Annotated in this window: 59 protein-coding genes and 1 other annotated feature (2 of these 60 running past the window's edge); of the genes, 22 read left to right on the top strand and 37 right to left on the bottom strand. The window is 56.9% G+C overall.

Features of this window, described 5'->3' with window-relative positions; all coding sequences use genetic code 11:
• The 10 genes from USG84_RS03665 to thrS all read right to left on the bottom strand — a co-directional run.
• On the bottom strand, window positions 1-485 hold the 5' portion of the coding sequence (locus tag USG84_RS03665; RefSeq protein ID WP_061098490.1) for a glutathione peroxidase. 67 nt of this gene lie to the left of the window's left edge; the window shows 485 of its 552 coding nt (coding positions 1-485); its start codon is at window positions 483-485; its stop codon lies off the left edge, out of view.
• A 22-nt stretch (window positions 486-507) separates the two neighbouring features.
• Window positions 508-1,488 (bottom strand): vitamin B12 ABC transporter permease BtuC, encoded by a 981-nt coding sequence (btuC, locus tag USG84_RS03660; protein ID WP_151413223.1) that lies wholly within the window; start codon window positions 1,486-1,488, stop codon window positions 508-510.
• Window positions 1,489-1,590: 102 nt separating this feature from the next.
• Complete coding sequence (gene ihfA / locus USG84_RS03655; RefSeq protein WP_003857805.1) at window positions 1,591-1,890, bottom strand: integration host factor subunit alpha; 300 nt, start codon at window positions 1,888-1,890, stop codon at window positions 1,591-1,593.
• Between the two features lie 4 nt (window positions 1,891-1,894).
• Complete coding sequence (gene pheT / locus USG84_RS03650) at window positions 1,895-4,282, bottom strand: phenylalanine--tRNA ligase subunit beta (RefSeq protein WP_061098492.1); 2,388 nt, start codon at window positions 4,280-4,282, stop codon at window positions 1,895-1,897.
• A 15-nt stretch (window positions 4,283-4,297) separates the two neighbouring features.
• On the bottom strand, window positions 4,298-5,281 hold the full coding sequence (gene pheS / locus USG84_RS03645; protein WP_020884406.1) for a phenylalanine--tRNA ligase subunit alpha: 984 nt from the start codon (window positions 5,279-5,281) through the stop codon (window positions 4,298-4,300).
• 62 nt (window positions 5,282-5,343) lie between these two features.
• Window positions 5,344-5,468, bottom strand: a sequence feature (Phe leader region).
• Complete coding sequence (gene pheM / locus USG84_RS03640; RefSeq protein WP_001386830.1) at window positions 5,419-5,463, bottom strand: pheST operon leader peptide PheM; 45 nt, start codon at window positions 5,461-5,463, stop codon at window positions 5,419-5,421. Its footprint overlaps the feature before it by 45 nt.
• Before the next feature lie 117 nt (window positions 5,469-5,585).
• On the bottom strand, window positions 5,586-5,942 hold the full coding sequence (gene rplT / locus USG84_RS03635) for a 50S ribosomal protein L20 (RefSeq protein WP_000124850.1): 357 nt from the start codon (window positions 5,940-5,942) through the stop codon (window positions 5,586-5,588).
• 50 nt (window positions 5,943-5,992) lie between these two features.
• Complete coding sequence (rpmI, locus tag USG84_RS03630) at window positions 5,993-6,190, bottom strand: 50S ribosomal protein L35 (protein ID WP_003030583.1); 198 nt, start codon at window positions 6,188-6,190, stop codon at window positions 5,993-5,995.
• 97 nt (window positions 6,191-6,287) lie between these two features.
• The gene (gene infC, locus USG84_RS03625; protein ID WP_023616141.1) at window positions 6,288-6,830 is read right to left on the bottom strand and encodes a translation initiation factor IF-3; all 543 of its coding nucleotides are present in this window, start codon (window positions 6,828-6,830) and stop codon (window positions 6,288-6,290) included.
• A 3-nt stretch (window positions 6,831-6,833) separates the two neighbouring features.
• Window positions 6,834-8,762, bottom strand: a complete 1,929-nt coding sequence (thrS, locus tag USG84_RS03620) for a threonine--tRNA ligase (RefSeq protein WP_028012814.1) — start codon at window positions 8,760-8,762, stop codon at window positions 6,834-6,836.
• A gap of 322 nt (window positions 8,763-9,084) precedes the next feature.
• Here thrS and yncL point away from each other — a divergent pair, with 322 nt between their 5' ends.
• Window positions 9,085-9,177: a stress response membrane protein YncL gene (gene yncL, locus USG84_RS03615; protein WP_071886547.1), complete on the top strand. Its 93-nt coding sequence runs from the start codon at window positions 9,085-9,087 to the stop codon at window positions 9,175-9,177.
• 97 nt (window positions 9,178-9,274) lie between these two features.
• A complete protein-coding gene (gene yniD / locus USG84_RS03610; protein ID WP_088205299.1) occupies window positions 9,275-9,382 on the top strand; it encodes a small membrane protein YniD in 108 nt (35 codons plus the stop codon).
• 116 nt (window positions 9,383-9,498) lie between these two features.
• Here the strand turns inward: yniD and USG84_RS03605 are convergent, their stop codons facing one another.
• Window positions 9,499-10,257 carry a YdiY family protein gene (locus tag USG84_RS03605; protein WP_028012813.1) on the bottom strand — a complete coding sequence of 253 codons (759 nt, stop codon included), beginning with the start codon at window positions 10,255-10,257 and terminating at the stop codon, window positions 9,499-9,501.
• 296 nt (window positions 10,258-10,553) lie between these two features.
• Here USG84_RS03605 and pfkB point away from each other — a divergent pair, with 296 nt between their 5' ends.
• The 3 genes from pfkB (at window position 10,554) to USG84_RS03590 (ending at window position 12,845) form a co-directional block, all read left to right on the top strand.
• Window positions 10,554-11,486, top strand: coding sequence for a 6-phosphofructokinase II (pfkB, locus tag USG84_RS03600; protein ID WP_041910452.1), 933 nt, complete (start codon window positions 10,554-10,556; stop codon window positions 11,484-11,486).
• A gap of 102 nt (window positions 11,487-11,588) precedes the next feature.
• A complete protein-coding gene (gene ghoS / locus USG84_RS03595) occupies window positions 11,589-11,879 on the top strand; it encodes a type V toxin-antitoxin system endoribonuclease antitoxin GhoS (RefSeq protein WP_151413221.1) in 291 nt (96 codons plus the stop codon).
• Window positions 11,880-11,984: 105 nt separating this feature from the next.
• Window positions 11,985-12,845: a fructosamine kinase family protein gene (locus USG84_RS03590; protein ID WP_061098496.1), complete on the top strand. Its 861-nt coding sequence runs from the start codon at window positions 11,985-11,987 to the stop codon at window positions 12,843-12,845.
• A 36-nt stretch (window positions 12,846-12,881) separates the two neighbouring features.
• Here the strand turns inward: USG84_RS03590 and USG84_RS03585 are convergent, their stop codons facing one another.
• A complete protein-coding gene (locus USG84_RS03585) occupies window positions 12,882-13,418 on the bottom strand; it encodes a YniB family protein (RefSeq protein WP_045261585.1) in 537 nt (178 codons plus the stop codon).
• A gap of 147 nt (window positions 13,419-13,565) precedes the next feature.
• Here USG84_RS03585 and hxpB point away from each other — a divergent pair, with 147 nt between their 5' ends.
• The 4 genes from hxpB (at window position 13,566) to USG84_RS03565 (ending at window position 17,335) form a co-directional block, all read left to right on the top strand.
• Complete coding sequence (hxpB, locus tag USG84_RS03580) at window positions 13,566-14,237, top strand: hexitol phosphatase HxpB (protein WP_061098497.1); 672 nt, start codon at window positions 13,566-13,568, stop codon at window positions 14,235-14,237.
• A gap of 130 nt (window positions 14,238-14,367) precedes the next feature.
• Entirely contained in the window at window positions 14,368-15,129 is a 762-nt protein-coding gene (kduD, locus tag USG84_RS03575; protein WP_151413220.1) for a 2-dehydro-3-deoxy-D-gluconate 5-dehydrogenase KduD, read from the top strand.
• A gap of 94 nt (window positions 15,130-15,223) precedes the next feature.
• Complete coding sequence (locus USG84_RS03570; protein WP_032644865.1) at window positions 15,224-15,814, top strand: metal-dependent hydrolase; 591 nt, start codon at window positions 15,224-15,226, stop codon at window positions 15,812-15,814.
• A gap of 129 nt (window positions 15,815-15,943) precedes the next feature.
• On the top strand, window positions 15,944-17,335 hold the full coding sequence (locus tag USG84_RS03565) for an L-cystine transporter (protein ID WP_151413219.1): 1,392 nt from the start codon (window positions 15,944-15,946) through the stop codon (window positions 17,333-17,335).
• A gap of 48 nt (window positions 17,336-17,383) precedes the next feature.
• Here USG84_RS03565 and cedA read toward each other — a convergent pair whose 3' ends face one another.
• Window positions 17,384-17,638, bottom strand: coding sequence for a cell division activator CedA (cedA, locus tag USG84_RS03560; protein WP_151413218.1), 255 nt, complete (start codon window positions 17,636-17,638; stop codon window positions 17,384-17,386).
• Window positions 17,639-17,826: 188 nt separating this feature from the next.
• Between cedA and katE the strand changes: the two genes are divergently transcribed.
• Window positions 17,827-20,076 (top strand): catalase HPII, encoded by a 2,250-nt coding sequence (katE, locus tag USG84_RS03555; protein WP_320738164.1) that lies wholly within the window; start codon window positions 17,827-17,829, stop codon window positions 20,074-20,076.
• A gap of 129 nt (window positions 20,077-20,205) precedes the next feature.
• Here katE and chbG read toward each other — a convergent pair whose 3' ends face one another.
• From chbG to osmE, 7 genes are all read right to left on the bottom strand, one after another.
• Entirely contained in the window at window positions 20,206-20,955 is a 750-nt protein-coding gene (gene chbG, locus USG84_RS03550; protein WP_151413216.1) for a chitin disaccharide deacetylase, read from the bottom strand.
• 11 nt (window positions 20,956-20,966) lie between these two features.
• Window positions 20,967-22,322, bottom strand: coding sequence for a 6-phospho-beta-glucosidase (locus USG84_RS03545; RefSeq protein WP_061098501.1), 1,356 nt, complete (start codon window positions 22,320-22,322; stop codon window positions 20,967-20,969).
• A 109-nt stretch (window positions 22,323-22,431) separates the two neighbouring features.
• The gene (gene chbR / locus USG84_RS03540; protein ID WP_028012801.1) at window positions 22,432-23,274 is read right to left on the bottom strand and encodes a transcriptional regulator ChbR; all 843 of its coding nucleotides are present in this window, start codon (window positions 23,272-23,274) and stop codon (window positions 22,432-22,434) included.
• 5 nt (window positions 23,275-23,279) lie between these two features.
• Window positions 23,280-23,627, bottom strand: coding sequence for a PTS N,N'-diacetylchitobiose transporter subunit IIA (gene chbA, locus USG84_RS03535; protein ID WP_028012800.1), 348 nt, complete (start codon window positions 23,625-23,627; stop codon window positions 23,280-23,282).
• Window positions 23,628-23,674: 47 nt separating this feature from the next.
• Window positions 23,675-25,033, bottom strand: coding sequence for a PTS N,N'-diacetylchitobiose transporter subunit IIC (gene chbC, locus USG84_RS03530; RefSeq protein ID WP_028012799.1), 1,359 nt, complete (start codon window positions 25,031-25,033; stop codon window positions 23,675-23,677).
• Between the two features lie 80 nt (window positions 25,034-25,113).
• Entirely contained in the window at window positions 25,114-25,431 is a 318-nt protein-coding gene (gene chbB, locus USG84_RS03525; protein WP_014883474.1) for a PTS N,N'-diacetylchitobiose transporter subunit IIB, read from the bottom strand.
• A gap of 280 nt (window positions 25,432-25,711) precedes the next feature.
• On the bottom strand, window positions 25,712-26,056 hold the full coding sequence (gene osmE, locus USG84_RS03520) for an osmotically-inducible lipoprotein OsmE (RefSeq protein ID WP_003857836.1): 345 nt from the start codon (window positions 26,054-26,056) through the stop codon (window positions 25,712-25,714).
• Between the two features lie 232 nt (window positions 26,057-26,288).
• On the opposite strand from osmE, the gene nadE reads away from it, so the two are divergent.
• Together nadE and cho are read left to right on the top strand one after the other, a co-directional pair.
• Window positions 26,289-27,113, top strand: a complete 825-nt coding sequence (nadE, locus tag USG84_RS03515; protein ID WP_266178631.1) for an ammonia-dependent NAD(+) synthetase — start codon at window positions 26,289-26,291, stop codon at window positions 27,111-27,113.
• 148 nt (window positions 27,114-27,261) lie between these two features.
• The gene (gene cho, locus USG84_RS03510; RefSeq protein WP_320738163.1) at window positions 27,262-28,140 is read left to right on the top strand and encodes an excinuclease Cho; all 879 of its coding nucleotides are present in this window, start codon (window positions 27,262-27,264) and stop codon (window positions 28,138-28,140) included.
• Here the strand turns inward: cho and ves are convergent.
• The 7 genes from ves to USG84_RS03475 form a co-directional block, all read right to left on the bottom strand.
• Window positions 28,118-28,675, bottom strand: a complete 558-nt coding sequence (ves, locus tag USG84_RS03505) for an environmental stress-induced protein Ves (protein ID WP_041910459.1) — start codon at window positions 28,673-28,675, stop codon at window positions 28,118-28,120. The genes cho and ves overlap by 23 nt on opposite strands.
• A gap of 297 nt (window positions 28,676-28,972) precedes the next feature.
• Entirely contained in the window at window positions 28,973-29,467 is a 495-nt protein-coding gene (spy, locus tag USG84_RS03500; protein ID WP_028012795.1) for an ATP-independent periplasmic protein-refolding chaperone Spy, read from the bottom strand.
• 337 nt (window positions 29,468-29,804) lie between these two features.
• Window positions 29,805-30,770 (bottom strand): succinylglutamate desuccinylase, encoded by a 966-nt coding sequence (gene astE / locus USG84_RS03495; RefSeq protein WP_320738162.1) that lies wholly within the window; start codon window positions 30,768-30,770, stop codon window positions 29,805-29,807.
• 10 nt (window positions 30,771-30,780) lie between these two features.
• The gene (gene astB / locus USG84_RS03490; protein WP_320738161.1) at window positions 30,781-32,106 is read right to left on the bottom strand and encodes an N-succinylarginine dihydrolase; all 1,326 of its coding nucleotides are present in this window, start codon (window positions 32,104-32,106) and stop codon (window positions 30,781-30,783) included.
• Window positions 32,093-33,580 (bottom strand): succinylglutamate-semialdehyde dehydrogenase, encoded by a 1,488-nt coding sequence (astD, locus tag USG84_RS03485; protein WP_320738160.1) that lies wholly within the window; start codon window positions 33,578-33,580, stop codon window positions 32,093-32,095. The genes astB and astD overlap by 14 nt, the downstream gene beginning before the upstream one ends.
• Complete coding sequence (astA, locus tag USG84_RS03480; RefSeq protein WP_061098507.1) at window positions 33,577-34,611, bottom strand: arginine N-succinyltransferase; 1,035 nt, start codon at window positions 34,609-34,611, stop codon at window positions 33,577-33,579. Before astA ends, astD begins: the two co-directional genes overlap by 4 nt.
• Window positions 34,608-35,828, bottom strand: a complete 1,221-nt coding sequence (locus tag USG84_RS03475; protein ID WP_061098508.1) for an aspartate aminotransferase family protein — start codon at window positions 35,826-35,828, stop codon at window positions 34,608-34,610. Before USG84_RS03475 ends, astA begins: the two co-directional genes overlap by 4 nt.
• A 433-nt stretch (window positions 35,829-36,261) precedes the next feature.
• On the opposite strand from USG84_RS03475, the gene xthA reads away from it, so the two are divergent.
• The 6 genes from xthA (at window position 36,262) to USG84_RS03445 (ending at window position 42,437) form a co-directional block, all read left to right on the top strand.
• Entirely contained in the window at window positions 36,262-37,068 is an 807-nt protein-coding gene (gene xthA, locus USG84_RS03470) for an exodeoxyribonuclease III (RefSeq protein WP_032644863.1), read from the top strand.
• A 57-nt stretch (window positions 37,069-37,125) separates the two neighbouring features.
• Window positions 37,126-37,758 carry a TVP38/TMEM64 family protein gene (locus tag USG84_RS03465; RefSeq protein ID WP_414146773.1) on the top strand — a complete coding sequence of 211 codons (633 nt, stop codon included), beginning with the start codon at window positions 37,126-37,128 and terminating at the stop codon, window positions 37,756-37,758.
• A 15-nt stretch (window positions 37,759-37,773) separates the two neighbouring features.
• Entirely contained in the window at window positions 37,774-38,934 is a 1,161-nt protein-coding gene (locus USG84_RS03460; protein ID WP_414146783.1) for an ABC transporter substrate-binding protein, read from the top strand.
• Window positions 38,907-40,436: a thiamine ABC transporter permease gene (locus USG84_RS03455; RefSeq protein ID WP_253541609.1), complete on the top strand. Its 1,530-nt coding sequence runs from the start codon at window positions 38,907-38,909 to the stop codon at window positions 40,434-40,436. The genes USG84_RS03460 and USG84_RS03455 overlap by 28 nt, the downstream gene beginning before the upstream one ends.
• Window positions 40,436-41,056, top strand: a complete 621-nt coding sequence (locus USG84_RS03450; protein ID WP_151413213.1) for an ATP-binding cassette domain-containing protein — start codon at window positions 40,436-40,438, stop codon at window positions 41,054-41,056. The genes USG84_RS03455 and USG84_RS03450 overlap by 1 nt, the downstream gene beginning before the upstream one ends.
• A gap of 73 nt (window positions 41,057-41,129) precedes the next feature.
• Window positions 41,130-42,437: a rhodanese-like domain-containing protein gene (locus USG84_RS03445; RefSeq protein ID WP_320738159.1), complete on the top strand. Its 1,308-nt coding sequence runs from the start codon at window positions 41,130-41,132 to the stop codon at window positions 42,435-42,437.
• Here the strand turns inward: USG84_RS03445 and USG84_RS03440 are convergent.
• Window positions 42,434-43,051: a CDP-alcohol phosphatidyltransferase family protein gene (locus tag USG84_RS03440; protein WP_151413212.1), complete on the bottom strand. Its 618-nt coding sequence runs from the start codon at window positions 43,049-43,051 to the stop codon at window positions 42,434-42,436. The two genes, USG84_RS03445 and USG84_RS03440, sit on opposite strands and share 4 nt — an antisense overlap.
• Window positions 43,044-43,613, bottom strand: a complete 570-nt coding sequence (locus USG84_RS03435) for a carboxymuconolactone decarboxylase family protein (RefSeq protein ID WP_151413211.1) — start codon at window positions 43,611-43,613, stop codon at window positions 43,044-43,046. The genes USG84_RS03440 and USG84_RS03435 overlap by 8 nt, the downstream gene beginning before the upstream one ends.
• A 75-nt stretch (window positions 43,614-43,688) precedes the next feature.
• On the opposite strand from USG84_RS03435, the gene USG84_RS03430 reads away from it, so the two are divergent.
• Window positions 43,689-44,105: a pyrimidine (deoxy)nucleoside triphosphate diphosphatase gene (locus tag USG84_RS03430; RefSeq protein WP_151413210.1), complete on the top strand. Its 417-nt coding sequence runs from the start codon at window positions 43,689-43,691 to the stop codon at window positions 44,103-44,105.
• On the opposite strand, the gene USG84_RS03425 is transcribed toward USG84_RS03430, so the two are convergent.
• Window positions 44,065-44,337, bottom strand: a complete 273-nt coding sequence (locus USG84_RS03425; protein ID WP_028012780.1) for a YnjH family protein — start codon at window positions 44,335-44,337, stop codon at window positions 44,065-44,067. The genes USG84_RS03430 and USG84_RS03425 overlap by 41 nt on opposite strands.
• Window positions 44,338-44,564: 227 nt before the next feature.
• Between USG84_RS03425 and gdhA the strand changes: the two genes are divergently transcribed.
• Entirely contained in the window at window positions 44,565-45,908 is a 1,344-nt protein-coding gene (gene gdhA / locus USG84_RS03420; protein ID WP_151413209.1) for an NADP-specific glutamate dehydrogenase, read from the top strand.
• A 33-nt stretch (window positions 45,909-45,941) separates the two neighbouring features.
• On the opposite strand, the gene USG84_RS03415 is transcribed toward gdhA, so the two are convergent.
• Genes USG84_RS03415 through USG84_RS03390 form a run of 6 tightly spaced genes read right to left on the bottom strand, consistent with a single transcriptional unit; the run spans window position 45,942 to window position 51,675 of the window.
• On the bottom strand, window positions 45,942-46,202 hold the full coding sequence (locus tag USG84_RS03415; RefSeq protein WP_061098518.1) for a DUF202 domain-containing protein: 261 nt from the start codon (window positions 46,200-46,202) through the stop codon (window positions 45,942-45,944).
• Window positions 46,199-46,594 carry a YidH family protein gene (locus USG84_RS03410; protein ID WP_061098519.1) on the bottom strand — a complete coding sequence of 132 codons (396 nt, stop codon included), beginning with the start codon at window positions 46,592-46,594 and terminating at the stop codon, window positions 46,199-46,201. Before USG84_RS03410 ends, USG84_RS03415 begins: the two co-directional genes overlap by 4 nt.
• Window positions 46,575-47,459, bottom strand: a complete 885-nt coding sequence (locus USG84_RS03405; RefSeq protein ID WP_253541603.1) for a MurR/RpiR family transcriptional regulator — start codon at window positions 47,457-47,459, stop codon at window positions 46,575-46,577. The genes USG84_RS03410 and USG84_RS03405 overlap by 20 nt, the downstream gene beginning before the upstream one ends.
• A 56-nt stretch (window positions 47,460-47,515) precedes the next feature.
• Window positions 47,516-48,373 (bottom strand): aldose epimerase, encoded by an 858-nt coding sequence (locus USG84_RS03400; protein WP_151413207.1) that lies wholly within the window; start codon window positions 48,371-48,373, stop codon window positions 47,516-47,518.
• 4 nt (window positions 48,374-48,377) lie between these two features.
• On the bottom strand, window positions 48,378-50,126 hold the full coding sequence (locus tag USG84_RS03395) for a sulfatase (RefSeq protein WP_253541600.1): 1,749 nt from the start codon (window positions 50,124-50,126) through the stop codon (window positions 48,378-48,380).
• 13 nt (window positions 50,127-50,139) lie between these two features.
• Window positions 50,140-51,675 carry a PTS transporter subunit EIIC gene (locus USG84_RS03390; RefSeq protein WP_253541597.1) on the bottom strand — a complete coding sequence of 512 codons (1,536 nt, stop codon included), beginning with the start codon at window positions 51,673-51,675 and terminating at the stop codon, window positions 50,140-50,142.
• A 152-nt stretch (window positions 51,676-51,827) separates the two neighbouring features.
• On the opposite strand from USG84_RS03390, the gene USG84_RS03385 reads away from it, so the two are divergent.
• Together USG84_RS03385 and pbp4b are read left to right on the top strand one after the other, a co-directional pair.
• Complete coding sequence (locus USG84_RS03385) at window positions 51,828-53,042, top strand: anaerobic sulfatase maturase (protein WP_061098523.1); 1,215 nt, start codon at window positions 51,828-51,830, stop codon at window positions 53,040-53,042.
• A gap of 117 nt (window positions 53,043-53,159) precedes the next feature.
• On the top strand, window positions 53,160-54,461 hold the full coding sequence (gene pbp4b, locus USG84_RS03380; RefSeq protein ID WP_151413271.1) for a penicillin binding protein PBP4B: 1,302 nt from the start codon (window positions 53,160-53,162) through the stop codon (window positions 54,459-54,461).
• Between the two features lie 30 nt (window positions 54,462-54,491).
• On the opposite strand, the gene USG84_RS03375 is transcribed toward pbp4b, so the two are convergent.
• Window positions 54,492-55,800, bottom strand: the 3' portion of a protein-coding gene (locus tag USG84_RS03375) for a DNA topoisomerase III (RefSeq protein ID WP_320738158.1). 635 nt of this gene lie beyond the right edge of the window; only the last 1,309 of its 1,944 coding nucleotides appear in the window; its start codon lies beyond the right edge, outside the window; it ends in the stop codon at window positions 54,492-54,494.

The following is a 55,800-nucleotide window of genomic DNA, read 5'->3' as shown; positions in this document are numbered from 1 at the left end:
AAACGCTGAACGACCTGGCCGTCACGACCAATCAGGAATTTTTCGAAGTTCCACAGAATGTCGTCCGGATAGAGCGGCGCGCGGCCTTTGCTGGCCATACGCTCGTAAAAACCGCTCTCTTCCGGCGCAACGGCCTTCGGCGCGGCAGCAATCAGCTTCGCATACAGCGGATGGCGGTCTTCACCGTTGACGTCAATTTTGCTGAACATCGGGAACGTCACGCCATAGGTGGTGCTGCAGAAGGTTTTAATCTCTTCTTCGCTGCCCGGCTCCTGGCCCAGGAACTGGTTGCACGGGAAGCCCAGCACGGTAAAACCGTCTTTCTCCCAGGCCTTATGAATATTCTCCAGCTGCTCGTACTGCGGCGTCAGGCCGCATTTCGATGCCACGTTGACGATGAGCAACACCTTGCCTTTGTAGCCTTCCAGCGTGGTGTTATCCCCATCAATGGTGGTCACTTCGGTATTCAGGATATCTGACTGCATAGCATTTCCTCAGGTTATCGATTTAACGTCCAGCTTTTAATATTAGCCAGATAAAGACTGGCGCGCCCAGCGTAGCGGTCACCACGCCAACAGGCAATTCTGCGGCCGTCAGGGCGAGACGGGCGATGATATCGGCCACCAGCAGCGTGGCAGCCCCGGCAACCGCCGAGGCCGGAAGCAAGGTTCGATGATCCGTGAAGCCGCACAGACGCAGCATGTGCGGAATGACCAGCCCGATAAAGCCAATCGCCCCCGCCAGGGCCACGCTGACGCCCACCAGCCAGCCAATGGCAATGACCAGTACGTTACGCCAGAAACCAATCGGCATGCCGAGCTGGCGGGCAGAGATTTCCCCCAGCGCGAGCCGATTCAGCGGCTGGGCCTGCAGCGCAGCCCACGCGATGACCGGCACCAGCAGCGCCATTAGCCAGCCCTGCTGCCAGTCAACGCCGCCAAAGCCGCCCATCATCCAGTACATGAGCTGGCGCAGGTCAAAGGAGGTCGAGAAGTAGACTGCCCAGGTCATCAGCGCGCTACAGATGATCCCCAGCGCAACGCCGGCAAGCAGCAGCCGGCTGGTCGACAGGTGCCGTCTGGCGAAGCGAAGAAGAATGACGGTGATCAGCAGTGCGCCAAGAATGGCGCTCAGGCTAATACTCCAGCCGGAGAGTTCTCCCCCGCCCAGCATCACCGCCGCAATCAGCCCGACGCCTGCACCGTTCGACACTCCGAGCAGGCCGGGCTCCGCCAGCGGGTTTTCGAACAGCGCCTGCATAATGGTGCCAGACAGCGCCAGCGCGGCGCCGACCAGGATCACCGCAACGGTGCGCGGCAGGCGAATTTGCCAGACGAAGAGCTGCCCGTCAGGCCCCAGCCAGCGTTCAGGCCCGATCCAGCTGTCGCCCGCGCAGAGGCTGATACCCGCGGCAAGAATAAGCAGCAGCACCAGCAGAAGCAGGCGACGCCGGTCGGAACGGTGCTGGCGATGAGCATAATCAAGCATGTGTACGGTTTGTTAGCGAGTGATGTAATTGATTTTACGGCGGGTTTGCCGGAGAGCGCAAAGAAAAAAGGCCGCGTGGGCGGCCTTTTTGGTTAGTTCATATTACTCTGCTTTAGGCGTTGCGTTTTCGACGCGGCTCTTTAACTTCTGGCCGGGTCTGAAGGTCACCACGCGGCGGGCTGTAATGGGAATATCTTCCCCCGTCTTCGGGTTACGGCCCGGACGTTGGTTTTTGTCTCGCAAATCAAAATTGCCAAAACCGGAGAGTTTTACCTGCTCACCATTTTCCAGAGCACGACGGATCTCTTCGAAAAACAGCTCTACCAGCTCTTTGGCATCCCGTTTGCTAAGCCCAAGCTTATCAAACAGATATTCTGACATTTCAGCTTTTGTAAGCGCCATAGGTTCAATCCCTCAATGATGCCTGGAATCGCTCTTTTAATGCCTCTACACATTTGGCGACGGTAGCGGCAATCTCCTCTTCTTCGAGTGTACGGCTGGTATCCTGAAGGATAAGGCTGATAGCGAGGCTCTTGAAACCTTCTGCTACGCCCTTGCCGCGGTACACGTCAAATAAGTTTACGCCAACTACCTGATTTACGCCAACTTTCTTACATTCGGCCAAAATATCTGCTGCAGGCACGTTTTCAGCGACCACAACCGCGATATCACGGCGGTTCGCCGGGAAGCGGGAGACGTCCTGCGCCTGAGGAATGACGCGGTCTGCAACCGGGCTCCACTCCAGCTCGAACACGATGGTACGGCCGTTCAGGTCCAGCTTACGCTCCAGCTCAGGGTGAACAACCCCAATGAAACCAACGCGTTTGCCGTCTAAATAAATCGCCGCGCTCTGGCCTGGATGAAGCGCAGGAATCGCTTCCGCGCGGAATTCAATTTCAGATAATTTACCGGTCAGATCCAGAATCGCTTCCAGATCGCCCTTCATATCGTAGAAATCAACCGTGCCTTTTGCCAGGTCCCAGTGCTCTTCGTAGCGGTTACCGCTGATGGCGCCAGCCAGCATGAGATCCTGACGGATGCCTAAATTTGCCTGATTATCCGGCACAAAGCGCAAACCGCTTTCGAAAATGCGCACGCGGTTTTGCTGACGGTTCTGGTTGTAAACGATAGTCCCCAGCAGGCCCGTCCACAGGGAGAGACGCATCGCGGACATTTCGCTGGAGATTGGGCTTGGCAGGATCAGCGCTTCCTGACCCGGGTGGATCAGCTGCTGCAGCTTAGGATCAACGAAGCTGTAAGTGATCACTTCCTGGTAGCCTTTGTCGTTCAGCATGGTTTTCACACGCTTCAGGGACAGGTCGGCTTCACGGTGGGTGCCCATAACCAGACCCGCCTGCACTGGCTCGTCAGGGATGTTGTTGTAGCCGTAGACGCGGGCCACTTCTTCCACCAGATCTTCTTCGATCTCCATGTCGAAACGCCAGGATGGCGCAACGGCTTTCCACTCGTCCTGGCCTTCGGTCACTTCGCAGCCCAGGCGCGTCAGGATGTCGGTCACCTGCGCATCCGGAACGTGGTGGCCAATCAGGCGATCCAGCTTGCTGCGGCGCAGGGTGATGGTGGCACGCTTCGGCAGGGTCGCTTCGTTGGTGACGTCGATAACCGGGCCCGCTTCGCCGCCGCAGATGTCGATCAGCAGGCGGGTTGCACGCTCCATCGCTTTGTACTGCAGCGCCGGGTCAACGCCGCGCTCGTAGCGGTGAGACGCGTCGGTGTGCAGGCCGTGACGGCGCGCGCGGCCGGTGATGGAGAGCGGGCTGAAGAACGCACATTCCAGCAGGACGTTTTGCGTTTCGTCGTTGACGCCAGAGTGTTCGCCGCCAAAGATACCGCCCATCGCCAGCGCTTTGCCGTGGTCAGCAATCACCAGAGTGTCGGCGTTCAGTTTGGCTTCAGTGCCGTCCAGCAGCACCAGGGTTTCCCCCTCTTTCGCCATGCGCACAACGATGCCGCCATCGATACGATCTTTATCGAACGCGTGCATCGGCTGGCCCAGCTCCAGCAGAACGTAGTTGGTCACATCAACCACGGCGTCGATTGAGCGGATACCGCAGCGGCGCAGCTTCTCTTTCATCCACAGCGGGGTTGGCGCTTTAACGTTAATGCCTTTTACCACGCGACCGAGGTAGCGCGGGCAGGCGTCTGCAGCGTCAACCTGAATCGGCAGCACGTCGCTGATGGTCGCTTCAACCGGCACAATCTCCGGCGCGTTGAGTTCGGTCTGGTTCAGCACGGCCACGTCGCGGGCCACGCCGATAATGCCTAAGCAGTCCGCACGGTTTGGCGTAACGCTGATTTCGATGGTGTTGTCATCGAGCGTCAGGTATTCACGGATATCGGTGCCGACTGGCGCATCCAGCGGCAGCTCAATGATGCCGTTGTGATCGTCGGAAATACCCAGCTCGGAGAAGGAGCACAGCATGCCTTCAGACGGCTCGCCGCGCAGCTTGGCCGCTTTAATTTTGAAATCACCCGGCAGCACGGCACCGACGGTCGCCACGGCCACCTTCAGGCCCTGACGGCAGTTTGGCGCACCGCAGACGATGTCCAGCAGGCGGTCACCGCCAACGTTCACTTTTGTCACGCGCAGTTTGTCAGCATTAGGGTGCTGGCCGCACTCGACCACTTCACCCACCACGACGCCGTTGAAGGCACCTGAAACCGGCTCAACGCCGTCAACTTCCAGGCCCGCCATGGTGATCTGGTTGGAAAGCGCTTCGCTGTCCAGCGTGGTGTTCACCCACTCGCGTAACCACAGTTCACTGAATTTCATTGTTCTGTCCTGCCCTTATTTAAACTGTTTGAGGAAACGCAGATCGTTTTCGAAGAATGCACGTAAGTCGGTCACGCCGTAGCGCAGCATGGTCAGACGCTCCATGCCCATGCCGAACGCAAAGCCGGAGTAAACTTCCGGATCGATACCCACGTTGCGCAGTACGTTTGGATGCACCATGCCGCAGCCCAGCACTTCCAGCCATTTGCCGTTTTTACCCATCACGTCAACTTCCGCAGACGGTTCAGTGAACGGGAAGTAGGACGGGCGGAAACGAACCTGCAAATCTTCCTCAAAGAAGTTGTTCAGGAAATCGTGCAGCGTGCCCTTCAGGTTGGTGAAGCTGATGTTTTTATCAACAATCAGCCCTTCCATCTGGTGGAACATTGGGGTGTGGGTCTGATCGTAGTCGTTACGATAGACGCGGCCCGGCGCGATGATGCGGATTGGCGGTTCCTGTTCCTTCATGGTACGGATCTGAACGCCAGAGGTCTGGGTACGCAGCAGACGCGTCGCGTCAAACCAGAAAGTGTCGTGGTCAGCGCGTGCCGGATGATGGCCAGGAATGTTCAGGGCGTCGAAGTTGTGGTAATCATCTTCGATTTCCGGGCCAGTCGCCACGGTAAAGCCGAGCTCACCGAAGAAACTTTCAATACGATCGATAGTACGGGTAACCGGATGCAGACCGCCGTTTTCGATACGGCGACCCGGCAGAGAAACGTCGATGGTTTCTGCGGCCAGACGCGCATTCAGTACCGCGCTCTCCAGCTCGGCCTTACGTGCGTTCAGCGCCTGCTGAACCTGCTCTTTGGCTTCGTTAATCACCGCACCCGCTGCCGGGCGTTCTTCTGGCGGCAGTTCACGCAGGGTTGTCATTTGAAGGGTCAGGTGCCCTTTCTTCCCAAGATATTCGACGCGGACATTGTCTAACGCGGCAACATCTGAGGCCTGATTAATGGCGGCTGTTGCACTGGCAACCAGCTCTGCGAGATGTGACATGATTTTCCTCATTATGTCGGTGCAGACACCGATTTGGTGGAGTTATTCTCTCAAATTCAGGCACAAAAAAAGCCTCCATCGGGAGGCTTATCTGGCGCTGTTTTTCGTTTCATCTTTCACGCGCTAGCCTCCTGGAGTCAGGTGCTAAAGTAAAAGAAGAAGCGGAAAATAGCAGCATTCATGCTTGCGTTACCTTGTCTGGTAAAAACCGTTAAGACCTTATTGAAAAGCCTGCACGGGTAAAAGTCAATGTTCTGATGACGTTAAAACAAAAGAGGGAGCAAAGCTCCCTCTCTCAACTGGCTTATGCCAGTGCTGCTTTCGCTTTTTCGACCAGAGCGGTGAACGCTACTTTGTCGAATACTGCGATGTCAGCCAGGATCTTACGGTCGATTTCAACAGAGGCTTTTTTCAGGCCGTTGATGAATTTGCTGTAAGAAATACCGTTCTGACGTGCTGCTGCGTTGATACGCGCAATCCACAGTTGACGGAACTGACGCTTACGCTGACGACGGTCACGGTAAGCGTACTGACCTGCTTTGATAACAGCCTGGAAGGCAACGCGGTATACGCGTGAACGCGCACCGTAGTAGCCTTTAGCTTGTTTCAAAATTTTCTTGTGACGTGCACGTGCAATTACACCACGTTTTACGCGAGCCATATGTGCTCTCCTGTATCTATATTCTTAGTAAAAAATTAAACGTTAACGGCTTATGCGTACGGCAGGCACGCGATAACCAGACCCAGATCGCCTTTAGAAACAAGGCCTTTTGGACGCAGGTGACGTTTACGCTTAGTAGATTTTTTGGTCAGAATATGACGCAGGTTTGCGTGCTTACGCTTAAATCCACCACCACCGGTTTTTTTGAAGCGCTTAGCAGCACCGCGTACGGTCTTAATTTTTGGCATCTTAATAACTTCCACTTCGCATTGTTAAATAAACGAAACATAGGCGAACAAAACCTATGAAACCCGAAGGCTCCACAGATTTTGCTACTTGAAGGCCTTACTGTTTCTTCTTAGGAGCGAGCACCATGATCATCTGGCGGCCTTCGATCTTCGTAGGGAAGGATTCGACTACTGCCAGTTCACTCAGATCGTCACGGACGCGGTTAAGCACTTCCATACCAATCTGTTGGTGGGCCATCTCACGACCGCGGAAACGCAGCGTGATCTTGGCCTTATCGCCATCTTCCAGAAAGCGAATCAGGCTGCGGAGTTTTACCTGATAATCGCCATCGTCGGTACCAGGACGGAATTTGATTTCCTTAACCTGGATAACTTTTTGCTTCTTCTTCTGTTCCTTAGAAGACTTACTCTTTTCATAAAGGAACTTGCCGTAGTCCATGATACGACAAACTGGCGGTTCGGCGTTAGGGCTGATTTCAACTAAATCTACTCCAGCTTCTTCAGCCTTTTCGATCGCTTCTCTCAGACTCACAATCCCCAGCTGCTCGCCTTCCAGACCTGTTAAGCGAACTTCCTGGGCGCGAATCTCGCCATTGATACGATTCGGACGTGCCGTTTGAACTCGTTTTCCGCCTTTAATACCTTATTCCTCCAGTTGTTGAAGACTGCGGCTGCGAATCTCTTGTTGCAGCTTCTCAATCACTTCACTTACGTCCAAGCTGCCCAGGTCTTTACCACGGCGGGTGCGAACGGCAACTTTGCCTGCTTCCACCTCTTTATCACCACAGACCAACATATACGGGACACGACGTAAAGTGTGCTCGCGGATTTTAAAGCCAATCTTCTCATTTCTCAAGTCTGCTTTTACGCGAATGCCCGCATTTTGTAGTTTCTGCGTCAATTCTTTAACGTAATCCGCCTGAGAATCGGTAATGTTCATCACCACGACCTGCACTGGCGCAAGCCAGGTTGGGAAGAAGCCCGCGAACTCTTCGGTCAGGATGCCGATGAAGCGCTCCAGAGAACCGAGAATGGCACGGTGAATCATGACCGGCACCTGACGCTCGTTGTCTTCGCCAACATAAGAGGCGCTTAAACGCTGCGGCAGGGAGAAGTCCAGCTGTACAGTACCGCACTGCCATGCGCGATCGAGGCAGTCATACAGGGTAAATTCAATTTTCGGACCGTAGAACGCGCCCTCACCCAGCTGGTATTCGAACGGAATACCGTTCTCTTCCAGCGCTACGGCGAGATCCGCTTCTGCGCGATCCCAGGTCTCATCGCTACCGATACGTTTTTCCGGACGCGTTGAGAGTTTGACTACGATCTTCTCGAAGCCAAAGGTGCTGTACATATCGTAGACCATACGAATACAGGCGTTAACTTCGTCACGAACCTGATCTTCAGTACAGAAGATATGCGCATCATCCTGAGTAAAGCCACGAACGCGCATCAGACCGTGCAGCGCACCTGATGGCTCGTTACGATGGCAGCTACCGAACTCCGCCATACGCAGCGGCAGGTCGCGGTAGGATTTCAGACCCTGGTTGAAGATCTGAACGTGGCCCGGGCAGTTCATTGGCTTGATGCAGTATTCACGGTTCTCAGACGAGGTGGTGAACATCGCATCTTTGTAGTTGTCCCAGTGGCCGGTTTTTTCCCACAGCACACGGTCCATCATGAACGGGCCTTTCACTTCCTGATACTGGTACTCTTTCAGCTTGGAGCGTACGAACGTTTCCAGTTCACGGAAGATGGTCCAGCCATCGTTATGCCAGAACACCATACCCGGCGCTTCTTCCTGCATGTGGTACAGGTCGAGCTGCTTACCGATTTTACGGTGGTCACGCTTCGCGGCCTCTTCCAGGCGCTGCAGGTACGCGTTCAGGGCTTTCTTATCAGCCCACGCGGTACCATAGATACGCTGCAACATCTTGTTGTTGCTGTCGCCACGCCAGTAGGCGCCGGCGATCTTCATCAGTTTGAAATGATGACAGAAGCGCATGTTCGGCACGTGCGGTCCACGGCACATGTCGACGTATTCTTCGTGATGATACAAGCCAGGCTTGTCATCATGAGCAATGTTTTCATCGAGAATAGAGACTTTATAGCTCTCGCCACGCTTGACGAAGGTTTCACGCGCTTCGTGCCAGCTGACTTTCTTCTTGATGACGTCATAGTTGGTTTCGGCGAGCTCGTGCATACGTTTTTCGAGCGCGTCGATATCTTCCTGGGTCAGGGTGTGGTCAAGATCAACGTCGTAGTAGAAACCGTTGTCGATAACCGGACCGATCGCCATTTTGGTGTTTGGCCACAGCTGCTTGATAGCATGACCCAACAGGTGCGCGCAGGAGTGACGAATGATCTCCAGACCTTCTTCGTCTTTCGCGGTGATGATCGCAAGCGTCGCATCGTTTTCAATCAGATCGGACGCATCAACCAGCTCACCGTTAACACGGCCGGCGATAGTCGCTTTCGCGAGGCCAGGACCGATGTCCAGGGCGACATCCATAGGGCTAACAGCGTGGTCGAAATGGCGTTGGCTGCCATCAGGAAGAGTAATTACAGGCATTTTATATCCTTATTTGCAGTGATGCCCCACACATAAGAGCATATACAAAGAAAATAATCGTGATTTGACAATAGATTACGACACCATCTGACCAACAATCGTCAAATTGGTTCGTGATCATGCACCTGCCGAATTCAGATTAATGCGGATTTACGGCAAGCGACGTAATGTTAACACTATCAGCAAGGAGATTGCACCCTCTGCAGCCAGATTGATGGGCTGGCACTTAGCGTGAATTTGCAGATTGCATCTCTCCGGCGCTCGCATTTCAGACATGCTGGGCTACTCTTGAACATGCCTTTTATATCAACAGGTGCATACCATGAATGTATCCAGTAGAACGGTTGTGATTTTGAACGTCCTTTCCGCAACAGGTTTATTGTTGATTCTCGCCGAACGATTCCACTGGTTCTGAGCCGAACCCTCGTTGGCATAACCCGATCGATCCCGGGAAGGCGCATCTTTTGGCCCCGTTTGATAGACTATGCGTATCAACGAACAAGGATTAGGTTATGCCAACAAAACGATTTGCCGTAAAACACTGGAAAATGGTGCTGGTGCTGGTTGCCATCTGCGGCGCAATGCTGTTATTTCGGTGGGCGGCAATGATTTGGGGCTAAGTAGACATATTAGCAGTCCAAATAAAAATTAATGCCGTTGCGCGTGATGAGAATTTATTGGCGCGGGTTAATCATAATAATGAAAACGGGCCGACACTAACATCGGCCCGCTATGATTACATTTTATAGCCCAGCGAAATCGTGGTTCTGCGATCGGTATGATCCGGTGCCGTTTCTGGCGGTGAAGAGTTCCAGGTCACGTTGTAGGCCAATTTCAAACCGAAGTGTTCATTGATAGCCACGTTCAACGCGCTTTCAGAGTTCAGCGTCGTATCCTCGGCACCAAACACAGAAACACCCTGCGTAAATTTAGTGTTGTCGGTCATCTGCCAGGCATACGTGCCGGAAGCATAGCCCAGCGGCTGGGTTTCATTTTCGCCATTGGTGTACTCGTCATAGCGGACACCAGGACCGAATTCGAAACGGAGGCTGTGTACCGGACCATTCAGGAACTGACGACCATAACCGGCGGTGAATACATCGCGCTGGCGATAGCCGTTGAAGCGGTCGGTTAACCAACTTGCCTGACCAAAGATGTAGTCATAGTCGGTCATGTTGTAACGGCTACGTCCACCTACCGCGTATTTCTCGGATGAGCGTTCATCGTTAGCGGACGTGTTGCTGGCATTTCCCCACAGCGACCATGCAGTGGTATTGCCGTACCAGGTCAGGGTGCTGTCCGCCGTCAGAGAAGAGCTTTTCGTGTTACCCGATTGCGCGAGATACCCGGCGTTCAGGTTACCTTCAAACGGTTTTTTGGCAGTGGAGGGATCGTCCATGACAGTAAAAACGGTGTCATCGGCGGCTGCATTCAGTGATGCAAAAACGCCACCCGCCAGCATCAGTGCTGCGGGTACTGTCTTCAAAAGCTTCATTTTATTTAAGGAGTCCGTACAACAAAAAAAGAGACCACCACGGTCTCGGAAACTTTCTTGAGGATCAATGACAAGGCGTCCAGAGAAAGGTAACAAATTATAAAAAGGCGCAAATAACATAGCAATATTTTCTTATTTCATTTTTTGAATAAGAACGATCTCAAAACGCGTTTTATTTTATATATCCCTCATCGCATTTATGTCAGCATTCATTTTTAAAATCATACTGTTATTTACATTGCCTTCCTGCCGATCGGTGCCAGGCTTAAAAGAACCCATGCTAAAAGGAGGTTATGATGGCTTCTATTTATACGCTGACGCTCTCCCCTTCCCTCGACTCCGCGACCATAACGCCGCAAATTTACCCCGAAGGTAAACTACGCTGTAGCGCACCCGTGTTTGAGCCGGGCGGTGGCGGGATCAACGTTGCGCGCGCGATTACTCACCTCGGCGGTAAAGCGACCGCCATTTTCCCGGCCGGCGGCGCCACGGGGGAGCATCTTGTTGCCCTGCTGGCCGATGAACAGGTTGCCGTGGATACTGTAGACGCCAAAGACTGGACCCGGCAGAACCTGCATGTCCACGTTGAGTCCAGCGGTGAACAGTATCGTTTCGTTATGCCGGGCGCCAGGCTGAGCGATGATGAGTTTCGTCAACTCGAAGAGAAGGTGCTGACCATTGAAAGCGGATCGCTGCTGGTCATCAGCGGTAGCCTGCCGCCGGGCGTCAAAACAGAAAAGCTGACAGCGCTGGTTGATGCCGTACTTCAGCGCGGCATCCGCTGCATTGTCGACAGTTCAGGCGAAGCCCTGCAGGCGGCATTAGAACCCGGACAGCTTGAGCTCGTTAAGCCTAACCAGAAAGAGCTGAGTGCGCTTGTTAATCGCGAACTTAGCCAGCCGGATGACGTGCGTACTGCCGCAGAAGAACTGGTTCGCAGCGGCAAAGCGCACCGCGTTGTCGTCTCTCTGGGTCCTCAGGGTGCGCTGGCCGTCGACAAGACGGGCTTTGTGCAGGTTGTGCCGCCCCCAATGAAGAGCCAGAGCACCGTCGGCGCAGGCGACAGTATGGTCGGCGCGATGGCGCTGAAGCTGGCGCAGGGCGCCTCACTTCTGGAGATGACGCGCTATGGCGTCGCGGCGGGGAGTGCCGCCACCATCAATCAGGGAACGCGCCTGTGTTCGCTTGCCGATACGCAGAAAATCGTCGATTACCTGTCACGAAGCTAACCAATATTCCCCCTCCTGACGGAGGGGGACACACGTCGAAGTCGCCAAATATGGCGTATCGACTATGCTAAAAAAACTTTCAGGATAACAACGAGGTGAATTATGAGCAGTGGTGATATCACCCGCTACGTCGTGACCATCGGCCTTCATGAAGCATCGCTTACCGAGCTTAATGAGCTCAACAACGCCTTTACACGGGCGAACTTCCTGCTCACGCTAACGGATGACGAAGGTCATATTCATGATTTAGGCACCCTGGCGTTTGGGCTGATCGCAGCCCTGAGTGAAGAAGAGGTGCATGCCCTGGCCGCCAGCCTGGTGGAAAGCGTGACCGACAAGCCTGCCGACATCACCGTGGAGACGTGGGAACGCTGGCAGAAAAAAGAACAATAAGTGCCCTGCATGAAATTAAACCGCTCAGGTGTGCGTTAGTTCGTATTTTTTTACCGCAGTTATGCGCTAACTTTATGATCTGGCAGACAACATGGGAGAGTCAACATGTGGCAGGCTATCAGTCATCTTTTACATGAGCAAATGGGTGAAGGTGAAATTGAACTGCGTAACGAGCTGCCGGGCGGGGAAATTCACGCCGCGTGGCATGTACGCTACGCAGGACGCGATCTGTTCGTTAAATGCGACGAGCGAGAGCTGCTCCCGATCTTTACCGCTGAAGCCGATCAGCTTGAACTGTTGTCCCGCAGCAAAACGGTGGCGGTACCTGAGGTGCTGGCCGTGGGCAGTGACCGGGACTACAGCTTTCTGGTGATGGACTATCTCCCTGCCCGCCCGCTGGACGCCCATAATGCCTTTATTCTCGGGCAACAGCTAGCGCGCCTGCACCAGTGGAGCGACCAGCCCCAGTTTGGTCTCGACTTTGACAACGACCTTTCCACGACGCCGCAGCCCAATGCCTGGCAGCGCCGCTGGTCGACGTTCTTTGCCGAGCAGCGCATCGGATGGCAGCTTGAACTGGCCGCCGAGAAAGGGCTGGAATTTGGCAACATTGACGCCATCGTCGAGCATGTGCAGCAGCGCCTGGCCTCCCACCAGCCTCAGGCGTCCTTACTGCACGGCGATTTATGGTCCGATAACTGCGCGCTGGGCCCCAACGGCCCGTATATCTTCGACCCGGCCTGCTACTGGGGCGACAGAGAGTGCGATCTGGCCATGTTGCCCCTGCATCCCGAACAACCGCCGCAAATATACGATGGCTATCAGTCTGTCTCCCCCCTGCCGCCGGACTTCCTTGAGCGCCAGCCCGTGTACCAGCTCTATACGCTGATGAACCGAGCCATTCTTTTTGGCGGGCAACATCTGGTCAACGCCCAGCGCGCGCTTGAACGCGTGCTTGCGGCTTAAAGACAAAGCGGGTGGCCTTGCCGCCACCCTTATTCGTTACAGAAAACCGAGCAGTGAGAAGAAGAAATATCCCGCCACGATGATGATAACCGGCAGGATATAGAGCGGGAAAATTTGCAGGAAAATGGTGTGACGAGGCACCACTATGCGGGATTCAATCTGCTCCCGGCTCATTCCTTCAGGACCTTTCGCCTTCTCAAGGATAAGCTGATCTTCCACCCCTTCGCGCAAAAAACGGGTCTGGCGGCTCATGCGTGCGCCCGATGCCTGCAGCGCCATCGCAATAAAAATCAGCGCATAGATAATCCAGAACCCAACATTCAGCTGCTGGTGAAAATCCGGCGTTGGCGAGTTGAACCAGAAGACGTTCAGGAACGGGGTGTTAAACCGCACCATCTCAATCATGACATGCGCAAAATCAAGCATTACCGCATTTATGCCCGGCTGTTTTTCGCTGTGATCGTACATAAACTTCAGCACGGATATCAGCGTAGAAATGACGGCGGGAATAAAAATCACCCAGCCTGCAATACGTTTTAAGACAGCAATGCGTCCAGCTTGTTGATACGTCATCAGTTCCTCTTCATAAAGACGCGTGATTTGAGCCTAAGTCTACCTGCTGGTCATCAATTTCGCCCGCTCTTTAAAAGCAATATGCTAAATTGCAGAGTGTGCTTAGCACTTATCGTCTGTCGAACACCTGGATAAGGAGACGTTGTGATGTCGACACCGCGCCAGATACTTGCCGCTATTTTTGACATGGATGGATTACTGATTGATTCCGAGCCGTTGTGGGATCGCGCCGAGCTGGACGTGATGGCCAGCCTGGGCGTTGATATCAGCCGCCGTAATGAACTTCCCGACACGCTGGGCCTGCGCATTGATATGGTCGTTGACCTGTGGTACGCCCAACAGCCGTGGGTTGGACCCGATCGCGACGAAGTCACCTCGCGCATTATCAGCCGCGCCATCGCGCTGGTGGAGGAGAACAAGCCGCTCTTGCCGGGCGTACGTGAGGCTGTCGCGCTGTGCAAGTCTCAGGGGCTGAAGGTTGGCCTGGCTTCTGCTTCACCGCTGCATATGCTGGAAAAAGTGCTGATCATGTTTGAGCTGCGCGACAGTTTTGACGCCCTGGCGTCTGCGGAAAAACTGCCCTACAGCAAGCCGCATCCGCAGGTCTATATGGACTGCGCGGCGAAGCTGGGTCTTGATCCGCTGACCTGCGTCGCGCTGGAAGATTCCGTTAACGGCATGGTGGCCTCCAAAGCCGCGCGTATGCGCTCCATTGTGGTTCCCGATGAAGAAAACCGCCACGATCCCCGGTATGCTCTTGCCGACGTCAAGCTGAATTCGCTGGCTGAACTGACGGTACAACACCTGCGCGGCGAATAGCGCCCCTCTTACAGGCAGCGTCATGCTGCCTGATGAAAAACAAAACATCGTTTCATTTTTGTTTGCTTTTCTCATTTCTGCCTCCTATCTTTAACGTCAGCACGGCGATAATCAGTCTTCTGAGGCGCGTATGATACTGGACACCTTTACTCTTTCAGGCAAAGTGGCCCTCATCACCGGGTGCGATACCGGGCTGGGGCAAGGCATGGCTATTGCGCTGGCGCAGGCAGGTTGCGATATCGTTGGGGTAAATCGCAAAGATCCGGAGAAAACGGCCAACTCCGTCACCGCCCTGGGAAGACGTTTTGTGGCTATTCGGGCCGATCTGAGCCAGCAGGAAAATCTTCAGCACGTCGTGGACACCGCCGTGGCGGAGATGGGACGAATTGATATTCTGGTGAACAATGCCGGGACGATTCGCCGGGAGGAGGCTCTGACGTTCAGCGAAAAAGACTGGGATGACGTCATGAACCTGAATCTCAAGTCGCTCTTTTTCCTCTCACAGGCGGTTGCTAAACAATTTATCGCCCAGGGCCACGGCGGAAAAATTATCAATATCGCCTCTATGCTCTCGTTCCAGGGAGGCATTCGCGTGCCGTCGTATACCGCCTCGAAAAGCGGCGTACTGGGGATCACGCGCCTGCTGGCAAATGAGTGGGCGGTACACGGTATCAACGTGAATGCCATCGCGCCGGGCTACATGGCGACGAACAATACCCAGCAGCTGCGCGCCGACGAACAGCGTAATGCGGAGATCCTTGACCGCATCCCGGCAGGTCGCTGGGGAGTACCGGATGACCTTCAGGGACCGGTCGTCTTTTTAGCCTCCTCCGCCTCGGATTACGTGAATGGTCACACCTTAGCCGTCGACGGCGGCTGGCTGGCGCGCTGACGCGCGTTTGTGACAAACAGTTACACCGTCACCTCTTTCGCCCACTGTATAAAAACCCTATACTGTATAAATTGACAGTTTCGTGGGTTTTATCATGACGGCGGAAGGCCACCTGCTTTTTTCAATTGCGTGCGCAGTATTTGCCAAAAACGCAGAACTTACTCCCGTGCTTGCACAGGGAGACTGGTGGCATATTGTCCCTTCCGCCGTTTTAACCTGCCTGCTGCCCGATATTGACCACCCGAAATCCTTCCTCGGACAGCGCCTGAAGTGGGTGTCGAAGCCCATCGCCCGCGCATTCGGTCACCGCGGGTTTACCCATAGCCTGCTGGCCGTATTTGGCCTGCTAACGCTTTTCTATTTAAAAGTCCCTGAAAGCTGGATAGTGCCGGGCGATGCCATTCAGGGCATGGTGCTGGGTTATTTAAGCCATATCCTCGCCGATATGCTGACGCCCGCGGGCGTGCCGCTGCTGTGGCCCTGCCGCTGGCGCTTCCGTTTTCCGATCCTTGCGCCGCAGAAAGGGAACCAGCTTGAGCGCGTGCTGTGCATGGCGCTGTTCGCCTACGCCGTCTGGATGCCGCAAACCCTGCCCGAAAACAGTGCAGTGCGCTGGTCTTCCCAGATGATCAATTCGCTGCAATTTCAGTTCAATCGTTTTATTCATCACCAGATTGAACAGTAATCCAACAAAATCATTCCATTTGTCATAAACCATTCCATTTGGATATAAGCGCCACTTCACACTTCTGCTAACCTTCCGCCAACAGGATCGGGAAAAACCGATCCCACATAATAAATCAGGAGAACGGGGATGAATTTTCCACTCATCGCGAACATAGTCGTGTTCGTCGTATTGCTATTGCTTCTCGCACAGGCGCGCCACAAACAGTGGAGCCTGGCGAAAAAAGTGCTGGTCGGTCTGGTCATGGGTGTGGCGTTTGGTTTGGCCCTACACGCCGTCTACGGCTCCGATAGCCCGGTACTGAAAGAGTCCATTCAGTGGTTCAACATTGTCGGTAACGGCTACGTCCAGCTGCTGCAGATGATCGTTATGCCGCTGGTGTTCGCCTCTATTCTGAGCGCCGTTGCCCGCCTGCACAACGCAACCCAGCTGGGTAAAATCAGCTTTCTGACCATTGGTACGCTGCTGTTTACCACGCTGATTGCCGCGCTGGTGGGGGTGTTGGTCACCAACCTGTTTGGCCTGACTGCCGAAGGTCTGGTTCAGGGTACCGCTGAAACGGCGCGCCTGACCGCAATTCAAACCAACTACGTGGGTAAAGTGGCTGACCTGACGGTTCCGCAGATGGTGCTCTCCTTCATACCGAAGAACCCGTTTGCTGACCTGACCGGTGCAAGCCCAACCTCTATCATCAGCGTGGTGATCTTCGCGGCGTTCCTGGGCGTGGCGGCGCTTAAGCTGCTGAAGGACGATGCGCCGAAAGGCGAACGCGTGCTGACCGCTATTGATACCCTGCAAAGCTGGGTGATGAAGCTGGTCCGTCTGGTCATGCAGCTGACGCCATACGGCGTTCTGGCGCTGATGACCAAAGTGGTAGCCGGCTCTAACCTGCAGGACATCATTAAGCTGGGCAGCTTCGTCATCGCCTCTTATCTGGGTCTGGGCATTATGTTCGTGGTGCACGGTATCCTGCTGGGCGTGAACGGCGTCAGCCCGCTGAAATACTTCCGCAAAGTATGGCCGGTACTGACCTTTGCCTTCACCAGCCGTTCCAGCGCAGCGTCTATTCCGCTGAACGTTGAAGCGCAGACCCGTCGCCTTGGCGTGCCGGAATCTATCGCCAGCTTCTCTGCCTCCTTTGGTGCTACCATCGGTCAGAACGGCTGTGCGGGGCTCTATCCGGCGATGCTGGCGGTGATGGTTGCCCCGACCGTGGGCATCAACCCGCTGGATCCGGTCTGGATCGCCACGCTGGTCGGGATTGTTACCATCAGCTCCGCAGGCGTTGCAGGTGTCGGCGGCGGTGCAACCTTCGCCGCGCTGATTGTGCTGCCCGCGCTGGGCCTGCCCGTGACGCTGGTCGCCCTGCTGATCTCCGTTGAACCGCTGATCGACATGGGTCGTACCGCGCTGAACGTGAGCGGCTCCATGACTGCCGGTACGCTGACCAGCCAGTGGCTGAAGCAGACCGACAAAGCCATTCTGGAAAGTGAAGACGACGCCGAGCTGGCGCACCGTTAATCTCGATAGAAATAAAAAAACCGCCTGATGGCGGTTTTTTTATGGCTGTTATTCTTCAACCTCTTCATCCTGGCGGATTTGCGTCGCCCATCGCTGGGCTGACTCCGGCACGGAAAACGCCGGCGACCGGCGGAAATGTTCCCCAATCAGGACAAAAGCCACATATTTACCGCGAAGCAGCCAGACATCACGAAAACCATCCACTTTCAGGGCATGGTCAGGCGGCGCGGGCTCAACGCGGGGCACATAGCTAATAACCTGGCGGTTTTGTTGACGAAGAGGTTTCATAAGCGACGGATTCACTAAAGCAAATTCTTGAAGCAGGAAAATTCTATGATAGCCGATCCTGCTGCCTTACGTCGCGCTCCGAGTGGGTGAGATGGCTCCTTTCGTTAATAACGTCATGTGAAAACTCTTAGTTAGCGAGCCATCTCACGACATTGTTCTATCCTTAATAGGGTTTTTAGCAATGGATAAAGGAGAAGCGTGCAATGTCGAACAAAGATAAATCACATCAATCACCGATTCATGGCACTGAAGAATCTCAACCGGGTATGGACTCTCTCGCCCCTGCTGACGGCTCTCACCGCCCCTCGCCTGGCCCATCAGCCCCTGGCGAACAACCAACCGCGCCGGGAAGCATGAAATCGCCGGACACCGGAAACGAGAAGCTGAAATCGCTTGAGCCGCACCGTAAAGGCGGCGAAGGTTTTGCGCTCACCACCAATCAGGGCGTGCGGATTGCTGACGATCAAAACTCCCTTCGCGCAGGCGCGCGCGGGCCGACCCTGCTGGAAGATTTCATCCTGCGGGAAAAAATTACCCACTTTGACCACGAGCGCATACCGGAACGCATCGTTCACGCGCGCGGCTCGGCTGCGCACGGGTATTTCCAACCCTATAAGAGCCTGAAAGACATTACCAAAGCGGATTTCCTCTCCGACCCGGATAAAATTACCCCAGTGTTTGTGCGATTTTCCACCGTGCAGGGAGGCGCAGGTTCGGCAGACACGGTGCGTGATATCCGCGGCTTTGCCACCAAGTTTTATACTGAAGAGGGTATTTTCGATCTGGTAGGCAATAACACCCCGGTGTTTTTCATTCAGGATGCGCATAAATTTCCTGACTTTGTCCATGCGGTAAAACCGGAGCCCCACTGGGCCATACCCCAGGGACAAAGTGCGCACGATACCTTCTGGGACTATGTCTCCCTGCAGCCTGAAACCTTACATAACGTAATGTGGGCGATGTCTGACCGTGGTATCCCGCGCAGCTATCGCACGATGGAAGGGTTCGGTATTCATACCTTCCGCATGATCAACGCGGAAGGAAAAGCTACGTTTGTCCGCTTCCACTGGAAGCCGGTAGCGGGCAAAGCCTCGCTGGTGTGGGATGAGGCGCAGAAGCTCACCGGACGCGACCCGGACTTCCATCGCCGCGAACTGTGGGAATCCATTGAAGCGGGCGACTTCCCGGAGTACGAGCTGGGCCTGCAGCTTATTCCGGAAGAGGACGAATTTAAGTTCGATTTCGACCTGCTTGACCCGACAAAACTCATTCCTGAGGAGCTGGTGCCGGTTCAGCTGGTGGGGAAAATGGTGCTCAACCGCAACCCGGATAATTTCTTTGCCGAAAACGAGCAGGCCGCGTTCCACCCGGGCCACATCGTTCCCGGACTGGACTTCACCAACGATCCGCTCTTACAGGGACGCCTGTTCTCGTATACCGATACGCAGATTAGCCGTCTTGGCGGGCCGAACTTCCACGAGATCCCGATTAACCGCCCAACCTGTCCGTACCATAACTTCCAGCGCGACGGGATGCACCGTCAGGATATTGATACCAACCCGGCAAACTATGAGCCGAACTCCATCAACGACAACTGGCCGCGAGAAACCCCGCCGGGGCCAAAACGCGGCGGATTCGAATCGTATCAGGAGCGTATCGACGGCAACAAAATTCGCGAGCGCAGCCCCTCTTTCGGTGAGTATTACGCCCACCCGCGCCTGTTCTGGAACAGCCAGACGCCGATTGAGCAACAGCACATCATCGGCGGCTTCAGCTTCGAACTGAGCAAAGTGGTGCGCACCTACATCCGCGAGCGCGTGGTCGACCAGCTGGCGCATATTGATATTCAGCTTGCCCAGAGCGTGGCGGATAACCTTGGAATTACGCTTACGGACGTACAGCGCAACCTTGCTCCACCGAAAGAGGTGAACGGCGTGAAGAAAGATCCGTCGCTGAGCCTGTATGCGGTGCCGGGAGGCTCGATTAAAGGCCGCGTGGTTGCCATCCTGCTGAACGACAAAACCCGCGCCAGCGACGTGCTGGGAATTATGCAGGCGCTGAAAACCCAGGGCGTGAACGCGAAACTGCTCTTTTCCCGCATGGGTGAAGTGACGGCCGATGACGGCTCCGTGCTGCCGGTGGCGGCGACATTTGCCGGCGCGCCGTCGCTGACCGTCGATGCGGTGATTGTGCCGTGTGGGGACATTGACAGCCTGCTGAACAACGGTGACGCCGTCTATTATCTGCTTGAAGCCTATAAGCACCTGAAACCGATCGCGCTGTCCGGCGACGCGCGTCAGTTTAAGGCGCAGCTGAAGGTTGCCGAGCAGGGCGAGGACGGCATTGTCGAGGGCGATAACGTTGACGATGCGTTTATGACGAAGTTGTTTGATTTGCTCGCCGCGCACCGCGTCTGGTCGCGCAGCAGTAAGATTGACCAGATACCGGCGTAAAGAATACCCTCACCCCGGCCCTCTCCCTGAAAGGGAGAGGGTGAAATGCAGACCTGCGCTTACATTACGGACAGCACCGCCCAGTTCCCTCGCCCCTTTGGGGAGAGGGTTAGGGTGAGGGGAAATTTCTCAAAGATCCCTAAACGTCCCCAGACGATACCCACGCTCGGCAATCGCATACTTAAGCGACGCCGACGTCAGCACGTCCAGTTCCGCCAGGCGAGGCCAGCAGTAGGCGCTCTTACGCACGGTGTTATCGACAAAAGCAGGATGCGCCATGACCTCCAGAGACCGCTCTCCCCTTGCCGCGGAATCCTCCAGCACCTTCAGGAACAGCGCTTCGTCGATCTCGTCGCCGTAAAAGGCGCTGCTGAACCCCTCAGTTGTTGTCACGGCACAGTCCGGCACGCCCTGCACCTCGCGATCCACGCGCATCGCCACGCCTTTGCGTTGGGCAAACGCCGCAACGATCGGGAAAATCGCCGGGATCATGTGCACATGATGGTGGCTGTCAATATGCGTCGGCGCCTTGCCAAACAGATCAACAAAGCGGTTGTACTGGCAGTCCAGCTCACGGGTAATTTCTTCGAGCGGCAGAGCGTCCTGCTCCGCCAGTTCCCAAATCCATTTGCCCAGCAGGCCGTCACGCGTCAGGCCCGGCATGGGCGAAAGCGGAATCCCAAGCGTCAGCACAAAATGCATGCCGACGCCCAACTCTGGCACCTCGCGGCTCAGCTGCGCCGCGTGCTCAACCGCTTCACCGTTCACCAGTGCCGTTGTAGAGGTCACTACCCCGCGGCGACAGGCTTCAATAATGCCGTAGTTCTGGCCTTTAGAGAGGCCAAAATCATCAGCATTAACGATCAGCAGGTTTTCCATTGTGCGTCCTCTCAGTGTTGTTTGAACTTCAGCTTCTCAATCGTGGCGGCAAAGTTCGGCAACCATTTTTCATGCGCCAGGATCATCTCGCTGGCCAGCTGCTCCGCATCGCGGTCAGAATGCACCAGCGGGCTGAGGTTCAGCGCCAGAAGCACGTCATTGAGCTCACCGCTCAGCGCCGCGTTGCTCGCTGCCACTTCAAAGCCTTTAATGGTGTGGATCAGGCCCATGACCTTGTCATCAAAGTGGGTGATGCGTGGATGCGGTTTGGCCCCCTCGCGCCCCAGAATGCAGGTCATCTCGACGGCCCAGTCCGCCGGGATATTGTCGATATGGCCATGATGCGGCACGTTCACATAGTGCTCCGCCTGCTTGTCGTTGTAGATGGCGTTGATCACTTCACACGCCGCATCGGAGTAATAGGCCCCGCCGCGCTGCTCCAGCGCTTTCGGTTTGACGTCCAGGTTCGGATCTTTATACAAATCGAACAGCTGCTTCTCAACTTTCTGAACGATCTGCGCACGCGCGCCGCCCTTATAGTACTCGCCCATTTCGATCGCCAGCATCTCTTTCTGCTTGAAGTAGTAAAGCAGGTACGAGCACGGCAGCAGATTCAGCGAGCGGATCAGCCCTTCGCTGAACGGGAGGTCAAAGATGTTCTTCACGGAGGCCGCGGTCAGGCGACCGGAAGCCACGCCGTCCAGCAGTTCGGCAAAGCGCGATTTTCCGTTCACGATGACGTCTTTAATGAACACCATGTGGTTCAGGCCGAACAGATCGATTGAGAGATCGTCACTGTCGGTCAGCTCCAGCACGTCGCGGATAAACATCTTCATGCCGATCGGGATATTACAGACGCCGATAAAGCGTTTGAAATTGGTATGACGATAAACCGCCTCGGTCACCATTCCGGCCGGGTTAGTGAAGTTAATCACCCACGCGTTCGGGCAGATCTCTTGCACATCCTTGACGATGTCGAAAATCACCGGAATGGTACGCAGTCCTTTGAACAGGCCGCCCGCGCCGTTGGTCTCCTGCCCAAGATAACCGTGGCTCAGCGGAATACGCTCGTCCAGTTCGCGCGCTTTCAGTTGGCCGACGCGCAGCTGGGTGGTGACGAAATCCGCGTCTTTCAGCGCCAGGCGACGATCGAGGGATTTATGCACGGTCATAGGCACGCCCGCTTTCTCAACCATGCGCTTGCACAGGTCGAAAATAATATCCAGCTTCTCCTGACCTTCCTCAACGTCCACCAGCCATAATTCGCTGACCGGTAATTCGTGATAGCGTTTTAAAAAGCCTTCAAGTAATTCCGGGGTATAGCTGCTGCCGCCACCAATGGTTACGACTTTTAATTTCTTTTGCATAATATCTCCCTTAGCGTATCAGGTTAATCGCCTGCAAGGTATAGCGTACTCTTCCCGCTATTTGGGCAAGCCATTAAAGCAATATTTATGGCGGGTAACCCGCCGAAAGTTAATTAATTACCGTTAAATTCTTCCGGTAGCTGTTCGGTGTGAATGAGGTCAATTTCTTAAACGTTTTAATAAACAGGCTGGGACTGCTGTATCCTGACTCATACGCAATATCGGTGACAGAATAGTTGGTAATCTCCAGCTGTTTTTTGGCAAAGTTAATGCGGATTTCATTAATAATTTGCACCGGCGTTTTACGATAATAACGCTGCGTCGCGCGGGTCAGATATTCCTGGGATTTCCCCGAGAGGGATACCATATTTTCCAGCGCATTTTCGCTGAACTGGCCTTTATCGTGCATCAGTTCCACGGTGCTGCGCAGCCACTGTGGAACATCATCCGTCACCTGCTGCTCTTCACGATGATGCCGCAACCGGTTCATCACGTAGAAGGTCACCGTTTCAATAAATTCATCAAATTCATTGTCGCGGAAGTTAAGCGAGGCGATGACCGTTTCAATCCAGGTCATGAACTCGTTTTTCACGCGATAAACCTGAGATGCCACAAAGCAGAACGGCACCAGCGGCAGATAGTGCTTCTCAAAGAAGCGTCTGCTGACGCCCACGTTCAGAATGCGGGTCGCGCCAAATTCGTAAAAGCTCTGGTGATAGGAACCCATCGGCAGGAAGACAAAATCCCCTCGCTCCAGCAGGACGCGCTTACCGTTGATCTCCTGGTAGTAGCGGCCGGTCAGAACAATCGTGAACTCGTAGTAGTCATGCTGGTGCAGACCGCTGGCGCTCTCCGTCTTGTTGTAGATAACCACGTGAAAATTTTTGCCATTAAACAGTTGCTGTTCAAATGCGGTTTTGATTTCCATCGTGCTGACCTCCTGCTGCTCAATCCGACTTAGTGCATTTTCTCGTGAAGCTCAATCAACTCCGCCACCAGCTCACGCGCCAGCATGGACGTCATCAGGTGATCCTGGGCGTGTACCAGCACCAGGCTGACCTTCATCTTCCCTTCGCCCTGGTCACTTTCAATCAGCTTTGTCTGCACCAGGTGCGCTTCGTTCAGCGCCGTGCGGGACTGCTCCATCATGGTTTTCGCGGCGGCAAAATCGCCCTGCTTGGCCTGCTTCAATGCGGCATACGCCAGGCTGCGCGCCTGCCCGGAGTTGATGATGAGGCCCATCACCACTTCTTCGAGATCGTTCTCTGCGGCTTCATCTGCGACGATACTATCCAAATCTAACATGTTTAAGCTCCTTGTGGCTGGCGCGGGCTTCCCCGCGCCGGTCAATCTTAGAATTTCAGTGAGAGGGCAATTTCCTCTTCGCTCTCTTCTTCATCAATGATGGTGGCGGCTTTGTTCGCAATCGCCACGAACGGCATATACAGCAGGGTGGCAATCCCGAGGTTGAATATCGCCAGCAGGAAGGCCGCGACGCTACCGTTGGTGTTAAAGAACGCGCCCAGACCTGCCGGCATGGTCCACGGTGCAATGTTGGTGATCGGTGGAATAATACCCATGTAATAGGCCGTCAGGGTGATCGCTGCCAGCAGCGGCTGCACCAGGATGAACGGGATAAACATTACCGGGTTCATGATGATTGGCAGACCAAACAGAATCGGCTCGTTAATCTGGAAGATGCCTGATGGCAGGGCCAGTTTCGCCACCTGACGATAGTCAGCGCGACGAGAGACAATAAAGACCGCGATGATCAGACCCAGGGTCGCCCCGGTACCACCCAGGAAGATATAGGAGTCAAGCATCGGCTTCGCCCACACATGGAAGGTTTTACCTGCTGCCAGCGCCGCGTCAACGGAGCCATACTGCTGGTAAAGCGCAACGTTTTCCAGTGCCCACGGGGTCATAATTCCGCTGTCCAGCGCGGCCAGTGCCAGTGAACCGTGCACGCCGAAGAACCACAGCAGAGAGGTGAAAATCACATACGCCCAACCGACCACGCCACCCATCGACGCCAGCGGCGTAGAGATAGAGTCCATGATGATCTGGTGGAAGTTCGTGCCCCAGTGAGAGAGCGCCCAGGCGATAATCCCCATGATGGAGAGAATAATGAAGCCTGGGATCAACGCGGAAAATGAACGAGAAACGGAAGCCGGCACGCTATCCGGCAGGCGGATAACCCAGTTGCGACGAATAATAAAGGTGAACATTTCTGCCACCACCAGGCCGATAACAATACCGGAGATAATGTTGGCTCCGCCCAGCCAGTTAGCGCCAACCGCGTAGGCTTCACCCACGCTGTAAGGGGTGACGGTCATAAACGCGGCAACGGATAATAACCCGGCGGCCAGCGGATCCACTTTCCGCTCTTCAGCCAGCGCCATCCCGATAAAGAAAGGCGCCATCAGCGACATAATACCCAACGTACCGTTATATACGTTGCCGCCGATGGCTTTAAAACCGTTAAGGGTTTCAATAGTGGAAGCGTCTAACCGAATTCCTAATGAATAAAAGAAGGAACCTTCACCAAAGCTCAGAAAAACGTTGTTTATTAAAACGAACATGGCCCCGGCCAGCGTCAACGGCATTAATTTAATAAAACCGTTTTTGATGGCATTAACGTGAGGCTGCTTTCCTATTTTAACAGCAAAAGGAAGGAGTACCTTTTCAAGTGAAGCGATGACTTTACTCATAGGAAAATACCCTTAAATGCCGTAACGCATGTTACGGCGTAATTGTGTGTGAAATAACTCTTTGACGGGAAAAATAAAAATTAATTAGCAGCTTTTTTAATTGCTGCCACAGCAGCTTTAAGTACACCTAAACCATCAATCTTGCCGTACAGCCCCGAGTCGATGACTTCGACCGGTTTATTCGGTAACAGCCGTTGAATTTCGGGCAACATATAGGCAATTTGCGGCCCCAGTAATACAACATCGGCTTTCTGGCCTTTTTCGCCCGCCAGCGTCTCCGGAAACGCTTCAATCACCACGGGGACTTCATACTTTTCAGCCTGCGCGCGCATCTTTGACACCAGGAGCGAGGTTGACATGCCCGCTGAGCAGAACAGGTAGATATGTTTCTTTTCCATCATAATTTCCCTCTTGTATGACTACCTGCCGTCGCGCTATCACTCGACTCGCTGTCCCGGCAGACAGGTAGATTGTGTACTGTTGTTTATCGTTGGAGTGAGTATACGCAATGGTACAGAGGGGAGATAATTCTGAACAGGCCTAAATTGTCTCTCATTGACCTGGCTTGTTGACTACCTTCACATTTCAGGCAAATAATTCGCGCAAAGAAATAAGATTAACGTATGCATAAAAAACCGGCCCAGAGGCCGGTTTGTTAACATCTCCAGTCAAGCAGGGTTACTGCGCCTTAGGTGCCTGTGGATCGGTGTCGTATTCAGCACAGGTCTGATAGCCGGAGTTAATCACATGTCCGGTATCATCCAGCGCGACGAAGTAGGTTTCTGCCTTACCATCACGTTGACCCAGGATATAAGTCTGACACGTACCGCGCGCGTGAATCATGGTCACTTCAGAAGAAGGCTTACCGGCGATCGCAGCCACCTGCGAACGGGTCATCCCTTTTTTAACGTCTTTCACCACGGGCTGGGTAAACTGATCCTTGGTGCGATCGTAAGCCGTACACCCTGCCAGCATCGTCAGTACCGCCGCTGCGCTAAGAATTCCTGCTACGTTCTTGTTCATATTCCGTCCTCTTGTTTATCAGCGTGTTATCTAAGCATGGGATAAAAAGTACTATTGTTCAACTTTGTGATTTACGCCAGACGAATTTCGGAAAATTCTAATAAAACAACGATAAGCTGCTAAATCGCCGCAAATTAACGCACTCGAAACTGTGATCCTTGTCGTTTTCCGCCCAAAGGGTTAGTTTTAACAGTTAACACATTCTGTTTATGTTCTGCATACGGAGGGCATGATGGCTCTGCAACAAGAGATTATTCAGGCGCTGGGCGCTAAGCCTGCGATAGATGCACAGGAAGAGATCCGCCGCAGCGTGGATTTTTTAAAGTCGTACTTAAAAAAGAACGCTTTCCTGAAATCCCTGGTGCTGGGCATCAGCGGCGGGCAGGACTCTACCCTGACGGGTAAACTGTGCCAGATGGCGATTTCAGAGCTTCGCGAAGAGACGGGCGATGACGCGCTGCAGTTTATCGCCGTGCGTCTGCCTTACGGCGTTCAGGCGGACGAACAGGATTGCCAGGATGCCATCGCGTTTATCCAGCCCGATCGCGTGCTCACCGTCAATATCAAAGGCTCGGTGCTGGCAAGCGAGCAGGCGCTGCGCGAAGCGGGCATTGAGCTAAGCGATTTTGTGCGCGGCAACGAGAAAGCGCGCGAGCGCATGAAAGCGCAGTACAGCATCGCCGGGATGACCAAAGGCGTTGTGGTAGGCACCGACCATGCGGCAGAAGCGATCACCGGTTTCTTCACCAAATACGGCGATGGCGGCACCGACATCAACCCGATTTTCCGTCTCAACAAGCGTCAGGGGAAGCAACTGCTCGCCGCGCTGGGCTGCCCAGAGCACCTGTACAAGAAAGCGCCAACAGCGGATCTGGAAGACGATCGCCCTTCCCTGCCGGATGAAGCGGCCCTTGGCGTCACCTATGACAACATTGATGATTATCTGGAAGGCAAAACGCTGGATGAAGGTACCGCGAAAATTATCGAGGGCTGGTACCTGAAAACCGAGCACAAGCGCCACACGCCAATTACGGTGTTTGACGATTTTTGGAAATAAACGCATCTCCACAAGTTTATGCGAGCAGTGGACAATCCCCTCTCCCCTGTGGGGAGAGGGTTAGGGTGAGGGGGAACCGCCACCCGGCTCTTTTTTAACCACAGCACACCTGCTACACTGTATACCTGAACAGTATATGGAGCAGTATGTGAGCAGGCGTCAATCCGCCCCGCGTCTTGAGTTTGAAGCGGCGGCTATCTATGAATATCCCGAACATCTCCGTCCCTGGCTTGAGGCGCTGCCCAAACAGCCGGGCGTTTACATCTTTCACGGTGAAAGCGAGACCCTGCCGCTCTACATCGGCAAAAGCGTTAACATTCGCAGCCGGGTGTTATCTCACCTGCGTACCCCGGACGAGGCCGCCATGCTGCGCCAGTCGCGCCGTATTACCTGGTTCCAGACGGCGGGAGAAATGGGCGCGCTGTTGCTGGAAGCCCGGCTGATAAAAGAGCAGCAGCCGCTCTTCAATAAGCGCCTGCGCCGCAACCGCCAGCTCTGCTCCCTGCAGATCGCCGACGGCAAGCCGCAGGTCGTTTACGCCCGCGAGGTCGATTTCTCCCATGCCCCGAACCTCTTCGGGCTGTTCGCAAACAAGCGTGCCGCCCTGCAGTCTCTGCAGGCGCTCGCCGACGAGCTGCAGCTTTGCTATAGCCTTTTAGGGCTGGAGGGCACCACGCGGGGCCGCGCCTGCTTCCGCTCCGCGCTCAAGCGCTGCGCAGGTGCCTGCTGCGGAAAAGAGAGCGTAGAGGCGCATCACGCCAGGCTCCTCGCGGGCCTGGCGGGGATCAGCGTCAACTGCTGGCCCTGGGACGGCGCCGTTGCGCTAAAAGAAGTGGGTGAAACCATGACGCAGTATCACATCGTCAACAACTGGCTCTGGCTGGGGGCTGTCGATGATTTAAGCGACGCGGCAACCCTGCTGCGTACCCCCGCGGGATTCGACCACGACGGCTACAAAATCCTCTGCAAGCCCGTCTTAGCGGGCAAGTTCGAGATCGTCGCGCTCAGTGACCCGGCAGCCAGTTAATTTCACTGAACAGCAGGGTACCCTGAGACTCCAGCAGACGCAGAGTATGGGTCCCCTCCTGCCAGCTGGCGCCCTGATCGGCCGTTAGCAATTTATCACCCAGCTGCCACGCCCCGCTTAATACAAACACCACGCCCCCGCGCGAGCCAAAGGTGGTAAAGGTACGATCGGCAACCCGCACCTTCGCCTGACAGCAGTCGCGCCGGGTCATGATGTTGAAATCCATCGCCATCCTGCCGTCGGAAAGCAGTGCCTTCACCGGCAGATCGCCGGCAAAACTGTATGGCTGATGCTGCTTGAGGGTATGGCAGAACGCCTGACCGGCATCCAGCGTCACCTCCCCGCCTTCCAGCAGGGTAATGACCCGGTCAACGCCGGGAAACGAGGAGAATTCGCCGTTGCTGGCGATGGTCGCGATACTTGCACGCCAGTAAAAATCGCGCGTCGCGGGAGGGATACAGCAAATTTCTCGCGTTTCGCCTGCGCCATTGCGCCAGAGGCTGACCGGCATCTTACGAATATCAAAGAACTCCATCACCACTCCTGAATGGCACAACCCGTGCCAGGGCAAGAGTATCGCTACCCCTGCAGTCTTGTTTGTTATCGTTAGGTATTCACAGACACAGTATCGGCAGCAGAGCGGGCAGGCCTTAGCGGAACGTTAATAAAAATGCTAACGCCATGACTCTACAAACATTCTCTGAAGCGATTACAGGAGAATACCGCGCTGGCGGCGGCAGACAAGAGGGCAGAATAGAAAAACCGCCGGTCCTGTCCACAGCGATTGCGCTTTTGTGGACAGGATCCCGGCGGTCTTAAGAGAGTGAACCGATTATTCGGTTGGTGCTGGCATTTTACCTTCCATCGCCGGACGTTCTGTCAGACGCTTCTCAAAATTGGCATTAAACTGTTTTTTCTGTTCCGGGGTGAGAATGTTGTAGATCTTGTTCTGGGTTTCCATGTGGGCCAGCATGCGGGCTTTATGCTGCTCGGCCATTTTGTCGATCTGCGCTTCGGCTTTCGCCTTATCGAAGCTGTCGCTGGCAATGATGTCATGCATTGCGCGGCGCTCTTCCAGCGGAGGACGCTTCATCTGGTCGCGCTGGCTTTTCATGATGTCGCGGATCTGCTGCTTCTGCGCGTCCGTCAGGTTCAGATCTTTAAACATCATCATCTCGTGGTGCATACCCGGCTTGCCTTTATGATGCATCATCATTTTGCCTTCAGCAGGCGCGGCAGTGGTGGTTGCGGTATCTGCGGCGAACGCCATGCTGGTAGCGCCCAGAGCCAGGGTAGAAGCAACAAACAGTGCAGTAAACTTACGCATAATTTATTTCCTTTCTTTCAGTTATTCTTCGGCGCTATGCCGTGTTGACGAGATTAACTTTACGGGGTTTATCGTCAATTAGTCAGAGCAACGGTAAAACAATGAAAGTGTAAAAAACAATTTTTCGCCAAATGTGGAGGAAATAAGGATAAAGCGTGGAGAGTTGCAACAAGAAATATTCAAAACGATGATTTTAAAGATATTTAGCAGAAGTATAACGGAGTGAAGGTGAATAATAAAGCAATTCGCCAGGAATATTCCGTAAAAGAAGTCAGAGCGCTTTAATCGCTAAGAAAACATTTTTACGTCCCCTCCCGGATGATGGGAGGGGAAACGTTCAGGAGAGTTTTTCCAGCATCAGACCGGCCCGCAGGCCAAACGCCACGGAGGGGTTGGGGAACAGCACATATTCGGTGGTTTTCTGCACCTCGTAACGCTCTTCGCCATCTTCCGCCAGCAGAGCCCCTTTGCGAAACGGCGTAAAGTTCAGAGTGTGCGCGGCCATGTGAAGCTGGAAAGCTTCGCTGCGGCGGGTGATCTGCTGTACGACCCGGTACCGCTCAACGGGCTGATGCGCGTGCTCGGGATCCGTCCCACCGAGCAGCGCCCGAAGCGCGAGACCCGTTGGCGCAAAGCGCGTGAGATCGTTCTGTCCGAACGGCAGCGCTTTTCCCAGCTCCAGCGTACAGGACAGCGCCCCGACGTTTTCACAGGTAAAGTGCGTAAACGTTCCGCCCGGCGACTGATGAAACACCAGCGCCTCCAGCCCGGCATCCCCCAGCCAGCTCAGAAACGCTTCATCCCACGGCTGATTGCGCTGCGGCAGAACGCCGAAGCGCACGTGGTAAGAGGCGCGGATCGCCGTATGCAGATCCAGATGCCAGCGCGCCGGTCCCGCCGCGGCAAAAAACGTCGTCACGACGTTCTCCAGCCACTGCGCGCGCGCCGTTTCGTCACTCTGCGGAAACTGCGACCAGCGGCCGCCGAACATGCGGTTAATGTCGCTAACCAGGTACCGTTTGTTTTGCGCCAGCGCAGGCGGGTTGCCAAGCACCACCAGCACGCGGCACGCAAGGGCGATCTCGCCGCGATACAGCGCGCGCAGCAGCCCATCGACGATCTCAACGGGCGCGGTTTCATTCCCGTGGATCCCCGTGGAAAGCAGCAGCGATAACGCGCTGCTGGCCGTCGGCGTCAGCTCAAGCACCCCGCGCCCCAGCCACCGCCAGCGGAATGAGGGGCCTTCCCCCTCACTCTGTTCCGGCGTTTCATCGGCCAGGGTCAGCGCCAGTAAATTTTCCATATCCACTCCTTTAGCGCTGGAACGGGTAAACCGAGCCCAGCTGCAGGATTGACGATAACGCGTCCAGCGCCTCGCGCCCTTCGCGCAGCAGCTGCGGGTCACCCAGATCGGCCTGCGTTAACCGGTCGCGATAGTAGCGGTCCACCCAGTCATTCAGGGTGTTAAAGAGCGTCTCATTCATCATGACTGCCGGGTTAACGGCCTGCATTTCATTTGGCGTTAACACGACCCGCAGGCGCAGACAGGCGGGGCCACCGCCGTTGGCCATGCTTTCGCGCAGGTCAAACACGCGCAGCTCGTCAATCGGGTTATCGGCCTTCACCAGTTCGGTGAGATAGCGCCACACGCCCTGATGGTCCCGGGACTCCTGCGGCAGCACCAGCATCATGCTGCCGTCATCGCGGCTCAGCAGCTGGCTGTTGAACAGATACGTTTCCACCGCGTCCTGCACGCTGACCGCCTGCGTTGGCACCTGGATCGGCATAAAGCCGGGCACGCGTTCGCGCAGCGTGGCGAGCAGTTTATCCTGATGGGCAAAGGCCTGCTCATGGCAGAACAGCACCTGGCGGTTGGAGACGGCTATCACGTCGTTATGGAACACGCCCTGGTCGATCACGTGCGGGTTCTGCTGGACAAAAATCACCTGGGAAGGATTGACCTGGTTCAGGCGCGCAACCGCCTGGCTGGCCGCCAGCGTCTGACGCGCTGGATAACGGGTTGGCGCGGCGTGGCCGCCCTCTTCCCGCCCGTAGATAAACAGCTGCACGGCAGGATCGCCGTAATCGCCCCCCAGCCGGTTATGGTTGGCCGCGCCTTCGTCACCAAACATCGCCACCTGCGGCAGGGCCTGATGGATCTCAAAATGGGCGTCATTACGGAAAATGGCGTGCAGCACGCGCTCGGTGGTCTCCGCTTCGGTGGCGCGGTGGAATTTGTTGTTCAGGTTCGCCACCGTCAGGTGGACTTTACCATCCAGCGTATCGGCCGACGGGGCGACGGTGGCCGCGTTTGCCACCCACATTGAAGAGGCAGAGCTTGCCGCAGAGAGCAGGTGCGGCGTCTGCGTACCCGCTTTTTCGACGACCTGCTCGTCCGTACCGCTAAAACCTAGCTGGCGCAGCACCGCCACGTTCGGACGCTCCTGCGGCGGGATCACCGCCTGCGGGAAGCCAGCATCCGCCAGCGCCTTCATTTTTAGCAGCCCCTGCTTCGCCGCCAGCTTCGGGTTGGAGACCTGGAAGCGGTGCTTCGTCGAGGCTTCATTACCAAAAGAGAGGCCGGCATAGTGGTGCGTCAGCCCCACCAGCCCGTCAAAATTGACTTCACGCGCTTTCATGACGGTCCCCTTCGCTAAAATCCAGCCCCGGATTGAGCGTCTCCGGCAGCGCCAGCGCCGGGGTCTCCAGGCTCGCCATCGGCCACGCGCAGTAGTCGGCGGCATACCAGGCGCTGGCGCGATGGTTGCCCGAGGCGCCCACGCCGCCGAACGGCGCGGTGCTCGCGGCTCCGGTCAGCGGTTTATTCCAGTTCACGATACCGGCGCGCGCTTCCAGCAGCAGCCGATCAAACTTCTCGCGATGCGGCGATATCAGCCCGCTCGACAGGCCGTAGCGGGTGTTATTCGCCATCGCAATGGCCGCATCAAAATCGTCGTAACGCCACACGCACAGCAGCGGGCCAAACACCTCTTCATCCGGCACGCTGCTCGCGCCGCTCATCTCAAGAATGCCCGGCGTCAGCAGCGAGGTACCCGGCTGAACCTGCTTCGGCTCCAGCAGGGTTTTCGCCCCGCGCGCTACATGGTCTTGCCAGGCTTTGAGCACGTTCAGCGCGGCCTGCTCGGAGATCAGCCCGCCGATAAACGGCTGTGGGTCGGCATCCCACGCGCCAGGCACCAGCCGCGCGCTCACCTCTGTCAGACGCTTCAGGAAGGCATCACCCTGCGCGCCGCGCTTGACCAGCAGGCGGCGGGCGCAGGTGCAGCGCTGTCCGGCGGTAATAAAGGCGGACTGGATCGTCAGGTGCACCGCAGCGTCGATATCATCAGGATCTTCGACAATCAGCGGGTTATTGCCCCCCATCTCCAGCGCCAGAATTTTCTCCGGCTGCCCCGCCAGCTGGCGGTGCAGCTGATAGCCCGTTCCGGCGCTGCCGGTAAACAGCAGGCCGTCGATATCGCTCAGCGCGCTCAGCGCCTGGCCGGTTTCCCGACCGCCCTGCACGAGGTTCAGCACGCCCGGCGGCAGCCCGGCCTGCTCCCACAGCTTCACCACCGCCTCGCCGGTTAACGGCGTCAGCTCGCTCGGCTTGAAGATGACGGTATTGCCCGCCAGCAGCGCGGGCACAATGTGGCCGTTCGGCAGATGCCCCGGGAAGTTATACGGGCCAAACACCGCCAGCACGCCGTGCGGACGGTGGCGCAGCGTGGCCGCGCCGTCCGGCATCTCGGTATGCTGCTCGCCGGTGCGGACGTGGTACGCCTTAACCGAAATACCGATTTTATTGATCATCGCCGTCACTTCGGTCGCCGCTTCCCAGCGCGGTTTGCTGGTTTCGGAGGCGATGATGCGCGTCAGTTCGGCCTTATTCGCCTCCAGCAGTCCGGCAAATTTTTCAACAAGCGCCTGGCGCTCGTCGAAAGGCCGTTTTGCCCACGCGGGAAACGCGCGGCGTGCGGCACGGCAGGCCTGCTCGACCTGCGCGGCGCTGGCGTCATTTCCCTTCCAGAGAATTTCTTTTCCTACCGGGTTGGTCTTTGTGCGCTGTTCGCCTTCGCCCGTTACCCAGTCACCGTTAATCCATAATGTCATGCTGTTTTCTCCTCAGGGCAGAGACGCACCAGGCGAACCGTATCGCCGGCGTTACATTTCAGGGCATCAAGCTCTGCAGCCGTCAGCACCAAACGTTCACATTTCGGGTTGGTCCGCACCAGCATGGCGCGGAAGTTGGCGTAATTTTCGTTCGCCACCAGGCATGCCGGCCAGTCACCCGGCGCGGGCTGGCCTTCGGATACCTCAACCAGGCGGCTTTTGCGGATCGCACGCACGCGGTCGATATCGCACTCCAGCGTCGGCCCGCCGTCAAAGATGTCCACGTAGTTACGGTAGCGGAAGCCCTCTTTCTCCAGGACCGCGCGGGCAGGCGCGGTTTGCGGATGCACCTCGCCAATTACCGCCTGCGCTTCCGGCGTTAAGAAATGGGTATAGATAGGATGTTTAGGCATCAACTCCGCGATAAACGCTTTCTGGCCGGTACCGCAGAGATAGTCCGCCCGGCTGAACTCCATCGAGAAGAAGCGCTCGCCCAGGCTCTCCCAGAAGGGCGAGTAGCCTTTGTCGTCGATCACGCCGCGCATCTCTGCCACCACTTTTTCGTTAAAGCGATCGCGGAAGGCGGCCATAAACATAAAGCGCGATTTTGAGAGCAGATAGCCGTTGCCCTCTTTGCGCCACGCCGGGTCGAGGAACAGCGTGCAGAGCTCGCTGGCGCCCGTGTGGTCATTACAGAGAAACAGCGTGGGCAGCGCGTTATAGACGTTCAGCTCTTTCGAGGCGTGAACCATCGTGCCGACGCGGTAGTTGTACCACGGGTCGTTCAGCCCGACGGCCACTTCGATGGCGCAAATCCCGGCCACGGTTCCCGTGTCGGTGTCTTCCAGCACGAACACGTAACCCTGTTCGCTTTTTGGCAACGTCCCCTGCCAGGTTTGCAGGGCGCGCTCAATGCGCGCCGACAGCGTTTTTTCATCGGCAGGAAGCGAGGTCAGCCCGCCTCCCGTCTTACCGGCAAGCTGCATGAGCCCGGCGATATCGCCGCGCTCAACGGGACGGATGACCATCATGATGACACCCCGGATTTCACCTTCTCACACGCCAGCGCAAAACGGTCCAGACCGGTTTGCACCTCTTCCTCACTCACAATCAGCGCAGGCGCAAAACGCACCACGTTGGCACCGGCAATCAGCACCATCACGCCCGCTTTTGCCGCTTCCTGTGAAATAAGCTTCGCTTTTCCGGCAAACTCAGCGGTGAGTTCGCAGCCGATCAACAGCCCCAGGCCGCGAATTTCTTTAAACAGGCCAAGCTTGCCGTTGATGGCGTTCAGGCGCTCAACGAACCACTCGTGACGCTGCTTAACGCCCTTCAGCACCTCAGGGGTGTTAATGATGTCGAGAACCTGTCCGGCGACGGCGGTTGCCAGCGGGTTGCCGCCGTAGGTGGTGCCGTGGGTGCCCACGGTCATCACGCTGGCAAATTTTTCGGTGGTCAGCGTCGCGCCAATCGGGAAGCCGCCGCCCAGCGCTTTGGCGGTAGAGAGAACGTCCGGCGTCACGCCGTAGTGCATATAGGCATACAGCTCGCCTGTGCGGCCCACGCCGGTCTGCACTTCGTCGAAAATCAGGACCGCGTCGTGACGGTCGCACAGCTCGCGCAGCCCCTGCAGGAATGCCTTTTGCGCCGGAAGCACGCCGCCCTCGCCCTGCATCGGCTCGACGATCACCGCGCAGGTGGTGTCGTTAATCAGCTCGCTGGCGGACTGCAGATCGTTATAGACGCCGTGGCGAATATCCGGCGGCAGCGGAGCGAAATCCTGCGAATAAGAAGGCTGGCCGCCCGCGCTCACGGTAAAGAGCGTGCGCCCGTGGAAGGCATTTTTGAACGCCACAATCCCGCTCTTGTGCGTCCCAAACTTATCGTGGGCATATTTACGTGCCAGCTTCAGCGCCGCTTCGTTGGCTTCCGCCCCGGAGTTACAGAAAAAGACTTTTTCGGCGAAGGTCGCGTCAATCAGCTTTTTCGCCAGGCGCAGCGCGGGCTCGTTGGTAAAGCCGTTGCCGGTATGCCAGAACTTCGCCGCCTGGTCGTTCAGCGCCTGACGCAGCGCCGGGTGGGCATGACCCAGCGCGTTCACCGCAATCCCCCCGGCAAAGTCGATATACTCTTTACCCTGCTGATCCCACAGGCGTGAGCCTTCCCCGCGAACCGGAATAAAAGCCGCCGGAGCGTAAACCGGCATCATCCATTCATCGAAATTTTCACGCGTAATTGACAGAGACATAGCGACCTCATCCGGTAAATAAAAAGTTATTTGAATGTTAAATAATTGAGTGTTTGCACTGTGAATGTAGATTGCAGCCTTCGTGCCAGCCAGCGATAAAATTGCATAAAAGGGTTGAGGTAACAGAATATCAATAGGTTACGATATGGAGTTATTCACTTTTGATGCATAAAAAGTGAATATTTTTACGGCAAGCGGCGCTTTGCCGCATGAAAATCAGAAAGAGTATGCAGAGGCCAAATATAATTCTGGAATTGTGATCGCTCGCGAAATTTATCGGCCATTTACGCCCTGTTTGAGGGCGAAGCGCGTCAGAATGGTGCAAATATTGCACCACCGGCATTATCTGTCGCAGTTATTGGTCGAACCCGGTAACAGTTGACGCAAATTCTGCTACCATCCATGCACTATTCACCTTGCACTGGCAGCGACTATGAAATTTGTCTCTTTTAATATCAACGGCCTGCGCGCCCGCCCTCATCAGCTTGAAGCCATCGTTGAGCAACATCAGCCAGATGTGATCGGCCTGCAGGAGACCAAGGTTCACGACGACATGTTTCCCCTCGAAGAGGTGGCGAAACTCGGCTACAACGTCTTTTACCACGGTCAGAAAGGTCACTATGGCGTCGCGCTGCTCACCAAAGACACGCCGGTTTCCGTGCGCCGCGGCTTCCCCGGCGACGGTGAAGAAGCGCAGCGCCGCATCATCATGGCGGAAGTGCCTTCCGCGCTCGGGAATATTACGGTCATTAACGGCTATTTCCCGCAGGGCGAGAGCCGCGATCACGAGACAAAATTCCCGGCCAAAGCGAAGTTTTATCAGGATCTGCAGAATTACCTGACAACCGAACTGAAAAAAGAGAATCCGGTGCTGATCATGGGCGATATGAACATCAGCCCGACGGATCTGGATATCGGCATCGGCGAAGAGAACCGCAAGCGCTGGCTGCGCACCGGCAAATGCTCCTTCCTGCCGGAAGAGCGTGAGTGGATGGAGCGTCTGCTGGGCTGGGGCCTGGTGGATACCTTCCGCAATGCCAACCCGGAAACGCAGGATCGCTTTTCGTGGTTTGACTACCGCTCGAAGGGCTTTGACGACAACCGCGGCCTGCGTATCGATCTGCTGCTGGCGAGCACGCCGCTGGCGGAGCGCTGCATCGAAACCGGAATTGACTATGACATCCGCAGCATGGAAAAACCGTCGGACCACGCGCCGGTATGGGCTAAATTCAAGCTGTAATCGCGCGTGAACATGCGAAAAACACTCTTCCTGTGCGCCCTTCTGGGCGCATTTCTTATGACATTTTTCATTCTGCCGCCTGACACGCTCTCTCTGGCTGGAGTTAAAACGCACCAGCAGACCCTAATCACCTATGTCGACCGCGCGCCGCTGCGTAGCGCGTTGATCTTCTTTGCGCTTTACGTGGCGGTTTCCGCCCTGTCGATACCCGGAGCTGCGGCTCTGACCCTGCTGGGCGGGGCGCTTTTTGCCCTGTGGGAAGGCACCGTGCTGGTTTCGTTTGCCTCCACGCTCGGTGCCACGCTGGCGATGCTCGCCAGCCGTTACCTGCTGCGCGACTGGGTGCAGCGGCGGTTTGCCCGGCAGATGACAACGGTGAACGCCGGCATGGCGCGCGACGGCGCGGGCTATCTTTTTGCCCTGCGCCTGGTGCCGCTGTTCCCGTTTTTCCTGGTGAATTTACTGATGGGGCTGACCCGCATCACGGTGCGGCGCTACTGGTGGGTCAGCCAGCTCGCCATGCTGCCCGCGACGGTTATCTTTCTGAACGCCGGGCGGGAGCTGGGAAAAGTGGCATCGCTGCGCGATATTTTGTCGCCGGGCGTGGTATTCGCCTTTACACTACTAGGGTTATTACCGCTGGTTACGCGCCGGCTGTTTTCCCGTTATCTCCCTTCTGCTAAAAAGTGAGGCATTATGCGCCGTGTGCGTTTTTGCACGTTTCTGACCGGTCTGCTGCTGGCAGCCCCCCTCTATGCCGCCGACGGCTGGTACGCTATTCAACAGCAGGCCAAAGGACAAACCGTCTGGTTTAACGCCTGGGGCGGCGATCCGGCGGTCAACCGCTACCTTGAGTGGGTTAGCGGTGAGATGCAAACGCACTATGCCATCACCCTAAAAATCGTCCCGCTGGCGGATGCCGCCGATGCGGTCAAACGTATTCAGACGGAAGCCGCCGCAGGGCGTAAGACCAACGGCTCGGTCGACCTCCTGTGGGTGAACGGCGAGAACTTCCGCACCCTCAAAGAGGCGAACCTGCTGCAAACCGGGTGGGCACAGAGCCTGCCCAACTGGCGCTATGTCGATACCCGTAAACCCGTCACGGAAGATTTTGCCATTCCCACGGACGGCGCGGAATCGCCGTGGGGCGGCGCGCAGCTGACCTTTATCGCCCGCAAAGCCAGCATGCCGACGCCGCCGAAGGATCCGCAGGCGCTGCTGGCGTACGCGCAGCAGCATCCGGGCAAGGTCAGCTATCCTCGCCCGCCCGATTTTACCGGCACGGCCTTTCTGGAGCAGCTGCTGCTGACGCTTACGGCGCATCCCGAGGCGTTACAAAAAGCGCCTGATGATACGTTTGCCCAGGTTACGGCGCCGCTCTGGACCTACCTCGATAAACTGCACCCGCTGCTGTGGCGTGAAGGGAAAGACTTCCCTCCTTCGCCCGCCCGAATGGATGCCCTGCTCGCCAGCGGCAGTCTGAACCTGTCGCTGACCTTTAACCCGGCGCATGCGCAGCAAAAAGTGGCGAGCGGCGAACTGCCTGCCGACAGCTACAGCTTTGGTTTTCGCGACGGGATGCTCGGCAACGTGCATTTTGTGGCTGTTCCGGCCAATGCCAGCGCGAGCGCGGGGGCGAAAGTGGTCGCCAATTTCCTGCTGTCGCCGCAGGCGCAGATCCGCAAGGCCAACCCGGCCGTGTGGGGAGACCCGAGCGTGCTGGATGCGAAAACGCTGCCCGAAGGTGAAGCGAAACAGCTGCAGGCCCATACGCCGCAGGGGCTGCCGAAGATGCTCCCGGAGCCGCAGTCCGCGTGGGTGAACGCGCTGGAGCAGGAATGGCTGCGTCGTTACGGCACCCGTTAGGCTGGCTTGTCTGGCTGGCGATGGCGGTGATTTATCTGCCGATCCTGCCCGCTGGCACCGTGCTGTTCGCGCCGGCCTTTTCCGTGACGAACTGGCAGCGGCTGCTGAACGATCCTCAGCTGCCGCAGGCAGCCGTTGCCACGCTGGTCTCAACGCTTATCGCCACGCTGGGAGCCCTGCTTATCGCCCTTTCCCTCGTGGCTCTTTTCTGGCCCGGTACCCGCTGGCGGCGCCTTAGCACGCGCCTGCCGTGGCTGCTGGCGATCCCCCACGTAGCCTTCGCCACCAGCGCGCTGCTGCTGTTTGCCGAGGGCGGACTGTTTTATCAGGTTTGTACCGCCTGTTCGCCGCCTTTTGACCGCTACGGCGTTGGGCTGGGCCTGACGCTCGCGGTCAAAGAGAGCGCGTTTGTGCTGTGGGCTATTTACGCCGTGCTGCCGGAAAAAGGGCTCGCGCAGCAGAAGATCGTCCTGCAAACCTTCGGCTACGGGCGTTTTCAGACGCTCAGCTGGCTTATCCTTCCGGCGATCGCGCCCGTCCTCGGGGCGGTGATGCTGGCGGTGCTGGCGTGGTCGCTGTCGGTTGTGGACGTGGCGATCGTTCTCGGTCCCGGCAACCCGCCCACGCTGGCAGTGCTGGCCTGGCAGTGGCTGAGCCAGGGCGACGCGCAGCAGCAGGTAAAAGGGACGCTGCTGTGCCTGCTGCTCCTTCTTTTACTGGCCATGCTTGCCGCGCTGGGGTACGGCCTGTGGAAGGTCTGGCGTCGCGCGATTCCGGACCTGAGCGGGACGCGCCGCAGGTTGCATATCGCGCTGCCAGAGCGCGCATTCAGCGGGTTTCTGCCCGCATGCGGCCTCCTTTGCGCCGCCGTGCTGTTGATGCTGGCGCAACGGGACGACGTGGGTCCCGTGGGCACCAGCCTCTCCTTCGGTCTGCTTTCGAGCCTTATCGCCCTCATCGTCATTTTTCTCTGGCTGGAATGGGGGCCGCAGCGCGGCGCGGCGTGGGTGTGGCTACCGCTCGCCCTTCCGGCACTGCCGCTCGTGACCGGGCAATACGCAATTGCTTTGCATCTGGAACTCGACGGAGGCTTTATCGCCGTCCTCTGGAGCCATCTGCTGTGGGTACTGCCGTGGATGCTGCTGGTGCTCCAGCCCGCGTGGCGGCGGATCGATCCCCGGCTTATCCTTACCGCCAGAACGCTCGGCTGGCGGCGGGCAAAAATTTTCTGCCTGCTGAAATGTCCCCTGCTGGTGCGTCCTGCACTGCTGGCCTTTGCCGCAGGCTTTTCCGTCAGCATGGCGCAATATATGCCGACCCTGTGGCTGGGCGCGGGGCGTTTCGCCACGCTGACCACCGAGACCGTCGCGCTCAGCAGCGGGGGCAGCATCCCGGTTCTCGCTAACCGCGCCCTGGGATTACTGCTGGTCACGGGCGTCGTATTCGGTCTTGCCGCACTGTTATCCCGGCTCGCGGGCCGCTACCGTCAAGGATTACGTTAATGCTTAAGGTCAACGATCTCACCATCGAACCGCTTTTCCGCGAGGTCAATTTTTGCGTACCCCGCGGGGAGATTGTCACCCTGATGGGGCCGTCCGGCAGCGGCAAATCGATCCTCTTTGCCTGGATGGTCGGCGCGCTGTCAGATAATTTTCACGCGCGGGGCGAACTGTGGCTCGACGAACGCCGCTGCGACAGTTTGCCCGTCGAATCCCGCGGCCTGGGGATTCTTTTTCAGGACGCGCTGCTGTTTGAACCTTTCAGCGTTGGGCAAAATTTGCTGCTGGCCTTGCCTGAGCGGATCGCGGGACGCGCGCGTCGGGAAGCGGTTGAGCAGGCGCTGGACTCCGCCGGGCTTGGCGGTCATTACGCCAGCGATCCGGCCACGCTTTCCGGCGGAGAGCGCGCCCGGGTTAGCCTGCTGCGCGCCCTGCTCGCAGAGCCGCAGGCGCTGCTGCTGGACGAACCGTTCAGCCGCCTTGATAAAGCGTTACGCACGTCGTTTCGGGCATGGGTATTTGACGCCGTCCGCGCGCGCAATATTCCGGTGGTGCTGGTCACCCATGACGAGGACGACATTCCACCCGGCGGCGAGGTGATGGAGATTTCTCGCTGGCAATAATGTGCTAACGCAATGTTTTCCGTTTCGGGAGAGACGACAATGCCCCCCTCTATTACTGACGTCAGGTTATTCGATGAAACGTGTTTCTCAACTGACCGCGCTGGCCCTGATCTGCGGCCTCGCCTCTTTTTCCTCTCTGGCAGCTGATATGGCCAACGCGATGACGCTGTCTCAGCTTCAGGCGCAGCACGGCGCGGCAATCGACACCCGCCCCAGCGCCTTCTATAACGGCTGGCCGCAGACCCTCAGCGGTCCTTCCGGGCACGAACCCGCAGCGCTCAACCTGGCAGCCGTCTGGCTTAACGCAATGAGCGACGAGCAGATTGCGCTTTGGGCCAGACAGCATCAGCTGACGCCGGCAACGACCATCGCGCTGTACGGCGACGACGGCGCCACTCAGGCGGTGAAAGCCCGCCTGGAGAAAGCCGGATACCGCCATGTTTCGTTCCTCAGCGATGCCCTCCAGGCGCCCGACCGCCTGCAGCGTCTGGCGCACTTTGAACAGCTCGTCTACCCCCAGTGGATCCACCAGCTCCAGCAGGGCAAACCGGTGACCGCCGCGCCGGCGGGCGAATGGAAAGTCATAGAAGCGGCCTGGGGCGCGCCGAAGTTTTACCTGCTTAACCACATTCCCGGCGCGGGCTACATCGACACCAACGAGGTGGAAAGCGTGCCGCTGTGGAACAAAGTCTCCGACGACAGGCTGAAATCAATGCTGGCGAAGCACGGGATCCGTCACGATACCACCGTCATTCTGTATGGCCGTGACGTTTACGCCGCCGCGCGCGTGGCGCAGATTATGCTCTACGCGGGCGTGAAGGATGTGCGCCTTCTCGATGGCGGCTGGAAGGCGTGGTCAGATGCCGGTCTGCCGGTTGAGCGCGGCACGCCCGGCAAAGTGGCGCCTGCCCCTGATTTTGGCGCGCCGATCCCCGGCCAGCCGCAGCTGATGGTGGATATGGAGCAGGCGCGCGGCATGCTGCACCGTCAGGATGCCTCCCTGGTCAGTATTCGTTCATGGCCGGAGTTTATCGGCGAAACCAGCGGCTACAGCTACATCAAGCCAAAAGGTGAAATTGCCGGCGCCCGCTGGGGCCATGCGGGCAGCGATGCCACCCACATGGAAGACTTCCATAACCCGGATGGCACCATGCGCAGCGCGGACGATATCGCCGCCCAGTGGAAAAGCTGGAATATCCTGCCGGACCAGCACGTCGCGTTTTACTGCGGCACCGGCTGGCGAGCGTCAGAAACCTTTATGTACGCCCGGGCGATGGGCTGGAAGCACGTCGCCGTCTATGACGGCGGCTGGTATGAATGGAGCAGCCACCCGCAGAACCCGGTCACCGCCGGAGAGCGCGGGCCAGAGAGCGCTCTCTAACGGGTGAGTGACTTCAGCGTCACGTAGCCGCTCCAGATGCGCGTTGTGGTGGTCAGCCAGCACAGCGCGCCGAATATCCACGCGAACAGCGTAAAGTGCGCCGGAAACAGGCAGCACAGCACGAACAGCGCGATGGTCTCCGTCCCTTCCGTTAACCCGCCGAGATAGTAAAACGACTTGTGCGCATAGCCGGGGTTGTCGATATTGTGCTTCGCCGCCAGCGCGGCAAAGGCGAGAAAACTGCTGCCGGTGCCGATAAACGCGAACAACAGCCAGGCGGCCGCCAGCGCATTCTCGGCCGGTGCAGCCAGCGCAAAGCCAAACGGCACCAGCGCGTAGAACAGAAAATCGAGGGCGATATCCAGAAACCCTCCCGAATCCGTCAGCCCTCTCCGGCGCGCCAGCGCGCCGTCCAGACCATCCAGCAGGCGGTTCAGGACGATGGCAACCAGCGCCGCCGGATACCAGCCGAGGGCCAGAAACGGCAGCGCCAGCAGGCCGATGGCAAACCCGGCAAGGGTTAGCCCGTCAGGCGTAATGCCCGGCTTATCCAGCACGGAAACCAGACGGTTCAGCGCGGGCTTTACCCGCGGGTGCAGGTGACGGTCAAGCATCAGGCTTCCCTTTAAACGTGGCGCACAGCCCCTGCGCCGGAATATCCAGCGCGGCATTAAACCGGGCCGAGAGATTCTGAAAGGCAATGAGCGCCGTCATTTCAGTGATGGCATCATCCGTAAAGTGGCGTTTCATCGCCGTTTTGACTGCCTCATCCACCCGTGGCGGCGTGGCGGTCACGGCCTCCGCATAGGCCAGCGCCGCGCGCTCCTGTTCACTGAACAAGTCAGAATCTGCCCAGCCGCTCACGGCCTGGACTTTATCCAGCGCGCCGCAGCGCTCGGCCAGGCGCAGGCTGTTGGCATCAATGCAGAACGCACAGTGGCACAGCTGCGATACGCGCGTCATGAGCAGCGAGCGCAGCACGGGCGTCAGGCGCGCTTTTCTGCGCTCCAGAAACCCCACAAACAAGGCGACCAGCCAGAACAGACGCGGCATGCGTCCCCACCAGCGCGTGGGGTTCAGCACGGCGCCGAAGTTTTTTTGCTGCACGGCGGCAATGGGTTTTACGCTCGCCGGAAGGGTTGGGATGGGATCTACCCAGGTGGACGTCTCTTTCACCTGATTCTCCTGATGGCTGGACTCTTTGAAAGGGCACGATAATATGGCGTTTTTCGCTATCAATTATTGACGACCATGCTAAAAACAGTCGATGTCGTTGCGGCCATCATCGAAAAAGACGACAAAATTTTACTGGCGCAGCGCCCTGCTCACGCCGACCAGCCGGGAATGTGGGAGTTCGCTGGCGGCAAAGTGGAGGCCGGAGAAACCCATCCTGAGGCGCTTATCCGCGAGCTGCGTGAAGAGTTAGGCATTGAGGCGCAGCCTGAGCAGTACGTGGCGAGCCATCAGCGCGAAGTATCACAGCGGTTAATCAACCTGCACGCCTGGCACGTACCCCGCTTCAGCGGAGAGTTAACGGCGCACTATCACAGCGCGCTGGTGTGGTGTACGCCGGAAGAGGCGTTCGGCTACAGCTTAGCCCCGGCGGACATTCCGCTGCTGGAGGCGTTTATTCTTTTACGCGACGCCAGACCAGCGGATTCGTGCTGATGGTACGTTCATCGCGCTGGCACTGGAGCAACACGCCATCCGCCTTCACGACGGCCCCTTCAGAATAGTTTTGATCCTGGTAGATGCAGCACTGGTTACACGGCTGCGCGCGCTGGCCGCTGGAGCTAAACACCTCCGGCGGCACATTCACTTCTACGTCCGGGCGAATGCGGTCAGCCTGCGCGCCTGCGGTCAACATTAATGATAACGCGGCCATCACGTAACGGTTCATAGACTTCTCTTCCTGTTGTGTCCTGATAATGACTATAACGGTAAATCGGAGAGAATCTTTAATTTAGCGCGTCATCGCTTTTTGTTATGACGCGGCCCGGGTCATTAATTTCCCTTTCGGCAAACATTTCCGCTTGCTTCACAAAGCGGTACGGGTGGTATAGTCAAAAAAACAACACAAATCGCATAAGCAACATACATAAATTACTATAAGAGGTTCTTATATCTATGGATCAGACACGCTCTCTGGAAAATTTCCTTGCCCATGTTCAGCAGCGCGACCCGCACCAAAGCGAGTTTGCTCAGGCCGTTCGTGAAGTAATGACCACCCTCTGGCCGTTCCTTGAAGAAAACCCGCGCTATCGTCAACTATCGCTGCTGGAACGTCTGGTTGAACCAGAACGCGTGATCCAGTTCCGCGTGACCTGGGTGGATGACCGCAACCAGGTGCAGGTCAACCGCGCCTGGCGCGTGCAGTTTAACTCCGCCATCGGTCCGTTTAAGGGCGGCATGCGCTTCCACCCTTCCGTTAACCTGTCGATACTGAAATTTCTCGGCTTTGAGCAGACGTTTAAAAACGCGCTCACCACCCTGCCAATGGGCGGCGGTAAAGGCGGGAGTGATTTCGATCCAAAAGGCAAAAGCGAAGGCGAAGTGATGCGTTTCTGTCAGGCGCTGATGACCGAGCTCTACCGCCATCTCGGCCCGGACACCGACGTACCGGCGGGAGATATCGGCGTGGGAGCCCGCGAAGTGGGCTTCATGGCCGGGATGATGAAAAAACTCTCCAACAACAGCGCCTGCGTCTTTACCGGTAAAGGATTATCGTTTGGCGGCAGCCTGATCCGCCCTGAGGCGACCGGCTACGGCCTGGTTTACTTCACCGAGGCAATGCTCAAGCGTCACGGCTTAGGTTTCGAAGGGATGCGCGTGGCGGTCTCCGGCTCCGGTAACGTGGCGCAGTACGCTATCGAAAAAGCGATGCAGTTTGGCGCCCGCGTGGTGACCGCCTCTGACTCTAAAGGCACGGTGGTGGACGAAGCGGGCTTTACGGCTGAGAAGCTGGCGCGCCTGTGCGAAATCAAAGCCAGCCGCGATGGCCGACTTGCCGATTACGCCGCAGAGTTTGGCCTGACGTATCTGGAAGGCAAACAGCCGTGGGGCGTGCCGGTGGATATCGCCCTGCCGTGCGCCACGCAAAACGAACTGGACGCAGACGCCGCGCGCACGCTGATTACTAACGGCGTTAAGGCGGTAGCCGAAGGGGCGAATATGCCGACCACTATCGAGGCGACGGATCTGTTCCTGGAGGCGGGCGTGCTGTTTGCGCCGGGCAAGGCGGCGAACGCGGGCGGCGTGGCGACGTCCGGCCTGGAGATGGCGCAAAACGCCGCGCGTCTCGGCTGGAAGGCGGAGAAAGTGGATGCCCGTCTGCACCACATCATGCTCGATATTCACCACGCCTGCGTGGAGTACGGCGGTGAAGCGTCACAGACCAACTACGTGCGCGGCGCGAATATCGCCGGGTTCGTGAAGGTGGCGGATGCGATGATTGGGCAGGGTGTGATTTAACAGGGAACCGCCCGGCGCGAGGGTGTCGCCGGGCTATAAGCGTACCACTATTCCAACCAGCAGCAGCACGCCGCTGCTGGCGATCAGCAGTGAAACAACGCTCTGCCTGCGCAGCAGGCCGCACAGCATGGCCACCCCGAGCGTCAGCAGCAGGAACGCACTCACCGCGTACAGCGGTTCGCCGCCGTGCAGCCAGCGACGCAGACAGAGAAGAGCCGGGACCAGCGTCGCCCATCCGGTACGACGCCAGGCCAGCAGCGTTCGCTCCGGCTGTCGCCCCGGATCGCGGTTCACTGCGAAGCCTGCCAGAGCATAACCGCAAGCAAGACTGCCAACACCATGATAAATCCCCCCAGCAGGAGTAACCCTCGCGTATAGGGTAGATCGCTCCCCAGGCGCATCGCGTATTCATTGTGACGCCAGCGCCGCCAGGCAATGATACCCAGCGCAGAGGCGGCGCTCAGCAGCAGCGCCGTAAGCGTCGTGCGCAGCCCAACGGAGGAGAGCTGAGGTGAGAATTGTTCTATCCCCACCGCTCCCGCCATCAGGGCCAGCGCGGTGCGGATCCACGCCAGAAAGGTACGCTCATTTGCCAACGTAAAACGGTAGTCTGGCGTTTTGCCCGCCAGCCACCATTTCCCCCGCGGACGTGGAGGAACAGACGAATTATTCTCCTGAAGACTCACGTTTGATTCTTTCCTTAATCAACAGTTCCTTTATGGAAAGCCCGGTTGAAGCGCTGTCGCGCAGGTTGTGCCGGGTGATTTCGGTACAAAGGAATTCGATAATAAAAAGCTGAGAAAGCCGCGTGGCGATGGAGTCGCCCTGAAACGGCCCTGCGCTGCCGCAGGTTAACAGCCAGGTGTCGGCAAGCTCGATGAGCGGCGACTGAAGGTTATGGGTAATCGCCAGGCAGTGCGCCCCGGCCTTTCGCGCGAGTCGGAAAGCGTTGACCACCTCCGGCGTTTCGCCCGAGTGAGAAAAGGCCACAACCAGATCTTCCGGCTTGAGGTTGGCAAGCTTCAGGGTCATGGTGAAACGATCGGTGTATGCCTCCGAGTCGATCCCCTGGCGGTTCATTTTATCCCTGGCTTCCATGGCGGACAGACCCGATGCACCAAACCCCACAAACAGCACCCGGCTGGCCGTCAGAAAACGATCGACGACCGGATGCACCACCTTCATATCAAGCAGACCGATGGTCTCTTTCACCGTGGTATCCAGCGTCAACGCAATTTTCTGCGCCACCTCGTTGCGTGAATCGTCCAGGAAAATATCCGGCGACACCGGCAGAGGCTGCTCGCTCTCCTCAAGCAGCTCGCGCTTCAGCGCCGCCTTTAGATCCAGCAGGCCGCCATAGCCAATCCTTTTACAAAAACGTACGATCGTTGCCTCACTGACCTGAATCGCCTCTGCCAGTCGGCTGACCGGCATCTGCGCCACCTGAGCAGGCTGCCCCAGAATAAACCCGGCGATGTGGCGATCGGTCTCGCTTAAGCCGCCCAAAATATTGCTGATATAGACCCGCACGTTTTCCCGATTCACGCTCATGGCGACGTTTCGCTCCTTTTGCGATAAAGACTGCCCGTATTCTGGCAATCCCCCGCTCATGCGTCCACCGCAAAGCGTAACCGGACGGTAAAAGTCTGGCTTTCTCCGGCGGGCAGATGCTGCATGCCGCGCTTGTTAACGGTCTGCCCGTCAGCATCCGGGGCATCGGTGGTGCCAGCGAGCGGTTCAATGCAGAGCAAATCCGCTCCCGGCACGCCCCACAAGGCCAGCCAGGGCTGTTCGCCGGTCTCCAGCGTTAAGGCGAGCGTGCCGTCGGGGGCACGAACGCGAATCACCCTGTGCTGGCAGTCGCCAAAATAGACAGCCCCTGCTGCGAAGCTTGTCCCTGCCAGCGCAAAGCGGGTGACATACCGCTGAGACCCGTCTGTTTTTAGCGTGCGATTATCGGTAAAGAACGGGCCGCTCACCGCCGGGCTGAACTCCACCCACCACCCGGAGCGGGAAGCAACGGGCAGAGCAAAGCCAGGATGCCAGCCAGCCGAATAAGGCAACGTTCTGCTGTCCTCATTGATCACCGTCTGCTGAAAAGTGAGTCCAGAGGCCTCGAGGGCAAACGCCAGCCGCACCCGCCAACGGCGCGGCCACTGTTTGCGCGCCTGCGGGGTGGAACAGGCTTCCAGCGTCAGCCTGTCCGGGCTCTGGTCAACACAGTAGAACGTTTGCTCCCGAAGAAAACCATGCGCCGGGAGCGGCCAGAACTGGCCGTCCAGCCAGAGTCCGTCGTGTATCAGCCTCCCGACCACCGGAAAAAGCTGCGTGGCCGTATGGTTCCAGACCGCCGCCTGCGGCTGCCATAACCGTTCTGTGCGCATTTGCTTGTGCCAGAGGCTGACCAGCTCGCCGCCGGATGCCCGTACCGTTGCCGTAAAGTGCTCGTTTTCCACCGTCCACATGGCGTTACGCTGTCCTTAATAACAATCGGATCTGGTAGACCAGCGCCCGATGCGGATCCCCTTTAAAAAAGGCGTCGATGAGGGAAAAAATCTCGGCCTCGCGGACTGTTTTCCCTTCGGGCAGGTGGCCCAGCAGGACGTCGTGGGAAATCCCCTGAGCCTGCCCAGCGCGGAGGATAAAACGCAGGGCTTCTTCCACGCCATGATGCTCGCACTCGGCCAGAAGATTCAGCCGTGACCAGCGCTCGGCGAAGGCCGACTCGCGCGCGGCGCCGATCGCGTCCAGTTCGAAACGGATATACAGTTCCGAAGGCGCATCGTGCGCCTGCATCATCTCGCGCATCGCCTGCGCGTAATGCAGCGTTTTTTCACCGTCTGCCAGCGAAACCGTCTGCCCCGGATCGGTTCGCAGATCAAACAACTTATCGCCGAAGCGCCACGGATTGAGGTAGCCAAAGGTGGCCGGGATCTGCATTACCTGCGCGCCTTGCGTAAAGTCAAACCCCGGATGGAGAGCGATATTTTGCAGTTCACTCACGTTAAACATGCTGTCGATGCGCGCGGGCATCAATGTGTATTCATACAGACGGCCTTTACCCTCCTCTCGTGGGCAGCGCATATAGACGTAATCGCCGTCGGTGATATTAATATGACCGCCAAAGTAGCCGAACAGGGCGTAGTCACGTACCGGGGCGTCGTGCGCGACAGCCTCGCGCAACGGCCGCCCGGTCATTGATGCCGGGGGCGGCACATCAAAATAGTCGAGCAGCGTGGCCGGTATGTCGATGGTCTGCGCCAGCGCCTGCCGCCTCACCCCGTAGCTGCGGCTGCGCGGATCGCGGATGAAAAACGGCGTGTTGGCGATTTCGTTGTAGACCGGCATGATATTTTTGCCCCACCACTGGTGCTCGCCGAGCAGGAAACCGTGATCGGTGCAGACGATAAACAGCGTGTCATCCCACAGGTTCAGCGCCTTGAGTTTATCCATCACCTGCCCGAGATAGTCGTCGCACAGGGTGACCAGCGCCTGGTAAAACTTCCTCACCTTTTCGTCGTTCTGCCCGCCGGGCGCACCGCAATAATAGGGAACCCAGCCGTCGAACTCATCGGCACTACAGCCATACTGTGCGAGGTATTTTTCCGGGACAAAAAACGGCTCGTGAGGATCAAAGCATTCGATCTGCAGGAACCAGTTATCCTGGTGCTGGTTAACCTCAAGGAAGTCCATCCCCGCCTGGATAGTGCGGTGCGTATAGTGATCTTCCTGCGCGGGCATCGCGGCTCGGTTTATCAGATCCTGCGTCATTCGCCCGCTGCGCCTGCGCAGCGTGTCTTCATCTTCTAGCCCCTGCCAGGCAATGGTCGGTTTCTCGACCTGACCTTTCCAGCAATCCCCCTCCTGACCGCGAATAAACTCAAAGGTGGAGTAGCGGGTATGGTAGGTGGCTCCGCCGTCCCGCCAGTAATGTTTGTGGTCGGTAACCAGATGCGTATGGATCCCGGCCTGGCGTAAGGCCTGAAAGGTAGAGAAATCAAACGGCTCCAGTGGTCCCCAGCTGCGATGCAAAAAGTTATAGCGGCCGGTATGCAGCTCCCGGCGGGCGGGCATGCAGGGCATGCTGCCAACGTAAAAGCGGTCGAACTGCGCCGATGCCTGCGCAAGCCGGGTGAAATTGGGGGTAATCGCCTCGCCACCATAGGGGGCAAGATGATGGCGGGTTAGCGTGTCGAACATCAACATAACTGCTTTCATAAGACGTCTCTCTTTATGAACCGATAAATTCTTCGACTTCGTTTTTGATCAGGGTGACATGAGGCCCATAGACCACCTGCACCCCTTCCCCACGAATAAAGGCGCCGCGGCTGCCGAGCCGTTTAAAGTCATCAACGACAACCTCTTTTGCATTCTTCACCGTTACGCGCAGTCGCGTGGCGCAGCAGTCCACGTCGACGATATTGTCGCGTCCTCCCAGCGCGCGCACGATCCCTGCGGCACGTTCATTGCCTGCAATGGCGGCCTCCACGGCCTCCTCGTCCTGCTCACGGCCAGGCGTCTTCAACTGTCGCCACTGGATCAGGAAGCGGAAGGAAAAGTAGTAGAGGCAGAACATCACCGCACCGAGCGGCAGCATCAGCAGCCAGTTCGTTTTGGCGTTGCCCTGAAGCACGCCAAACAGCAGAAAGTCGATAAGTCCGCCGGAGAAGGTTTGTCCGACGGTGATTTGCAGGATATGAGTCAACATAAATGCCACGCCGGTTAACACGATGTGAACACCGTAGAGCAGTGGCGCACAAAACATAAACGCAAACTCCAGCGGCTCGGTGATGCCGGTGACAAATGCGGTTAGCGCGGCGGAAAGCATCAGGCTGGCGACTTTTTTACGGTTCTCCGGCCGAGAGGCGTGGTAGATAGCCAGTGCGGCCCCTGGCAGACCAAACATAAAGTCAGCAAAGCGGCCAGCCATAAACCGCGACACGCCAATGTAGTACTGGGTGACCGCTGGGTCAGCAAGCTGGGCGAAGAAAATTTTCTGCGTCCCCTGCACCACCTGACCGTTAACCACCGCCTCTCCCCCCACGCTGGTCAGCCAGAACGGGAGATAGAACAGGTGGTGCAGGCCGAGCGGGATCAGGCATTTAAGGATCATGCCGTAGAACAATGTCCCCACGTAGCCTGTTTTTTCCACCAGCCCACCGAGATGGCTGATGACTGCCTGAATATGCGGCCAGACAAAGAAGAGCGCCACGCCGAGAAAAATGGCGAAGAACGAACTGAGGATGGGCACCAGGCGCGAGCCGCTAAAAAAGGCCAGCAGATCCGGCAACGCCGTTTTACCGAAGCGTTTATGCACCCACCAGGCAAGCAGCCCGCTCATAATGCCGCCCATCACGCCGGTTTGCAGGCTGACGATCCCAAGGACGTTCGCTTGCCCCGCTGCGGCCAGATTATCTGACGCCAGCGTGCCTGAAAGCAGCAGCGAGGCGTTAATGGCCTTATTCATGACGATGTAGCAGAGCACCGCCGCCAGCCCGGCAGTCCCTTTGTCGCTTCGCGCCATTCCAACCGCGATCCCCACCGCAAACAGTAGCGAAAGGTTATCGAACACCACGCTGCCGCATAGCTTCATGACGGTAAAAAGGGTCTGGAACAGCGTGCTGTCCAGCATCGGATAGGTCGCAAGCGTGACCGGATTGGTAAAGACGCCACCAAAGCCCAGCAACAGCCCGGCCGCGGGAAGAACGGCAATTGGCAACATAAACGACTTACCCAGATTTTGTGCGCCCGCAAACAATTTGCTCATAAAAGCCCCTGATATTGGCGAAATGAAGTTTATATTTCATGTTATTCGTGTTTATATGAAATCTATATTTCGATCGTTTTTTTATAATGTCAAAACCCAGTGAGAGAAAAGTGAACAGCATCACCTTTTTTCTCAAAGGCTAAGGAGCCCGAATGAACCGTCCGTTTCATCTGATGGCCAAATCCGTGAGCTATCAGTGCAACATCGCCTGCGACTACTGCTTTTATCTGGAAAAAGAACACGGGACGCTTCAGCCCCGCAAGCCGTCGAGACACATGGATGACGCAACGCTTGAGGCCTTTGTCCGCCAGTACATAGCGGCAAATCCGGGCCCGGAGGTGGAATTTACCTGGCAAGGCGGCGAGCCGACGCTGGCGGGCATCGCGTTTTACGAGCAGGCGCTGCGGCTGCAGCAAAAATATGCGGACGGGAAGCGCATCACGAACAGCATTCAGACCAACGGAGTGCTCATCGACGAAGCGTGGGCCACGTTCCTCGCCGCAAACCATTTTCTGGTGGGATTATCGGTTGACGGCCCCGCCTGGCTGCACGATCGCTACCGCAAAACCCGCAGCGGAGGCTCAGTATTTGACAAGGTTGTCCGCGCGATGTCGCTGCTACAGCAGCACCGTGTCGACGTGAATGTTTTGGCTGTCGTAAATAACGTCACGGCCGAGCATCCGCAGGAAATCTATCTTTTTCTCACCCGCGAGCTGGGGGCCAAATTTGTGCAGTTTATCCCTGCCGTCGAGCAAAGGACGCCAGGGGAGAAATACGGTGAACTGCTTTATCCGCAGTCGCTATGCGGAGGAAAAGTTACCGAGTGGTCAGTATCCGGTGAGCAGTGGGGAACGTTTATTAACGGCGTTTTCGACGTGTGGGTTCGGCACGATGTGGGCCAGGTGTATGTCCAGCTGTTTGACAGCGCCCTTGCCGCGTGGCTCGGGGAAACGCCCTCTTTATGCGTGATGCAGTCATCCTGCGGTTTTGGGCTGGTGGTTGAGCAAAACGGTGATGTCTACAGCTGCGATCACTACGTTTATCCTGAACACCGCCTGGGCAATCTGCGACGGGATAGCCTGGCAAAAATGGCCCACGGCAAACAGCAGCGGAAATTTGGCTTAGCGAAAACCGCCGTCTGTGCAGAGTGCATGCGCTGCGACTGGCGCTTCGCATGCCACGGCGGGTGTCCTAAGCACCGTATCCATAAAAGCGGTCAACGCTGGCACAACCATCTTTGCGCTGGCTATAAAGCCATGTTCAGCCATATGGATCCCTATATGCGGTTTATGGCGGAGCAGATCCGCCATCAGCAACCACCTGCCAACGTGATGGCCGTCGCCGGGATGATTGCCGGCAGCAATTGAGGTCCGTCGCCCGTCATTCCCCTTTATGACCCAGGCATAATTTTTTACAGTCGAGCAGGTTTATTATGGCCGCCTGCTTTGCGTACAAAAATGTGGACCTACATTGAAGGAACAATGATGAAACTTTGTATGATTTTTGCGTCTCTGATTGCGTTATCCGCATCGACACTGGCAGCTGATTATCCGGTGTTAACCAGTGCGCCGCCGGAAAAGGCAGGCTTTAATGTTGAAAAGCTAAACAGGCTGGACCGCTGGATCCAGCAGCAGGTCGATGCCGGTTATCCCGGTATGAATGTCGTGGTGATAAAAGACAATCAAATCGTTTTGCAGAAAGCCTGGGGCTACGCCAAAAAATACGAGGGTTCTGGTTTGGATACGCATCCCATCAGGGCCGCAACGGATACGCTGTACGACCTGGCCTCCAACACCAAAATGTACGCCACAAACTTTGCGCTACAGAAGCTGGTGTATGAAGGCAAAATTAACGTGAACGATCCTGTCGCGAAGTACATTCCGGGGTTTACCGATGCGCCTGAAGACAAGATTAAGGGTAAACAGTCCCTGCGCATTATTGATATCCTGCATCATACGGCCGGTTTCCCTGCCGATCCGCAGTATCCAAACGCGCGCGTTGCGGGCCGCCTGTATTCACAGGATAAACAGACCACGCTGAAAATGATTACGCGCACGCCGCTTGATTACCCGCCTGGTTCAAAACATGTCTACAGCGACGTCGATTACATGATCCTGGGTTTTATCATTGAGGCCGTTACCGCCATGCCGCTTGACGCCTATGTCGAAAAGCATATCTACCATCCTCTCGGCCTGAAGCACACGGTATTTAATCCCTTAACGAAGGGGTTCAAGCCGCAGCAGATTGCCGCCACGGAACTGAACGGTAACACTCGCGATGGCGTCATCAGCTTCCCCCATATTCGTACCTCCACCCTGTGGGGCCAGGTACACGATGAAAAAGCCTGGTACTCCATGGGCGGCGTTTCGGGTCACGCGGGTTTGTTCTCGAATACGCATGATATCGCCGTCCTGATGCAGACCATGCTTAACGGCGGCCATTACGGCAGCGTAACGTTATTCGATCAGAATACGGTAGATGCCTTTACCCGTAGCTCAGCAGCAGATGCTACCTTTGGTCTGGGCTGGCGGGTTAACGGCAATTCATCCATGACGCCCACCTTTGGCGTGCTGGCCGGCCCGCAAACGTATGGTCATACGGGCTGGACAGGCACGCTCACGGCCATCGATCCCGTCAAGAAAATGGCGATTGCAATCCTGGGCAACCGGCCCCACTCGCCGGTTGCCGATCCCAAAACAAATCCGAATGTTTTTGTCAGCGGATTATTGCCTGCGGCAACCTACGGCTGGATAGTTGATCAGATCTATGGCGCGCTGGACGATTAAACACCGCCCTTCTGCCGGGATGAGCAGCCCTCAGGATGAGGGCTGTTCGGCATGATTGTCTTTTGCCCGCGGTTTTTTCCCGCTACGTTTAAACGTTGGTTTTTTGCTCGCCCCTGGCGCAACCATTCCTCTGAATCGCTTCACCGGCGTGCTGCGCGCCTGATCGATCAGCTGGTAAAGCGTCCCCACCAGCGGCTGCATAAAGTCCTGATAGCGGCACTGCTTTTCGCTGATCTGCGTCAGAACCGATTCCCAGTGCGCGGTCATGTCCGGCCTCGCGGCCAGTTCCGGCAGAGAGTGAATCAGCGCCCGGCCCGGTTCCGTTGAGTGGATGTAGCGTCCCTTTTTCTCCAGGAAACCACGCTTAAAGAGCAGCTCGATGATCCCCGCTCGGGTCGCTTCCGTCCCCAGGCCGTCGGTGGCGCGCAGGATCTTCTTCAGATCTTTATCCTGCACAAAGCGGGCGATCCCGGTCATGGCCGACAGCAGCGTTGCATCGGTGAAGTGCCGCGGCGGCTGGGTCTGACGTTCAACCACTTCGCCCTTCTCGCACAGCAGTTCGTCATCTTTAGCGACTACCGGCAGCGGCGTGCCGTCGTTCTCCTCATCGCGCTCTTTGTTGCCCAGCAGCGTGCGCCAGCCCGCTTCCGCGAGGAAACGTGCTTTAGCGACAAACTTGCCTTTGGCAATTTCCAGCTCGATGACGCACTTGCGGAACACCGCGTCCGGGCAGAACTGCATCAGGTACTGACGGGCGATCAGGTTATAGACCTTCGCTTCGTTATCGGTCAGATTGACGCTGCTCGCGCGCGCCGTCGGGATAATCGCGTGGTGGGCATCGACCTTTTTGTCGTCCCAGCAGCGGTTATGGGTGTCCGGGTTAACGACGGGCTGCGGGAGCAGATCCGGCGCGTGGACGCCGATGGCGTTCATCACCGAATGGCGTCCGGCAAAGTGCTCTTCCGGCAGATAGCGGCTGTCCGAGCGCGGATAGGTGATCAGCTTGTGGGTTTCATACAACTTCTGGCAGATATCCAGCACGTTCTGCGCGCTGAGGCCAAAGCGCTTCGCGGCCTCAATCTGCAGAGCAGAAAGGGAGAACGGCAGCGGCGCGGGTTCTGATTCCCGTTTATCGTTATAGCTGGTAACGATGGCCGGCTGGCCGGTAATGCGGTTGACCACGTGCTCCGCCAGCGGACGATGGAGCAGACGTCCCTCTTCGTCCTGATACGACTCGCAGGCATCGCTCGGCTGCCAGACGGCGGTAAAGCGTTCGTCTTTTGGCGTGACGATGTGCGCTTTCACTTCAAAGAAGTCTTTGGCGACGAAGTTCTCGATC

It is taken from the genome of Enterobacter sp. 168J2 (genome assembly GCF_034107265.1).
Taxonomy (GTDB): Bacteria; Pseudomonadota; Gammaproteobacteria; order Enterobacterales; family Enterobacteriaceae; genus Enterobacter; species Enterobacter nematophilus.
The sequence above is the reverse complement of the archived record's forward strand: the minus strand, read 5'-3'. Positions and strand labels throughout refer to the sequence as shown.

Bases quoted from the DNA above. Each gene is read 5' to 3' on its own strand.
- btuC (WP_151413223.1), bottom strand. From the start codon at position 1,488: ATGCTTGATTATGCTCATCGCCAGCACCGTTCCGACCGGCGTCGCCTG.
- ihfA (WP_003857805.1), bottom strand. From the start codon at position 1,890: ATGGCGCTTACAAAAGCTGAAATGTCAGAATATCTGTTTGATAAGCTT.
- pheT (WP_061098492.1), bottom strand. From the start codon at position 4,282: ATGAAATTCAGTGAACTGTGGTTACGCGAGTGGGTGAACACCACGCTG.
- pheS (WP_020884406.1), bottom strand. From the start codon at position 5,281: ATGTCACATCTCGCAGAGCTGGTTGCCAGTGCAACAGCCGCCATTAAT.
- rplT (WP_000124850.1), bottom strand. From the start codon at position 5,942: ATGGCTCGCGTAAAACGTGGTGTAATTGCACGTGCACGTCACAAGAAA.
- rpmI (WP_003030583.1), bottom strand. From the start codon at position 6,190: ATGCCAAAAATTAAGACCGTACGCGGTGCTGCTAAGCGCTTCAAAAAA.
- thrS (WP_028012814.1), bottom strand. From the start codon at position 8,762: ATGCCTGTAATTACTCTTCCTGATGGCAGCCAACGCCATTTCGACCAC.
- yncL (WP_071886547.1), top strand. From the start codon at position 9,085: ATGAATGTATCCAGTAGAACGGTTGTGATTTTGAACGTCCTTTCCGCA.
- yniD (WP_088205299.1), top strand. From the start codon at position 9,275: ATGCCAACAAAACGATTTGCCGTAAAACACTGGAAAATGGTGCTGGTG.
- USG84_RS03605 (WP_028012813.1), bottom strand. From the start codon at position 10,257: ATGAAGCTTTTGAAGACAGTACCCGCAGCACTGATGCTGGCGGGTGGC.
- pfkB (WP_041910452.1), top strand. From the start codon at position 10,554: ATGGCTTCTATTTATACGCTGACGCTCTCCCCTTCCCTCGACTCCGCG.
- ghoS (WP_151413221.1), top strand. From the start codon at position 11,589: ATGAGCAGTGGTGATATCACCCGCTACGTCGTGACCATCGGCCTTCAT.
- USG84_RS03590 (WP_061098496.1), top strand. From the start codon at position 11,985: ATGTGGCAGGCTATCAGTCATCTTTTACATGAGCAAATGGGTGAAGGT.
- USG84_RS03585 (WP_045261585.1), bottom strand. From the start codon at position 13,418: ATGACGTATCAACAAGCTGGACGCATTGCTGTCTTAAAACGTATTGCA.
- hxpB (WP_061098497.1), top strand. From the start codon at position 13,566: ATGTCGACACCGCGCCAGATACTTGCCGCTATTTTTGACATGGATGGA.
- kduD (WP_151413220.1), top strand. From the start codon at position 14,368: ATGATACTGGACACCTTTACTCTTTCAGGCAAAGTGGCCCTCATCACC.
- USG84_RS03570 (WP_032644865.1), top strand. From the start codon at position 15,224: ATGACGGCGGAAGGCCACCTGCTTTTTTCAATTGCGTGCGCAGTATTT.
- USG84_RS03565 (WP_151413219.1), top strand. From the start codon at position 15,944: ATGAATTTTCCACTCATCGCGAACATAGTCGTGTTCGTCGTATTGCTA.
- katE (WP_320738164.1), top strand. From the start codon at position 17,827: ATGTCGAACAAAGATAAATCACATCAATCACCGATTCATGGCACTGAA.
- chbG (WP_151413216.1), bottom strand. From the start codon at position 20,955: ATGGAAAACCTGCTGATCGTTAATGCTGATGATTTTGGCCTCTCTAAA.
- USG84_RS03545 (WP_061098501.1), bottom strand. From the start codon at position 22,322: ATGCAAAAGAAATTAAAAGTCGTAACCATTGGTGGCGGCAGCAGCTAT.
- chbA (WP_028012800.1), bottom strand. From the start codon at position 23,627: ATGTTAGATTTGGATAGTATCGTCGCAGATGAAGCCGCAGAGAACGAT.
- chbC (WP_028012799.1), bottom strand. From the start codon at position 25,033: ATGAGTAAAGTCATCGCTTCACTTGAAAAGGTACTCCTTCCTTTTGCT.
- chbB (WP_014883474.1), bottom strand. From the start codon at position 25,431: ATGGAAAAGAAACATATCTACCTGTTCTGCTCAGCGGGCATGTCAACC.
- osmE (WP_003857836.1), bottom strand. From the start codon at position 26,056: ATGAACAAGAACGTAGCAGGAATTCTTAGCGCAGCGGCGGTACTGACG.
- nadE (WP_266178631.1), top strand. From the start codon at position 26,289: ATGGCTCTGCAACAAGAGATTATTCAGGCGCTGGGCGCTAAGCCTGCG.
- ves (WP_041910459.1), bottom strand. From the start codon at position 28,675: ATGGAGTTCTTTGATATTCGTAAGATGCCGGTCAGCCTCTGGCGCAAT.
- spy (WP_028012795.1), bottom strand. From the start codon at position 29,467: ATGCGTAAGTTTACTGCACTGTTTGTTGCTTCTACCCTGGCTCTGGGC.
- astE (WP_320738162.1), bottom strand. From the start codon at position 30,770: ATGGAAAATTTACTGGCGCTGACCCTGGCCGATGAAACGCCGGAACAG.
- astB (WP_320738161.1), bottom strand. From the start codon at position 32,106: ATGAAAGCGCGTGAAGTCAATTTTGACGGGCTGGTGGGGCTGACGCAC.
- astD (WP_320738160.1), bottom strand. From the start codon at position 33,580: ATGACATTATGGATTAACGGTGACTGGGTAACGGGCGAAGGCGAACAG.
- astA (WP_061098507.1), bottom strand. From the start codon at position 34,611: ATGATGGTCATCCGTCCCGTTGAGCGCGGCGATATCGCCGGGCTCATG.
- USG84_RS03475 (WP_061098508.1), bottom strand. From the start codon at position 35,828: ATGTCTCTGTCAATTACGCGTGAAAATTTCGATGAATGGATGATGCCG.
- xthA (WP_032644863.1), top strand. From the start codon at position 36,262: ATGAAATTTGTCTCTTTTAATATCAACGGCCTGCGCGCCCGCCCTCAT.
- USG84_RS03465 (WP_414146773.1), top strand. From the start codon at position 37,126: ATGACATTTTTCATTCTGCCGCCTGACACGCTCTCTCTGGCTGGAGTT.
- USG84_RS03455 (WP_253541609.1), top strand. From the start codon at position 38,907: ATGGCTGCGTCGTTACGGCACCCGTTAGGCTGGCTTGTCTGGCTGGCG.
- USG84_RS03450 (WP_151413213.1), top strand. From the start codon at position 40,436: ATGCTTAAGGTCAACGATCTCACCATCGAACCGCTTTTCCGCGAGGTC.
- USG84_RS03445 (WP_320738159.1), top strand. From the start codon at position 41,130: ATGAAACGTGTTTCTCAACTGACCGCGCTGGCCCTGATCTGCGGCCTC.
- USG84_RS03440 (WP_151413212.1), bottom strand. From the start codon at position 43,051: ATGCTTGACCGTCACCTGCACCCGCGGGTAAAGCCCGCGCTGAACCGT.
- USG84_RS03430 (WP_151413210.1), top strand. From the start codon at position 43,689: ATGCTAAAAACAGTCGATGTCGTTGCGGCCATCATCGAAAAAGACGAC.
- USG84_RS03425 (WP_028012780.1), bottom strand. From the start codon at position 44,337: ATGAACCGTTACGTGATGGCCGCGTTATCATTAATGTTGACCGCAGGC.
- gdhA (WP_151413209.1), top strand. From the start codon at position 44,565: ATGGATCAGACACGCTCTCTGGAAAATTTCCTTGCCCATGTTCAGCAG.
- USG84_RS03405 (WP_253541603.1), bottom strand. From the start codon at position 47,459: ATGAGCGTGAATCGGGAAAACGTGCGGGTCTATATCAGCAATATTTTG.
- USG84_RS03400 (WP_151413207.1), bottom strand. From the start codon at position 48,373: ATGTGGACGGTGGAAAACGAGCACTTTACGGCAACGGTACGGGCATCC.
- USG84_RS03395 (WP_253541600.1), bottom strand. From the start codon at position 50,126: ATGAAAGCAGTTATGTTGATGTTCGACACGCTAACCCGCCATCATCTT.
- USG84_RS03390 (WP_253541597.1), bottom strand. From the start codon at position 51,675: ATGAGCAAATTGTTTGCGGGCGCACAAAATCTGGGTAAGTCGTTTATG.
- USG84_RS03385 (WP_061098523.1), top strand. From the start codon at position 51,828: ATGAACCGTCCGTTTCATCTGATGGCCAAATCCGTGAGCTATCAGTGC.
- pbp4b (WP_151413271.1), top strand. From the start codon at position 53,160: ATGAAACTTTGTATGATTTTTGCGTCTCTGATTGCGTTATCCGCATCG.